Source organism: Flavobacterium shii (genome assembly GCF_025847235.1).
Classification (GTDB): domain Bacteria; phylum Bacteroidota; class Bacteroidia; order Flavobacteriales; family Flavobacteriaceae; genus Flavobacterium; species Flavobacterium shii.
In genome coordinates, this window is the sequence record NZ_JAOZEW010000001.1 from 115,344 (window position 1) to 173,014 (window position 57,671).

At 33.1% G+C, this 57,671-nt stretch carries 38 protein-coding genes and 5 tRNA genes (2 of these 43 cut by a window edge); 19 read left to right on the plus strand and 24 right to left on the minus strand.

Going from position 1 to position 57,671, the window contains the following annotated elements:
• The 3 genes from OIU83_RS00555 to OIU83_RS00565 form a co-directional block, all read left to right on the plus strand.
• Window positions 1–374, plus strand: the 3' portion of a protein-coding gene (locus tag OIU83_RS00555) for a Crp/Fnr family transcriptional regulator (protein WP_264204337.1). 199 nt of this gene lie to the left of the window's left edge; 374 of the gene's 573 nt are visible here — the last part of the coding sequence; the start codon falls outside the window, past its left edge; it ends in the stop codon at window positions 372–374.
• Between the two features lie 81 nt (window positions 375–455).
• Entirely contained in the window at window positions 456–902 is a 447-nt protein-coding gene (locus tag OIU83_RS00560; protein WP_264204338.1) for a carboxymuconolactone decarboxylase family protein, read from the plus strand.
• 325 nt (window positions 903–1,227) lie between these two features.
• Complete coding sequence (locus OIU83_RS00565) at window positions 1,228–2,655, plus strand: L-serine ammonia-lyase (protein ID WP_264204339.1); 1,428 nt, start codon at window positions 1,228–1,230, stop codon at window positions 2,653–2,655.
• A 155-nt stretch (window positions 2,656–2,810) separates the two neighbouring features.
• On the opposite strand, the gene OIU83_RS00570 is transcribed toward OIU83_RS00565, so the two are convergent.
• The 9 genes from OIU83_RS00570 to OIU83_RS00610 all read right to left on the minus strand — a co-directional run bounded on the left by OIU83_RS00570 (window position 2,811) and on the right by OIU83_RS00610 (window position 14,559).
• Window positions 2,811–4,529 carry an ATP-binding protein gene (locus OIU83_RS00570; protein ID WP_264204340.1) on the minus strand — a complete coding sequence of 573 codons (1,719 nt, stop codon included), beginning with the start codon at window positions 4,527–4,529 and terminating at the stop codon, window positions 2,811–2,813.
• Between the two features lie 243 nt (window positions 4,530–4,772).
• Window positions 4,773–5,900 carry a sensor protein KdpD gene (locus OIU83_RS00575; RefSeq protein WP_264204341.1) on the minus strand — a complete coding sequence of 376 codons (1,128 nt, stop codon included), beginning with the start codon at window positions 5,898–5,900 and terminating at the stop codon, window positions 4,773–4,775.
• Between the two features lie 96 nt (window positions 5,901–5,996).
• On the minus strand, window positions 5,997–7,073 hold the full coding sequence (locus OIU83_RS00580; protein WP_264204342.1) for a porin: 1,077 nt from the start codon (window positions 7,071–7,073) through the stop codon (window positions 5,997–5,999).
• A 484-nt stretch (window positions 7,074–7,557) separates the two neighbouring features.
• Window positions 7,558–8,124 carry a K(+)-transporting ATPase subunit C gene (locus OIU83_RS00585; RefSeq protein WP_264204343.1) on the minus strand — a complete coding sequence of 189 codons (567 nt, stop codon included), beginning with the start codon at window positions 8,122–8,124 and terminating at the stop codon, window positions 7,558–7,560.
• A gap of 172 nt (window positions 8,125–8,296) precedes the next feature.
• Entirely contained in the window at window positions 8,297–10,330 is a 2,034-nt protein-coding gene (gene kdpB / locus OIU83_RS00590; protein WP_264204344.1) for a potassium-transporting ATPase subunit KdpB, read from the minus strand.
• Between the two features lie 202 nt (window positions 10,331–10,532).
• A complete protein-coding gene (gene kdpA, locus OIU83_RS00595) occupies window positions 10,533–12,254 on the minus strand; it encodes a potassium-transporting ATPase subunit KdpA (RefSeq protein ID WP_264204345.1) in 1,722 nt (573 codons plus the stop codon).
• Between the two features lie 169 nt (window positions 12,255–12,423).
• On the minus strand, window positions 12,424–12,501 hold the full coding sequence (kdpF, locus tag OIU83_RS00600) for a K(+)-transporting ATPase subunit F (RefSeq protein ID WP_081912528.1): 78 nt from the start codon (window positions 12,499–12,501) through the stop codon (window positions 12,424–12,426).
• A gap of 268 nt (window positions 12,502–12,769) precedes the next feature.
• Window positions 12,770–13,051, minus strand: a complete 282-nt coding sequence (locus OIU83_RS00605; RefSeq protein WP_264204346.1) for a DUF7674 family protein — start codon at window positions 13,049–13,051, stop codon at window positions 12,770–12,772.
• 164 nt (window positions 13,052–13,215) lie between these two features.
• Window positions 13,216–14,559 (minus strand): sigma-54-dependent transcriptional regulator, encoded by a 1,344-nt coding sequence (locus OIU83_RS00610; RefSeq protein WP_264204619.1) that lies wholly within the window; start codon window positions 14,557–14,559, stop codon window positions 13,216–13,218.
• Between the two features lie 701 nt (window positions 14,560–15,260).
• Here OIU83_RS00610 and panB point away from each other — a divergent pair.
• The 7 genes from panB to ypfJ all read left to right on the plus strand — a co-directional run bounded on the left by panB (window position 15,261) and on the right by ypfJ (window position 24,772).
• The gene (gene panB, locus OIU83_RS00615) at window positions 15,261–16,079 is read left to right on the plus strand and encodes a 3-methyl-2-oxobutanoate hydroxymethyltransferase (RefSeq protein ID WP_264204347.1); all 819 of its coding nucleotides are present in this window, start codon (window positions 15,261–15,263) and stop codon (window positions 16,077–16,079) included.
• Window positions 16,080–16,228: 149 nt separating this feature from the next.
• Window positions 16,229–16,579 (plus strand): four helix bundle protein, encoded by a 351-nt coding sequence (locus OIU83_RS00620; RefSeq protein WP_264204348.1) that lies wholly within the window; start codon window positions 16,229–16,231, stop codon window positions 16,577–16,579.
• 67 nt (window positions 16,580–16,646) lie between these two features.
• Window positions 16,647–17,336 (plus strand): RluA family pseudouridine synthase, encoded by a 690-nt coding sequence (locus OIU83_RS00625; RefSeq protein ID WP_264204349.1) that lies wholly within the window; start codon window positions 16,647–16,649, stop codon window positions 17,334–17,336.
• Between the two features lie 72 nt (window positions 17,337–17,408).
• A complete protein-coding gene (locus tag OIU83_RS00630) occupies window positions 17,409–18,737 on the plus strand; it encodes an aldehyde dehydrogenase (RefSeq protein ID WP_264204350.1) in 1,329 nt (442 codons plus the stop codon).
• A gap of 183 nt (window positions 18,738–18,920) precedes the next feature.
• A complete protein-coding gene (locus OIU83_RS00635) occupies window positions 18,921–19,709 on the plus strand; it encodes a DUF2189 domain-containing protein (RefSeq protein WP_264204351.1) in 789 nt (262 codons plus the stop codon).
• 81 nt (window positions 19,710–19,790) lie between these two features.
• Window positions 19,791–23,822 (plus strand): PAS domain S-box protein, encoded by a 4,032-nt coding sequence (locus OIU83_RS00640; RefSeq protein WP_264204352.1) that lies wholly within the window; start codon window positions 19,791–19,793, stop codon window positions 23,820–23,822.
• 95 nt (window positions 23,823–23,917) lie between these two features.
• Entirely contained in the window at window positions 23,918–24,772 is an 855-nt protein-coding gene (ypfJ, locus tag OIU83_RS00645; RefSeq protein ID WP_264204353.1) for a KPN_02809 family neutral zinc metallopeptidase, read from the plus strand.
• 340 nt (window positions 24,773–25,112) lie between these two features.
• Here the strand turns inward: ypfJ and OIU83_RS00650 are convergent.
• From OIU83_RS00650 to OIU83_RS00665, 4 genes are all read right to left on the minus strand, one after another.
• Window positions 25,113–25,186: transfer RNA gene (locus OIU83_RS00650), tRNA-His, on the minus strand.
• A 77-nt stretch (window positions 25,187–25,263) separates the two neighbouring features.
• Window positions 25,264–25,980, minus strand: a complete 717-nt coding sequence (gene bshB1 / locus OIU83_RS00655; protein ID WP_264204354.1) for a bacillithiol biosynthesis deacetylase BshB1 — start codon at window positions 25,978–25,980, stop codon at window positions 25,264–25,266.
• Window positions 25,981–26,124: 144 nt separating this feature from the next.
• The gene (locus tag OIU83_RS00660) at window positions 26,125–27,195 is read right to left on the minus strand and encodes a chorismate-binding protein (RefSeq protein ID WP_264204355.1); all 1,071 of its coding nucleotides are present in this window, start codon (window positions 27,193–27,195) and stop codon (window positions 26,125–26,127) included.
• A gap of 10 nt (window positions 27,196–27,205) precedes the next feature.
• Window positions 27,206–27,634, minus strand: a complete 429-nt coding sequence (locus OIU83_RS00665; RefSeq protein ID WP_264204356.1) for a PaaI family thioesterase — start codon at window positions 27,632–27,634, stop codon at window positions 27,206–27,208.
• Window positions 27,635–27,859: 225 nt separating this feature from the next.
• Here OIU83_RS00665 and OIU83_RS00670 point away from each other — a divergent pair, with 225 nt between their 5' ends.
• From OIU83_RS00670 to OIU83_RS00705, 8 genes are all read left to right on the plus strand, one after another.
• Window positions 27,860–30,157 carry a leucine-rich repeat domain-containing protein gene (locus OIU83_RS00670; protein WP_264204357.1) on the plus strand — a complete coding sequence of 766 codons (2,298 nt, stop codon included), beginning with the start codon at window positions 27,860–27,862 and terminating at the stop codon, window positions 30,155–30,157.
• Window positions 30,158–30,310: 153 nt separating this feature from the next.
• Window positions 30,311–31,807, plus strand: a complete 1,497-nt coding sequence (locus OIU83_RS00675; RefSeq protein WP_264204358.1) for a hypothetical protein — start codon at window positions 30,311–30,313, stop codon at window positions 31,805–31,807.
• A 329-nt stretch (window positions 31,808–32,136) separates the two neighbouring features.
• A complete protein-coding gene (locus tag OIU83_RS00680) occupies window positions 32,137–33,987 on the plus strand; it encodes an endonuclease (RefSeq protein WP_264204359.1) in 1,851 nt (616 codons plus the stop codon).
• A gap of 263 nt (window positions 33,988–34,250) precedes the next feature.
• A complete protein-coding gene (purL, locus tag OIU83_RS00685; RefSeq protein WP_264204620.1) occupies window positions 34,251–38,030 on the plus strand; it encodes a phosphoribosylformylglycinamidine synthase in 3,780 nt (1,259 codons plus the stop codon).
• Window positions 38,031–38,297: 267 nt separating this feature from the next.
• Window positions 38,298–38,732 (plus strand): hypothetical protein, encoded by a 435-nt coding sequence (locus OIU83_RS00690; RefSeq protein WP_264204360.1) that lies wholly within the window; start codon window positions 38,298–38,300, stop codon window positions 38,730–38,732.
• 481 nt (window positions 38,733–39,213) lie between these two features.
• On the plus strand, window positions 39,214–40,989 hold the full coding sequence (locus tag OIU83_RS00695) for an AMP-dependent synthetase/ligase (protein WP_264204361.1): 1,776 nt from the start codon (window positions 39,214–39,216) through the stop codon (window positions 40,987–40,989).
• Window positions 40,990–41,211: 222 nt separating this feature from the next.
• Window positions 41,212–42,261 carry a proline iminopeptidase-family hydrolase gene (locus OIU83_RS00700; protein ID WP_264204362.1) on the plus strand — a complete coding sequence of 350 codons (1,050 nt, stop codon included), beginning with the start codon at window positions 41,212–41,214 and terminating at the stop codon, window positions 42,259–42,261.
• Between the two features lie 102 nt (window positions 42,262–42,363).
• On the plus strand, window positions 42,364–43,488 hold the full coding sequence (locus tag OIU83_RS00705; RefSeq protein WP_264204363.1) for an acyltransferase family protein: 1,125 nt from the start codon (window positions 42,364–42,366) through the stop codon (window positions 43,486–43,488).
• A gap of 64 nt (window positions 43,489–43,552) precedes the next feature.
• Here OIU83_RS00705 and OIU83_RS00710 read toward each other — a convergent pair whose 3' ends face one another.
• The 11 genes from OIU83_RS00710 to OIU83_RS00760 form a co-directional block, all read right to left on the minus strand.
• Complete coding sequence (locus tag OIU83_RS00710; RefSeq protein ID WP_264204364.1) at window positions 43,553–45,307, minus strand: soluble NSF attachment family protein; 1,755 nt, start codon at window positions 45,305–45,307, stop codon at window positions 43,553–43,555.
• Window positions 45,297–47,846, minus strand: coding sequence for a ribosomal protein L7/L12 (locus OIU83_RS00715; protein WP_264204365.1), 2,550 nt, complete (start codon window positions 47,844–47,846; stop codon window positions 45,297–45,299). The genes OIU83_RS00710 and OIU83_RS00715 overlap by 11 nt, the downstream gene beginning before the upstream one ends.
• A gap of 7 nt (window positions 47,847–47,853) precedes the next feature.
• Window positions 47,854–48,552: a hypothetical protein gene (locus OIU83_RS00720; RefSeq protein WP_264204366.1), complete on the minus strand. Its 699-nt coding sequence runs from the start codon at window positions 48,550–48,552 to the stop codon at window positions 47,854–47,856.
• Between the two features lies 1 nt (window position 48,553).
• On the minus strand, window positions 48,554–49,684 hold the full coding sequence (locus OIU83_RS00725) for an AAA family ATPase (protein ID WP_264204367.1): 1,131 nt from the start codon (window positions 49,682–49,684) through the stop codon (window positions 48,554–48,556).
• A 32-nt stretch (window positions 49,685–49,716) separates the two neighbouring features.
• Window positions 49,717–50,343 (minus strand): hypothetical protein, encoded by a 627-nt coding sequence (locus OIU83_RS00730; RefSeq protein WP_264204368.1) that lies wholly within the window; start codon window positions 50,341–50,343, stop codon window positions 49,717–49,719.
• 135 nt (window positions 50,344–50,478) lie between these two features.
• Window positions 50,479–52,719, minus strand: a complete 2,241-nt coding sequence (locus OIU83_RS00735) for a hypothetical protein (RefSeq protein ID WP_264204369.1) — start codon at window positions 52,717–52,719, stop codon at window positions 50,479–50,481.
• Window positions 52,720–52,965: 246 nt separating this feature from the next.
• Window positions 52,966–53,082 (minus strand) — tRNA-OTHER (locus OIU83_RS00740).
• 175 nt (window positions 53,083–53,257) lie between these two features.
• Window positions 53,258–54,043, minus strand: a complete 786-nt coding sequence (locus OIU83_RS00745; RefSeq protein ID WP_264204370.1) for an ATP-grasp domain-containing protein — start codon at window positions 54,041–54,043, stop codon at window positions 53,258–53,260.
• A gap of 80 nt (window positions 54,044–54,123) precedes the next feature.
• Window positions 54,124–54,196, minus strand: a tRNA-Leu gene (locus tag OIU83_RS00750).
• Window positions 54,197–54,408: 212 nt separating this feature from the next.
• Window positions 54,409–54,481 (minus strand) — tRNA-Asp (locus tag OIU83_RS00755).
• Between the two features lie 22 nt (window positions 54,482–54,503).
• A tRNA-OTHER gene (locus OIU83_RS00760) sits at window positions 54,504–54,574 on the minus strand.
• A 937-nt stretch (window positions 54,575–55,511) separates the two neighbouring features.
• Between OIU83_RS00760 and OIU83_RS00765 the strand changes: the two genes are divergently transcribed.
• Window positions 55,512–57,671, plus strand: the 5' portion of a protein-coding gene (locus OIU83_RS00765) for a DUF6493 family protein (protein ID WP_264204371.1). 933 nt of this gene lie beyond the right edge of the window; the window shows 2,160 of its 3,093 coding nt (coding positions 1–2,160); the start codon lies at window positions 55,512–55,514; its stop codon lies off the right edge, out of view.

Sequence of the window (57,671 nt, forward strand, 5' to 3'; positions counted from 1 at the left end):
AACAAATTACCCAGTTTGCTATCGAAAACTGGTGGATTTCCGATTATATGAGTTTTGATACACAATCGCCATCACAATTTTATATTCAGGCAATAGAAAACACGGTAGTTTATGTTTTTGATTATCACAATCAAGAAAAAGTTTTTAGCCAATTACCACAGCTAGAACGTTACTTCCGACTCATTTTACTCAAAGCCTATTCGGCTGCACAAATGCGAATAAAATACTTGTTCGACTTTTCCAAAGAAGAAAGTTATCAGCATTTTGCGTCAAGATTTCCAGAGTTCGTTCAACGAATTCCACAATATATGTTGGCATCTCATTTAAATTTAACTCCCGAATATTTAAGCGAAATAAGAAAAAAAACAGACTGAGAAATCATTTCTTAAACCAGCTTAAGATTTTTCATTATTCATGTAAATACCTTTGTTTAATAATTAAAAAACATAGAAATAATGAGCAACAGAATTAAAATTGGTGAAATTGTTCCAGCAGCAGTTAAAGCACTTCAAACTTTAAACCTACACCTTGAATCAACCCAACTGACCAACACGCATAACGAGTTAATAAAAATTAGAACTTCACAAATAAATGGTTGTGCCTATTGTATCGACTTGCATACAAAAGATGCCAGAAAATATGGCGAAACCGAGCAACGCATTTATTTACTAAATGCTTGGAGAGAAACTAATTTTTATACCGAAGAAGAAAAAGCAATTTTGGCTTTGACCGAAGAAATTACATTAATTAGCAATGGCGTAGTTTCTGATGAAACCTATCAAAAAGCAGCTAGTCTATTTGATGAAAAGTATCTTTCGCAAATTATATTAGCAATCATAAGCATGAATGCATTAAACAGAATTGGTATTACAGCAGAAATGAAACCAGTTTTAAATCGTTAAAAAATTAAAAAGTTTCAACCATTAAGAGATTAATACACATTAAAATCCAACTCTAAATTTTCTTACTCTCTTAATGGTTCCATAAAATCAGCATTCCAAACGCAACTAAAAACCAATGTTTTAAATGGCTTTATTACCTTAAAAATATTGGAAACGTTATTTTTTATATCTTTAAAATATTACATCTAATAATTTTTACATTATTATTTTATTGCCAAATTATTAATATTAAATACAAATTTTAATAAATATGCAACATTAACAATTCATCTTTTAAATTCTTTGCATTATTCAATTATCTTTGTGATAACAAAATTATAGTATAATGGAAGAATGTATATCGGTTTTTGATATGCTTAAGATTGGTGTTGGACCATCAAGTTCACACACTCTTGGACCTTGGCGTGCAGCAGAACGTTTTCTTGCTGAATTAAAAAGTGAAAATCTATTTTCTCAAACCACTCGTGTCAAAGTCGATTTGTATGGTTCTCTTTCCTTAACCGGAAAAGGTCACGCTACCGATTTGGCGGTTATGTTAGGTTTAAGCGGTCAAGACCCCGAATATATTCCGATAAATGATATTGCTGGAATCATCAAAACTATTGAAGATACTAATACAATTATACTTGGAAACGAACTTACGATTCCGTTTTTCTTTTTACAAGATATTATTTTCAATAAAGAATTCTTGCCGTTTCATGCCAATGGTTTGAAATTTACGGCCTACGCCAAAGATGATTCCGAATACGAATCTGTTTTCTACTCAATTGGTGGAGGTTTTGTGGTGAAAGAAGAACGTGAAAATGCCAAAATAAAATCGGAGATAAAATGTGCATTTCCGTTTCCTATTCAAAATGCTGCAGAACTTTTAAATTATACCATTTCTCAAAACAAAACAATTTCTGAAATCGTTTATGAGAATGAAAAATCCATGCGTTCCGAAGAGTTCATTAATAATGAATTAATGCGCATTTGGAATACAATGCTCGAATGTATGTATATCGGTTGTCACTCCGAAGGAATACTTCCAGGTGGATTAAATGTACGTCGTAGAGCATTTGATATGCACCAAAACCTCATCGGTTTATCCAATTATAATTCTCCACAAACGTGGCTGGAAGAAATAAGAAAAACCGAAGTTAAATTTCGTCAAATACTAAAATGGGTAAGTTGTTTTGCACTTGCAGTAAATGAAGTAAATGCAGCTTTAGGACGTGTCGTTACAGCTCCAACTAATGGAAGTGCCGGCGTAATCCCAGCCGTTTTAATGTACTATTTAGTAATTGAAAACCATGATGCAGGCGAAAAAGAAATCAAACAATTCCTGATGGTTGCAGGCGAAATAGGAAGCATCTTTAAGAAAGGTTCTACAATTTCTGCCGCAATGGGAGGTTGTCAAGCCGAAATAGGTGTTTCATCATCTATGGCAGCAGCAGCGCTTTGCGAATTAATGGGCGGAACCCCAGCGCAAGTATTAATGGCTGCCGAAATCGCCATGGAACATCACTTAGGTTTAACCTGTGACCCGATTGGTGGATTGGTCCAAATTCCTTGTATCGAAAGAAATACTATGGGAGCAATAAAAGCCATCAATGCAGCCGAACTAGCACTGGAAACCGACTCCAAAAATGCAAAAGTGCCTCTGGATAAAGTTATCGATACCATGTGGCAAACTGCAAAAGATATGAATTCCAAATACAAAGAAACCTCCGAAGGGGGATTGGCAATTGCTGTGAATATGGCGGATTGTTAATATGTGATAAGTGTTCCGTGTTCAGTTATAAAAAAAGTGTTCAGTCCTCAGTTTATACAAACTGAGGACTGAACACTTTTTTTACTGATTACTTTTTTATTAAATACTGCAAACTGTGACTGAACACTAAAAAACTGAACACTGAATACTAAAAACTACGCTTTCAACAGTTTAAACCAGAAAGAACTTCCAAGACCTAATTCGCTTTCTACTCCGATTTTCCCATTTTGAGCTTCTATAAACTCTTTACTGATAGATAACCCTAATCCGGTTCCCGATTTATGACTTCCGGGGATTTGGAAAAACTTATCGAATACTTTGGATTTATAATGACTATCGATTCCTTTTCCAGTATCGACTACCTCAAATACAATCTGATCTTTTTCTTTTTTCAGTTTAACTGTAATACTACTTTTTTCATAAGAGTATCTAATCGCATTTGTTAGGAAATTAATCATCACCCAAGTTGTTTTCTCCGAGTCGGCTTTTATTTCTGCTAAGTTAGGCTCACTTTCGACAATCAATTCAATTTGTTTTTGCTCAGCTTGTACTTTTACAGCTTCAAGAGCATATTCTATTATTTTATATGGGCTGCATTGCCCAATATTAAGCTTGATATTACCTGTTTCTAATTGTGCCAAATCCAGTAGTTCACCAGTAATTTTTAGTAATCTCTGGCTATCATCTTTAATACTGTCTATCAATTGTTTTTGCTCGTCATTGATAGTACCTGTATTAGGATTTTCTAATAGCTGCAGACTTAATTTTATAGACGAAATAGGAGTTTTTAATTCATGCGAGACTGTCGCAATAAAATTAGTTTTGGCAAAATCCAACTCTTTAAAAATGGTAATATTTCGTAAAATAATTACATCGCCTATATTAATTGTTTTGTCCTCACCCGTTGGAGTAATTGTAATATTAACATTCTCTTTATCAAAATAACTCTCTTTACCGTCGGCAAAAATCTTCATTGGATGTGCCTTTGCGCTTTCCAGATCATTGATGATTAAAGATTTCATCAAATCATTTTTTAGAGCCAGTGTAGAAGCCAATTCTCCAATTACCTCTTCCGACTTCATTCCGATAATTTTAAGAGCTTCATTATTTACAAACAAAACTTTCCCTTGATTATCAAGACCAATAATCGGGTCATGCATATTATTTATTAAAGTCTCCAGTCGTTTCTTCTCAAATGATAATTTATATAAATTACTATCATGATATTCCTCGAGTTTTTCGGCCATTGTATTAAATGATCTTGCCAAATCTCCATATTCATTATGATTCATAAAATGAACCCGTTCCGAATAATTTTTATTCGCAATTTGTTTAATACTTTCGGTTAATTCCTTGATTGGATTTGCAATATTATTAGGCAAATTAATTAGCAGATTAAAAGCAATCAAAAAACAAAGTGTGCCTACAATTGCAATCGAAAAGTTGGCAGTTTCAGCAGTTTGTTTGGCAATATCACTTTTCTGTTTTATGGCATTCATATTGAGTTTCATAATCGCAAAAATATCCTGACGTATCTGACTTTTTAATGTCTGATCATTCCAGTTATTTTCTAATTTTTTAAAACTCTCTTGTAAATTCGACGTTACCTTATCTTCTCCGGCTTCAGTTACATTGATCATTTGATTCTTCAAATTATCTTTAAAAATAACAATCGCCTTATCTTCATTGCTGCTTATTTCATCAAGCGAAGTGAGCATATTTCTAGAATACTCCAACGTATTATAATTGGCTTTCAAAATATTTTCGGTGTCTTCTTTTATCAAAAAAATATAAAAAGCACTCACTAATGCAAGGATAATTATCATTAGAAATAACAACCCAACGCCCAAATTTAATTTTGTTTTAATTCTCATTTTGCTCTAATTTACAAAACATTATTTTTTTTAAACATATAAATATAACTCACTTTGAACAGTTTATATAAATTCACATAACAAATCATTAATTATTTTTTAAACATATAAAACATTTAAATAAATATAAGCCATCCAAAAACTAAACTTATATGTACTTACATAACTTAAATAGCTAATCCCACTTACATTATATCATTACAAAATCTTTCTTCTGTTATCTTGCATCTTAAAGTCTCTCATCTAAGATAAAATAACAAGGTCAACATTCGATAAAGAAAGACGGCTCAATAAGCGTCTAAAAATCGATGTTGACAAGATCACTTTAAATAAATTAAAGTGTGGTTTCCCAATGCAAACAGTTGTAATTTGTTTTTGCTCTACAACTTTAAGCATTGTATCGGTAATATTAGTGCTTTCAATTTTTATTACTTCGGCACCAAGTTGTGTTGCCAATTTAAAATTATTAATTAAATGTCGCTGTTTATCAAGTGCAATTTTATCACTGCTTTCCTTTGGCAACTGAACATATAACACATACCAATCGCTGTTATAGTAACTGGCTAATCGGGCTGTTTTTCGAATAACTATTTTTGCTGTTCGATCGTTGCTACTTATACATGCTAATAATTTTTCTTGTCGTAAAGCCAGCGTTTTCGGAACTTCATTTTCTACTTTCCGAAGGACCTGGCTGGCAACTTCTTTTAATGCCAATTCCCGCAGTTGCAAAATCTGATCTGCTTTAAAAAAATTATTCAATGCAGTCTGAATTTTATCCGGAGTATAAATTTTACCATCTTTTAAACGATCAATCAAATCCTCCGAAGTCAAATCGATGTTTACAACCTCATCTGCCAATCGCAATACATTATCCGGTATTCGCTCCTTAACCTCTACATTGGTGATTCGTTTTACATCTTGATTTAAACTCTCGATGTGCTGAATATTAACCGCCGAAATCACATTTATTCCTGAATCCAAAATCTCCAAAACATCCTGCCAACGTTTCTCATTCTTGCTGCCTTCTATATTCGTATGTGCCAATTCATCTACAATTACCACTTCGGGACGTAGATTAATTATGGCTTGTACATCCATTTCTTCCAGTTGCTTCCCTTTGTAAAAAATAGAACGACGCGGAATCACAGGCAAACCATCCAGTAATTCATGTGTTTCCTTACGATTATGCGTTTCTATGTATCCAATTTTTACATCGATCCCATTTTTCAATAACGTATGTGCTTCCTGTAGCATACGAAAAGTTTTGCCTACACCAGCACTCATGCCAATGTAGACCTTAAACTTTCCTTTACGTGATTTCTGAATTAAATCGAGAAAGTGCTTAACATTATTTTCCTTTTCGTTATCCATATTTTTTATCAGTAAAAAAAGATTAAAGAAGTTAGAAACAAGATGGAAAATAATTCTAAAAAGAATCTTGTCTCTTGCTTCTAACTTCTAATAAGCTTAAAGTGAAATTGCCAAAGATGTTGTTATGAATACATTATTATCTGTTGGGTTATTATTTTTCAAAAAGATATCGTCTTTACTATTCAAAGTTCGTGCTTCTAATCTAAATATCACATTTTCTGCAGCTAAATAATCAAAATTTGCCGAAAATCCATAAGTTTTAAACCCGTCTGGAGTTCCCGTGGCGATAATAACGCCTTTTTTATCTTGATAATACTCCCCTCTTGCAGCAATCATAATTTTATTTGTTGGTTTATACTGAGCCACAACAATTGGAGAATACCAAACATCATAATCCGAGCTTCCGTTAGTAGCTTGTTGCACACCAATATCAAAACCAGCAACCAAATTCACTTTTTCAGACACTTTAAACTGTCCGTAAAAATCATTAAAATATCTCCATTTTCTCTCCACATCAGGATATTCATTCCCCACATACGTACTCCAGTTTAATGTAACTGCCGAATTTGGTTTGTAAGTAACCTGAGTTCCAAAAGCTGGAGTCTGATTTCCCTTAACCTTCTCGATACGTTGCCATCCATTTAAATACATTACTGCCAAGTACCATTTTTCGCTCTTAGATGTATATCCTAATTTTACACCCGTTTCATAATACGGAGAGTTTTCTGCCAAGATACTTCTGGTCAGAGTCATACAATCTTTACCAATAGCGCTTTCAAAACCAATGTGCGAAGGCATAATTCCTGCATCAACCCAAAGATTATGCTCTTTAGAGATTTTTACACCCACATTAGCCTCATATACATTTTTTAATAAACCTTCCTCAGCAGCCAAATTATATTGAGCGTAAGTTCCTGCCATAAGAGCAAAATTTGCCCGAACATTATCCTTAACATAATTCACTTTTGCCAAACCTAAATTCAGGTTCACCTCATTGTGTTTGTTATAATTATAAAGAAAACTTGGCCGAGTATGATTTGCAGGATTCCCAAAATCATAACTGTAATAGGTATCTATATATCCCGAAAACGTAAACGGGCTTTTAGATTCTTCTTGAGCATTCATTGTTGTGTATCCGAAAGCTATTAAAGCTGTAAGTATTATTTTTTTCATTTTATTTTTAAATTTTGGGCATTCAAAAACCAGCAGGATTTATATACCCGCTTAGGTTTAATTATTCATTTTTTGTTATTAGATTTTTTTTAGGAGTTCCCGAAGTTTCGGGACCAGCTATCCGCTATATCTTTTCCTGGCTAAAGAAGCCAGAAAAAGGATACCGCTTCTATCTGGGCTAAAACACTTGGGGCAACAAGGGCTTTAGTTATCCTAACAGGTTTCCAAGACCTGTTAGAGCATAAAGGGCAAACTCAGATAAGCAACTACAAGTTTATCTATATTTTGTCCATAAATTTTCATACATACAAAGCACTAGAAACCTTGCTAACAGATTTTTATCCCGAAGTTTCGGGGCTGTTAGGTTTAGTATTAATCATCATATTTACAAGTTTTGTATCCTAACAGGTTTCCAAAACCTGTTAGGTATCTAGGCATAGTTTATCATATCTACAAGGTTTTAAAAACCTTGTAAGAATAAAACCTAAGAACCTTTTTTAGAAAGTGCATCTAGAGCCACATTTAGCTCCAGAACGTTCACTGTAGGAGTCCCCATAATCTTTGGAGTATTGATTTTGGATTCAACCAAAGCTTTTACTTTATTTTCATCTAATTTTCTTTCTTTGGCAACCCGTTTCACCTGAACCAAAGCTCCTTGTGGAGAAATATTTGGATCCAAACCACTACCCGAAGCAGTAACCATATCGGCAGGAATTTCCGATTTTCTTAAATAAGGATGAACGATTAAAAAAGTATCAATTCTCTTTTGAACCACAGCTAAGTAATCGGCATTACTTGGTCCTTTATTGCTTCCACCACTTCCTGCAGCATTATAATCTACTGCCGAAGGACGACCCCAGAAATAATTAGACTTATCAAATTTCTGACCTATTTTCTGGTATCCTACTACTTTACCATCAACCGAAATAGTTTCTCCCTTACCATGATTTGGTGCAAACTGTGCAATTCCATAAATTGCCAAAGGATAAATAACAGCAAACAGAACTACCGTAAGAAGGGTAAATTTTAATATTGAAAATATATTTTTCATTGTTTTTGTTTTTTGAGTTTCTAAGGAACTAAGTCTCTAAGTTTCTAAGTTTTTTCCTTAGAGCCTTAGCAACTTAGTATCTCAGAACCTATTTTTTAAATTTTATAATATATTAAGGCTTTAGTCTCAAAGTTTTAATCTTAGTACCTTAGAAACTTAGCACCTTAGTAGCTTACATAAACAGCGCTACAACCAAATCAATTAATTTAATACCGATAAAAGGGATAATTAATCCACCTAAACCATAAATCAACAAGTTTCTTTTTAAGATTGCACTTGCTCCGATTGGTTTATAATCAACACCTCTTAACGCTAGCGGAATCAATATCGGGATAATAATCGCATTAAAGATTACAGCCGATAAAATTGCACTCTCAGGACTATGCAAATGCATGATATTTAAACCTTGCAAAGCAGGAATCGCAGTAATAAAAAGAGCAGGAACAATAGCAAAATACTTCGCTACGTCGTTTGCAATAGAAAACGTTGTAAGCGTACCTCTGGTCATCAACAACTGTTTTCCAATTTCGATAATCTCAATTAACTTAGTTGGATCATTGTCCAGATCGACCATGTTTCCAGCTTCCTTAGCAGCTTGAGTTCCGCTATTCATTGCAACACCTACATCTGCTTGTGCAAGAGCGGGTGCGTCATTCGTACCATCACCCATCATTGCGACAAGTTTACCCATTTGTTGCTCATTTTTAATGTAGTTCATTTTATCCTCAGGTTTAGCCTCGGCAATAAAATCATCTACACCAGCAGCTTCGGCAATAAACTTAGCCGTAAGGGGATTATCTCCTGTAACCATTACCGTTTTTACACCCATTTTTCTCAAACGGTCAAAACGTTCTTTCATTCCCGTTTTAATGATATCTTGTAATTCGATAACACCTTGCACTTGGTTGTTTTTAACAACTACCAATGGTGTTCCTCCTTTAGACGAAATATCAATTACTTTTTGAGCAGTATCATTTGGAAAAACATTCCCAGCCTGAAGCGAGATATTTTTAGCAGCATCCTGAGCACCTTTTCTAATATTGGTTCCGTCTTTTAAAACAACACCACTAGTTCTGGTTTCTGCAGTAAACTTGATTAAAGTAGCTCCCTCAATAGATAAATTTTGAGCCACAGCCGGACCAGCCAATTCTACAATACTTTTCCCTTCTGGAGTATCATCTGCAAGAGAACTTAATACCGCAGATTCAATGAATTCTTTTTCCGAAACACCTTGAGCAGGATAAAAATTAGTTGCTTTTCTATTTCCTATAGTAATAGTTCCAGTTTTATCCAGAAGCAATACATCAATATCTCCGGCAGTTTCTACCGCTTTTCCAGATTTTGTAATTACGTTCGCACGCAACGCTCTATCCATACCCGCAATTCCGATTGCCGAAAGCAAACCACCAATTGTTGTTGGAATTAAACATACAAAAAGAGATATAAAAGCAGCAATTGTTATCGGAGCATTGGCATAATCTGCAAATGGTTTTAAAGTAACACAAACAATCACAAAGATTAATGTAAATGCAGCCAACAAAATAGTCAATGCAATTTCATTTGGTGTTTTCTGACGGCTTGCACCTTCTACCAAAGCAATCATTTTATCAAGAAAACTTTCGCCTGGTTCAGAAGTTACGATAACTTTAATTTTATCCGACAATACTTTTGTTCCTCCAGTTACCGATGATTTATCTCCACCAGCTTCCCGAATCACAGGAGCACTTTCTCCAGTAATCGCACTTTCGTCAATAGTTGCCAACCCTTCGATGATTTCACCATCAGTTGCAATTAAATCTCCAGCTTCACAAACGAAAACATCACCTTTTTTTAATTCCGAAGAACTAATATTTTTGATTTCTCCGTTAGCAAGAATTTGTCTTGCTGGGGTTTCTTCCCGTGTTTTTCTTAAACTATCCGCTTGAGCTTTACCTCTGGCCTCGGCAATTGCTTCGGCAAAATTGGCAAACAAAAGTGTGGCTAATAAAATTAAAAACACAATTAAATTATAAGTAAAACTACCTTGGTCCTGTGCTCCCATTAATATGGAAATACAAACGGCAAACATAATGGCAGTTCCTATTTCTACGGTAAACATTACCGGATTTTTAATCATCAATTTTGGGTTAAGCTTCACAAAAGATTGCACCAAGGCATCTTTTACCTGCTTACTTTCAAACAATGAATTGGATTTATTGTTAGTCATTTTCTTTTATATTATTTTATTTAGTTGACTGTTTCCTAACACATAGAAACATAGATTTTTTTATTATAAGATTAAGGCGTTTCACTTTTATATAGTTTACATAGCTATGTAAAAAAATGAGTTTTCTTTAATTTCCTTAATTATTTATATTAACTATGTTTCTATGTGTTAAAAATTGCGTCTATCATTCAAAAATGAATTATTATTTAAGTGTAAAGAACTCCGCTAAAGGTCCAAGCGCCAACGCTGGGAAGAATGATAAGGCGGCGATAATTGCGATTACAGCAAAAACCATTACTCCAAAAATAGAAGTGTCTGTTTTTAAAGTTCCTGCACTTTCCGGAATATATTTTTTATTAGCAAGTAACCCCGCAATAGCCAATGGCCCGATTATAGGAAGGAAACGACTCAATAACAATACAATTCCTGTAGTAATATTCCAGAACGGATTGTTATCTCCTAAACCTTCAAAACCAGAACCGTTATTGGCTGCACTTGAAGTATATTCATATAACATTTCCGAAAATCCATGATTACCTGGATTGTTTAACCAACCTGTTGCATTCCCATTAAACCAATACCCCATTGCAGTATCATTTGCAGCAAAATAAGATGCCAAAGCCGTTCCTGATAATATTAATAAAGGATGAAGAATAGCAATAAAAGCAGCGATCTTAACTTCCCGAGCTTCGATTTTCTTTCCTAAAAATTCAGGAGTTCGACCAACCATTAAACCAGAAATAAATACCGCCAGAATAATGAAAACATAAAAATTAAGAATACCAACTCCACAACCACCATAAAATGCATTGACCATCATGGCAAGCAATTCCATAGCGCCAGATACTGGCATCGAGCTATCATGCATACTATTTACAGAACCCGTAGAGATTACAGTTGTTGCAATGCTCCAAAAACCTGAAATAGCAGGTCCTAAACGAACCTCCTTACCTTCCATTGCTCCTGTTGCTTGGGCAATACCCATTCGTTCGATAGCAGGGTTTCCATTAATTTCACTAATAACTGTTGGGATAACCAGTAATAAAAATCCAACCGTCATAACGCCAAAAATAACGTATGATAATTTTCTTTTCTTTAGATAAAAACCTAAGGCAAAAATCATCGAAAACGGAATAATTAATTGCGCCCATAATTCGACAGCATTAGTAAAATAAGTAGGGTTTTCTAATGGATGTGCCGAGTTGGCTCCAAAAAAACCACCACCATTTGTACCTATATGTTTTATGGCAATAAACGCTGCAGCTGGTCCACGAGAAACTTCTACATGATCACCTTGTAAAGTAGTAATCGCATCTTTACCTTCAAAAGTCATTGGTGAACCACTAAATACCAAAGCAATAGCGGCAATAGCCGAAAGTGGTAATAAAATACGAGTACAACTTTTGATAAAATAATTATAAAAATTACCCAATTTATCGGTAGTTCTTTCTTTCATTGCAGTAAAAACCATTGCTGCAGCAGCCATTCCGACACCAGCCGAAACAAATTGCAAGAACATCAAGAACATTTGTGATAAATAAGATACGCCGCTTTCACCCGAATAATGTTGTAAATTACAATTTACTACAAATGAAATGGCAGTATTAAATGCCAAATCTGGACTCATCGACGGATTGTTGTCGGGGTTTAAGAATAGCGACCCTTGAAACAATAAGATAAAAAAACAAAGAAAGAACCAAACCATGTTTATACTTAAAAGTGCTTTTAAGTGTTGCTTCCAGTTCATTTCTTCGGTGGAATTGATTCCACTGATTTTAAAAATAAATTTTTCAATTGGATTGAAAATCGGGTCTAGTAATGTTTTATCTCCCAAATAAACTTTAGCTATATATTTCCCCAAAGGAATGGCTAAAACTATCGAAATGATAAAAATACTGATGACGCCAAATAATTCTGTGTTCATAATTTAATTTTTTTAAGAGACAAATGTTTTCTCGTGAAATGTTTTCCTGCAAAATATTGATTACAAAATGTGAGAAATAAAAACAAACCGATGCATTACATCTAACCTTCTTACATTTCACATCTTACTTATAATAGTTCACATTATCTCATATCACTTTTATACATTATTAAAATTTTTCGGGTTTGATTAGTACATAAACCAAATAGCCGAAAACGGCAAGGGCAATAATAAATAGTGCAATCATAATTTAAATTTTTTCAAAAAATTCGACAGATTTAAAACAAATCGCAAAGAGTAAAACTGCCAGTGCGAGTAAAAGAATAGTGATTAACATAGGTTTTGGATTATTTAGATTATTATTTTTAGACTCAGAGATTAGGAGATGCAAGACTATCAGAGACAAGACTTAGAGATAATCGATTTAGTCCTTATTATCTTGTTTCTATTATCTTGTTTCTATTATCTTGTTTCTATTCTCCTGCTTCTATTCTCCTGCTTCTTACTTCTCTTCTTTACACACCCGATGCATGAATTTGCTTGCTATACTCAGCCTTCAGCGATTTTGGAAATAAATCCGAAATCGTACAGTGCCGTAATTCCATGAAAGAAGAAACAGAGAAAACGTACACATTCGAAATGGCACTTTTCGTTTCATAACTCCCTGTAATATATAACCGCTCGGCAAGCGCCAGACATTTTTTTGCTCTAACGATATTCCCGCTAATGATTGCTGTCTTAGTGATTTCGGCAAACCGTTCTGCTTGCTTGTAAATCGTGGTGACTTGATTTTTCATAAGAATGATTTTTTTTGTTCTCCATCCCTTATGCCAAAATATATTCCAAAAAAAAACATTTTTTACAAAACACTGTAAACTAAAACCTTATCAAATTTACTTAAAAATTAGACACAAAAAAAGCCTATCATAATGATAGGCTTTTCTCAAAATAGTATGTTTTATTAATGAATATTGTATTCGTCTAATTTCCGATAAAGAGTCGCAATTCCTATTTCGAGTAATCGTGCAGTCTCGGCTTTATTGCCTTTGGTATAATTAAATACCTTCTGGATATGTAGTTTTTCGACACTTTGCATAGAGAATGCCGATACACTTTTATTCGTTTTAACTACTTGGTGCTGCATTTCATACGGCAAAACATCCGAAGTTAAAACCTCACCATTTACCAAAATAACCGATCGTTCTATAACGTTTTTCAATTCACGGATATTTCCAGGCCATTGATACGATTCCATTTTTTGCATAAAACCTTCGTCAATAGACAATGCTTTCTTATTTGTTTTTTCAGAAAACTGTTTTACGTAATAATACGCCAATGGTTCGATATCTTTTATTCTTTCGCGCAAAGGCGGAATTTTAATCTCAAAAATATTCAATCTAAAATACAAATCCGAGCGAAAACGGTGTTCTTCACTTTCTGTTTTTAAATCCCTATTCGTTGCCGCAATTAATCTAAAATTAGATTTTCGCGGAGTCGTGTCCCCAATCTGAATGTATTCGCTAGATTCCAGAACACGCAATAACTTGGCTTGTAGTTCCAATGGCATTTCCCCTATTTCGTCCAGAAATAAAGTACCTCCATTGGCTTCCTCTATAAATCCTTTTTTATCTTTAATAGCGCCTGTAAAAGCACCTTGTTTGTGTCCGAATAATTCGCTTTCGAGGATTTCTTTACTAAAAGTACTGCAATTTAATGCCACAAATGATTTACCAACCCTATTACTGTTTTCATGAATAGACTGAGCAAAAACCTCTTTCCCTGTTCCGGTTTCACCCGTTAAAAGTACTGTTGAATCGGTTTTGGATACTCTACGTGCCAAATCGATAACCTGCTCCAATCCTTTGGATTTTCCTATAATATTATCAAATGAATATTTATCCGAAATCCGTTTTTCAAGTTGTTTAACCTTCTTTTGCAATTGCCCTTTTTCCAAAGCTTTATATAAAAGCGGAATAATCTTATCGTTATCATCCCCTTTCACAATATAATCGAAAGCGCCATTTTTCATGGCTTGAACACCATCCGAAATTTTACCAAAAGCCGTCAACAGGATAACTTCGGTAGTAGGAAAACCTGTTTTTATTTTTTGAACAAAGTCAACTCCATTTCCGTCAGGAAGTTTAACATCACACAGTACGACATCAATATCATTGTGTTCCAGTTTTTTGTAACCCGATTTCAAATCTGGTGCTTCAAAAACTTCAAAACCTTCCGAGCGTATGATTCTGGCGAGAAGATTACGTAATTTTTCTTCGTCGTCAATAATTAGAATATTTTTCAAAATGGGGATTTGTGAATTAGTTTTTCAAAATTAGTTATTTTACCCATTTGTTAATTAAATACTTTAAAATACTTTTTTAGTATAAAATAATCCATTCTTTTATTTAGGAGCTATCTCCAGCTGTACACTATATCTTTTATGGCAAACACTACCATAAAAGGGTATCTCCCGAAGTCTCGGGACCATCCGCGCTAAAAATAAAACAGATGACTTATATAACTTCAATGACAACAGGTTCCACACATCTGAAATCGTTAGTCTAAAATCTTAAATCAAAAGACAATGATAACCTATAAACTCTTTCCGTACTATCGATTTCTGCTTTGAATTGCCTCCTGCTTTAGTTGGAGGTACAAAAAGTAAAATTTGAACTGGCTTTAGCCAAATGCTAGATTCATTTGGCTAAAGCCTTAATTTATTATCAATTATTAAACCTCCAGCTAAAGCAGGAGGCAATTCATAATTTAGCATATAAACTCAGATTCAAATAAACCAAATATGTCACCACAATGATAACAGGTACAATTACATCTAAAATCAATTTGTAAGCACAGAAAGAATTTCCGCACTATCGAGGTTTAAAAAAATTGATTTTATTACTTTTACAGATTCAAAATATAAATCAATCCCCTCCCGCCCTATCTCTGATCCCGAAATTTCAGGACAGAATCAGGATCAGGATCGGAACTAAATCATAGATTACAATGTCTGTAGCAAAAAAAGATTATAAAAGAATTACGACCAAATCATTAATTGACATGAAAGCCAATGGGCAAAAAATCTCAATGCTTACGGCCTACGATTATACAATGGCCAAAATTGTAGATACTGCCGGAATCGATGTAATTCTTGTGGGAGACTCAGCTTCGAACGTAATGGCGGGTCACGAAACTACATTGCCAATTACTTTGGACCAAATGATTTATCATGCATCATCAGTAGTTAGAGCTGTAGAAAGAGCTTTGGTTGTGGTAGATTTACCTTTCGGAAGCTACCAATCGGATCCGAAGGAAGCTTTACGCTCTGCTATCAGAATCATGAAAGAAAGTGGTGGTCATGCAGTAAAACTAGAAGGCGGAAAAGAAATTAAAGATTCTATAAAAAAGATATTAAACGCTGGAATTCCTGTTATGGGACATTTGGGTTTAACACCACAATCGATATACAAATTCGGAACATACACCGTTCGTGCCAAAGAAGAAGATGAAGCCGAAAAACTAATCGAAGATGCAAAATTGTTAGAGAAAATTGGTTGTTTTGCATTAGTTCTAGAAAAAATCCCTGCACATTTAGCCGAAAAAGTTGCCAAAAGTATCTCAATTCCAGTTATTGGAATCGGTGCTGGTGGTCAGGTTGATGGTCAAGTTCTGGTAATTCACGATATGCTAGGAATGAACAATGAGTTTAGTCCTCGTTTCTTGAGACGTTACATGAATTTATACGAAGAAATGACAAAAGCAATTGGTCAATATGCCGCTGATGTAAAATCTAGCGATTTCCCTAATTCTGGAGAGCAATACTAGATTTAGACTTTCTTAGACTTTTAGACTTCTTAGATTATTGTTTTTTTGTTTTTTTTGTGGTATAAATCTTATTTTATACGCTAATTTTACAAACCTCAATAATCTAAGAAGTCTAAGTAAGTCTAACAATCTAATAATCTTAAAAGAAAATGCATCAATTTAAAGAACTAGGAATATGGAAAAAGAGCAGATTGCTTTGTTCTAAAATTTATAATGTCACTGCTACATTTCCTAGTGAAGAAAAATTCGGAATCACAAATCAACTCAGAAGAGCATCAGTTTCAATTCCATCCAATATTGCTGAAGGTTCATCAAGAAACTCTAATAAAGATTTTGCACGATTTTTAGAAATTGCCATTGGGTCTGCTTATGAAGTAGAAACACAACTTTTGATCTCGTCTGATTTAGGATTTATTACAGAAGAAAATACAATTGAATTAACCAATTTATTGGAAGAAATTATTAAAATGACATCACGGTTTAGAGCTACTTTATTATAATCTTTTAATCTAAAAGTCTAAAATCTAAGAAGTCTAAGCCAGTCTAAAAATCTAAGCCAGTCTAACTATGAAAATCATTTCAACCAAAGATAATCTCCAAGTTCTACACGAAGACAACCATATTATTGTTGTTAATAAGCGCGTAGGCGATATTGTACAAGGTGATAAAACGGGTGACAAACCACTATCGGAAGTTGTAAAGGAATATATAAAAGACAAATACAATAAACCTGGCGAAGTATTTCTGGGTGTGATTCATCGTTTGGATCGTCCTACTACAGGAATCGTTGTTTTTGCCAGAACAACTAAGGCGCTAACACGCATGAATGAATTGTTCAGTAATCGCGAAACTCAAAAAACCTATTGGGCAGTTGTTAAAAATAAACCAGTAGAAACAAGTGCTAAATTAGTTCATTACTTAAAAAGAAACGAGAAAAATAATACTTCGAAAGCACATTTAAAAGAAGTTCCCGATAGCAAACTAGCAAGTCTAGATTATACTATTATTAAAGAACTTCAGAATTATGTGGCTCTTGAAATTAATTTACATACCGGAAGACATCATCAAATTAGAGCACAACTTTCGGCAATTGGCTCTCCAATAAAAGGAGACTTAAAATATGGTTTTGACCGAAGTAATCCCGATGGAGGAATTCATCTCCATGCTCGAAAACTTACCTTTATACATCCCGTAACCAAAGAATCACTTACAATAATTGCTCCTACTCCAGATGAAGTGATATGGAATGCTATATGATTTTTGAATAAAAACTACTTTTATTTAAAATTTTAAAATTAACTTGCATAGTAAAACTAAGCTGATTTTAAAATGGACTATAAAAACGACATCAGATACCGTAAAGAGACGCTTAAAAAACTGTTATTCAACATACAAAAAAGCGAAGACTTAATCGTTAAAGCCTTGTATGATGATTTCAAAAAACCTGCTTTTGAAGCCGTTCTAACCGAGACTAACTATGTCATTTCGGAACTAAAAGATACCATTAAAAATATTCAGCTTTGGGCAAAACCACAACGGGTTTTCCCTTCAATACTTAACTTTCCTTCTACCGATTATATATATAAAGAGCCATACGGAAAAGTACTCATTTTGGCACCTTGGAATTATCCTTTCCAATTAGCATTATGCCCCTTAATTTCGGCAGTCGCAGCAGGAAACAAAGTAATTTTAAAACCCTCTGAGTTAACTCCAAAAACAGCCGAAATAATAACCGAAATAATTCAGAAAACATTTCACATTAATCATGTCGAAGTAGTACAAGGCGGAGTTGAAGTTTCACAATCACTATTAGCAAAACGATGGGATTACATATTCTTTACAGGAAGTGTATCGGTTGGGAAAATTGTAGCAAAAGCCGCAGCCGAACACCTTACCCCTGTTACCCTAGAACTTGGTGGTAAAAATCCATGTATCATAGACGAAACTGCTAATTTAAAACTAGCAGCCAAAAGAATCGTTTGGGGCAAATTTATAAATGCTGGACAAACCTGTATTGCACCCGATTATATCTTGATTCAAAAAGACATGAAAACTCATTTTATCACTTATTTAAAAGAAGAGATAAATAAAGCCTACGGTACAAATCCCGAAGAATCACCAGATTTTGCAAGGATAATTAACACCAAAAACTGGGTACGACTAGATAGCATGATTGAACCAAGTAAAGTAATTTATGGCGGAAAAACCGACTCTAATAAGCTTTATATTGCACCAACACTTATCAATGAACCAGGACTTGAAAGTCCCATCATGCAAGAAGAAATCTTCGGTCCTTTATTACCAATACTTAGCTATAAAACTGATGCTGATATAAAAAACATTATTGAACAGTACGAAAAACCTCTAGCATTATATGTATTTAGCGACAATCAGAATTTTGCTAAAAAAATAATCACACGATATTCTTTTGGTGGAGGATGTATCAATGATACTGTTGTACATTTTTCGAACAAAAGACTTCCTTTTGGAGGTGTGGGTTATAGCGGTATCGGAGCCTACCACGGAAAACTAAGCTTTGATATCTTTTCGCATCATAAAAGCATTGTAAAAAAAGCCAACTGGCTCGATTTACCAATGCGATATGCTCCTTACAAAGATAAATTGGCAATGATAAGAAAAATATTAAACTGGATGTAATAGTTCCGACTAAATAGCTTGAAACAGTAATTAACCATTAAATAATTACAAAAAAAAGCACCCAATCAAAAAACATTTTTAACTTGGTCAAGTTAAAAAAAATACTATATTTACTACTGATATTTTCACAAATAACAAGCTAAAAAAAACCAAAATATAACCAAATATTTACTCTTAAAAATTATGAACCGCACGCAACAACGAATTGAAGAAATTAGAAACAATGGTTATCAATTAGATTTTTCAAATGTATTTAATCATGCCTTCGAAAATTATAAAAAAATAGCGCTGTATGCCGGATTAATTATATTTGTTTTTTACTTCTTACTTGGTGTTTTGGGTTCTGGTATTGTAATTTCTATTTTTGGGATTCAGAATTTTACAAAAGAATCTTTAGAAAATTTACAAAATCTTAAATTATCTGGAGATTCATTTATAATTTATATGGCTAGCATGGTTTTATTAGCTGTATTTATTGCTCCCTTTACTGCTGGTTTTTTAAAAATGGCCGATTGCGCAGATAAAGATGAAGAGTTTAATGTAGCTACAATCTTCCATTATTACAAATTACCATACTTAACCAATATTATTGGAGCTACACTTCTTATATCAATCATAAGTATTTCCATATCAACTGCAATGGAAAGTATAAACTTATCTATTTTAGGTTCTGTAATTTCATTGGGAATTTCCCTTTTTACCTATCTAACAATTCCATTGATTATTTTCGGTAATTTTAATGTAATTGATGCTATTAAAACCAGCTTTATGGTTGTTTCAAAGCAACCTTTTATCCTTATCGCATTATTAATAGTTGCTGGATTGGCTGCAATGGTAGGTTTCATCGGATGTTGCATTGGAGTAATCTTTACGCTTCCATTTATTTATTCAATGACATATGCTATATATTGTGCAATTATAGGTATAGATGCAATTGAAGAATCTAATTCAAAGCCGAACATTTTTTTATAAACAAAAACATACAATAACATTACAAAACCATTTAATTAAACCAAAACCGACCTGGATTATATGGTGCCTTACTGTAGTTTTATGTCATTAATATTTACAAGGCTAAACCTACTGGGATTAGTCAATAAATCATTATTTTTCAGTTATGTAAATCCCAAATGGCTCCTATTTTATAACAATCCTAAGTTTCCGATTTTAGGATTAATACTTTTTGGTCTTATCATTTTTTTGGTTTACCATTTTTTTAAAATAAAAACCAGTTTAGGTGATTTTATAGAAAAAGGAAGAGACACAGACAACAATAAGGAGTATCAGCTATATCTTTTATTTTTAAGTATCTCAATTATACTAACTGAGATTATAAACGAAATATTTAAAATAAGACCAAAGAGCTTATTACTTGTTAACTCAGCAATAGGACTGTCTATTTTATTTTTTTACTTTATAACCAGCAGGATTTCTATCTTACGTAAAAACGCACAGCTAGTTTTTATTATTTTTTTCCTGCTCTTTCTAGGTTACATCATCCATAATATAATTTTTCTCCCTGGTGATTTAACTCCTATCATAAGTTTTGTTGTTGCATACTTTTTCGCTTATACCGTTTTAAAACCCACAAAATTATATTGGTTCCTTACATTTTTTATTTTTATATTTCTGGTTGCTGTTATTGTTTTTCAATTAATACCCCTAAAAACAGCAGTAGTTTTAATTAATTTCAGTCTTATTGTCTTCGTTATAAACTATGTGAGATATGCGATATTACTAAACACTAAAGATAAATTTCGGTTTACTAATGAGATTGTACATAAAGGAAATTCACTTACAATAGCCAGTAATCGCAAAGGAGAGATTTTATTTTGTAGTGAAACCATAACCGAAATTTTAGGATACACCTCAGATCAGGTTATGGGGCTAGGCTTTTGGAAATTAACCGAAGATCCTGAATTCATTGGCGAAGCCTACCATATAAACTATACAGACAATAAATTATATATTAGAAAATTAAAATGCAAAAACGGCGAATATAAATACATCCAATGGAAAGATAAAAAATTCTCCGAAAACTTAATAATAGGCATTGGACAAGATATTACAGAACAAATTACGGTTCGTGATTTGTACAAAAATTTAATCCAAACGGCAACAGATTTAATTTTTGAAACAGATGATGGTGGTAATTTCACTTTCATAAATGAATTCGCAATTTCAATCCTGGAATATTCAGAACCTGAAATCATTGGACACAATTACTCCCAATTTATTCGATTGGATTATATCATCAATACGATGAATTTTTATGAAAATCTGGAAGAAAATTTAAAGAAAAAAGAAAATGATTTCCCTGCAATAGAAATTCCATTATTAAGAAAAAATCATGAAGAATTATGGGTTTCACTTAAAGTTATTATCCGTAAGAATGAGTTAGGAGAAATAATAGGCTATGCTGGTATTGCAAGAGATATTACCAAACTAAAAACTATTGAAATTGAGAATAAAATCAGACAGGAAAAAATTGAAAATTATAATAATATTTCCAAAAAACTTTCTACTACCAATTTCAGTAATTATCAGGATATAAACTGTGTTATTGAACTAATAATCAAAGAAGCTGCGCTTGTATCCAATACAAACCGTGTTAGTTACTGGAAATACACCAAAGATTCGGTTACATGTACAAACTTATACAGTTCGGAGAATTACAAACTAGAAAAAAAAACCATCTTAAAAAGAGATGACTACCCAATATATTTTGACTCCATAAAAAACAAAGCCTTAATTAATGCTCCAGATGTATTTAATCAAGAGGAAATTTCCGAATTTAAAAAAGAAGCCTTTTTAAAAAACAACATCAAATCAATGCTGGATATCCCCATTTTTACAAATGGGCAATTAACCGGAATTATTTGCTTTGAATCAACACGGCACAAACGAATTTGGGATAATGAAGACATCAATTTTGCCAGAACAATATCGGATATTATTTCTTTGGCTATATCTTCCCAAATGAGATTGGTTGCAGAAAAGAAATTAAAATTTAAAAGTGAATTACTATCTGCATTAGCACTATGTACCGAAAAATTCTTATTGAGTAAAAGCACTTCTGAAATGTTCGAAGAAACCTTTGAAATAATAGGAAAAGCAACAAAGGTCGATCATATGTTTTATTATGAAAAAGATTCCGACACCAACTTAGTCAGTCAAAAATATAAATGGGCAAGAGAAGGAATTACAAACCAAATAACAAAACTACAAGGTTTTACCGTCGATAATTTACATGAGATATTTACTCAGGTTAGTAATAAAAGAATATTAAATACATTAACTCGCAAACTTAAAGATTCCTTTTTCAAAGAATTATTAATAGCCAATGAAATCAAATCTGTTTTGATTCTCCCATTGTATATCAATGATGATTTTACAGGATTCATAGGATTTGATGACTGTACAAATGAGAAAAAGTGGACAGAAGACGAGATCTATATCTTACAATCACTTGCAAATAATATTTCTTCGACACTCGAAAGAAACCGAAATGAAGCCCGAATTCACGAAAGTGAAGAAAAGTTTAAATTAATTGCCAATAACATCCCTGGTACTGTTTATCTATCCAAGTTTGATGAGCTAGGAACCAAAGTATTCCTAAACGACGAAATAGAAAATCTAACCGGACATCCAAAATCTGAGTTTCTAGAGAATAAATTATCATTTATTTCATTAATGCATCCCGATGATAAAGATAGTATCATTAAGAACCAGATAAGCGATTTAAAAAAAGGAATACCAATACATTGTGCGTACCGAATAAAAAGAAAATCGGGTGAATATATTTGGGTAGAAGAATTTGGAGACGTTATAAAAAGAGGAGATACTATTGATTTTGTAGGCGGAATATACTTTGATATCACAAGCAAAAAGGAAACCGAAGACGCTATAAAAGCAAAACAATTGGCTGAAGCGGCCAATAAATCAAAATCTGATTTTCTTGCAAATATGTCGCATGAAATACGAACTCCATTAAATGGTATTATTGGTTTTACCAATTTATTAATGAAAACCAATCTTGAAGAAATTCAGCAGAAATATATGATTACCGTCAATCAATCGGCACAATCATTACTAAATATTATAAATGATATTCTCGATTTCTCTAAAATAGAAGCTGGAAAATTAGAACTAAACATTGATCAATATGATATTCGAGAAATACTAAACCAAATAATCGATTTAATATTCTACGAATCAAACCAGAAGAATCTTCAATTAGAACTTAACATCAACGAAGATGTACCCAAATGTTTCTGGATAGACGTTGTCAGGATAAAGCAAATTTTAATTAATTTAATGGCTAATGCTGTAAAATTTACCGAAAAAGGAACCATAAAGCTTAATGTATCTGTACTTAATAAAACAAATCAAACGTATACAACTCGATTTTCTGTTGTAGACACTGGTATTGGAATACTCGAAGAAAACAAAAAACGAATTTTTCAGGCCTTTTCACAAGAAGATAGTTCAACAACCCGAAAATTTGGAGGTACTGGTTTAGGCCTAACCATTTCCAACAATCTACTAGGATTGATGGATAGTCATTTACAACTAGAAAGCAAGGTAAACATAGGCAGTACTTTTTATTTCGATTTAGATTTAAAAACGTGTGATATACATACTTCTGATTTTTTTGAAAATGATTTAGACACCATTAATAACACCTATATATTAAGCGAAGAACAACTTACCAGAGAAACAAAATTTCTTATTGTAGAAGACAATAATGTTAATAGGCTACTACTTAAAACAACTATAAAAAACTTGTTTATAAATGCCATTATTTATGATGCCGAGAATGGAAAACAAGCTGTTGAATTATATAAAGCAACAGCCCCCGATATTATATTCATGGACATACAAATGCCAATCATGAATGGTTATGAAGCCACAAAAGCAATACGAAATTTAAAATCCGGAAAAAAAATTCCCATAATTGCCGTAACCGCCGGTGCAGAAAAAGATGAAAAACAAAATTGCATCAATGCTGGAATGACTGGGTATATCTCAAAACCCATTATAAAAGGAAGTATTGAAAAAATCATAATCAAATCGATTACATAAAGTTAAAAAACAGAAGACTAAAGCTACTTTTTTAATATATATTATATAAATTCGTGAATCTATAATTTGACTAAAAATATTAAAACCATATAATTATGAAATGGCAAGGCAGAAGACAAAGCGATAACGTCGAAGATAGAAGAGGAATGTCTTCTGGTGGCAAAACTATTGTAGGTGGTGGAATTATTGGGATTATAATTTTGCTTGTAAATATTTTTGGAGGCGAAAACGCTCAATTCATTACTCCTGTTCTAGAGCAAATGCAAGGCTCACAATCAAGCCAAACCGAAGCTGCAGCTCCTTTAAGCAAAGAAGATGAAGAAATGGGTAGCTTCGTTAAAGTAATTCTTGCTGATAACGAAGATATCTGGGGTAATATATTTACCGAAAACGGGATGACCTATAAAAACCCTAAACTTGTACTTTTTAAAGGCGCTGTGCAAACTGCCTGCGGAGGAGCCTCATCGGCATCTGGACCTTTTTACTGTCCCGGAGACCAAAAAGTATATATGGATTTAGGCTTCTTTGAAGAACTAAAAACAAAATTCGGTGCCAAAGGTGGGGATTTTGCAATTGCTTACGTTATTGCACATGAAATTGGGCATCACGTACAAACATTACTAGGGACCTCGGCTAAAATGCGTCAAGCACAAGAAGGAAAAAGCGAAGCACAAGCCAATAAATTATCGGTAGCACTAGAACTGCAAGCAGACTTTTATGCTGGAGTTTGGGCACATTATAATGAGAAAAATTTGGATCCCGATGACATCGATGAAGCATTAAGCGCAGCAAATGCAGTTGGAGACGATGCCATACAAAGTAAAATGCAAGGACATGTAGTTCCGGATTCTTTTACACACGGTACATCCGAACAACGTAAATATTGGTTTATGAAAGGATTTAAAACAGGCGATATCAAACAAGGGGATACCTTTGCAGAAATAAGATAGGAAGTTTTTTTTTCCAGAAGAACAAACAACTTAAAGCAGTTATTGAAAAATAGCTGCTTTTTTTTACACTCAATATTCTCAGACTGGCGGAGTCGAAGCTGCGGTGCATCTCTACAGAAAATCTTTGTCCCTTTGAGATCCATTTTAAAAGCAAAGGTTCGCAAAGCTATTTATTAAACTTTGCGAACCTTTGCATAATCCTTTGCTGTTAAATCTTTTTACAAAACCAATTTTTGCTACTCCACAGATTTATGTCTTGATCCCATGATCCCTCAACCCTCTGAATCTAAAACAAACGCACAAAAAAAGCCTTGAATTTCTTCAAGGCTTTAAATTTCTGGGTGGATGACCGGGTTCGAACCGGCGACCCTCGGTACCACAAACCGATGCTCTAACCAGCTGAGCTACAACCACCATTTGTGCTTAGCGAGTGCAAATATATACCAAAACTTTACTTCTGCAAAGAAAAAAATGAAAAATTTTCATCTTTTTTACATCAAATTTCCTAAACTATTGACAGCCAAACATCTTTCAATAGTGAAACCTTCAGCAAAATCTACCCCAACTAACCTTCCTAAGTCTTGCGCACGGTAATTTAGACTTTCAAGAAAGTTTTTACTTGTAATCGGAGTAGCAGGTTCTTTGGAATTGGCATCATAAAATTGCGAACCATATGCCAAAATAGATTCGATTTTCTTTTCTGTGAATCCTGTAATGTCTACAACGAAGTCCGGCTCTATATTTTTCCATTGAATATAATGATAAACAACCTTAGGACGCCATGCTGTTTGTTGTTCTCCATCAAGTGTAGTTTCTATTTTCATCAAACCAGACAAGAAACACGCATCCGAAACTAATTTACTTCCTTTTCCATGATCAATATGACGATCATCGATTGCATTACACAATACAATCTCTGGTTTGTACTTACGGATCATTTTTATGACCTCTAATTGATGCGCTTCGTCATTTACAAAAAAACCATCACGCATTGCTAAATTCTCGCGTACAGAAACGCCTAATATGTTTGCCGCAGCTGCTGCCTCCTGATCTCTAAGTTCAGCAGAACCGCGCGTTCCTAATTCTCCTCGGGTCAAATCGACAATCCCTACTTTTTTCCCTAGAGAAACTTCTTTTAAAATCGTTCCTGCGCAACCTAATTCCACATCATCCGGATGTGCACCAAAAGCTAATATATCTAATTTCATATTTTTTTATATTTAAGTACCAGTTGCAATATTCCGTGAACATTAAAACTGTAAACTTCTCTATTCTCTTTATTCTATTCTCTTTATTCTATTCTCTTTATTCTATTCTCTTTATTCTATTCTCTTTATTCTATTCTCTTTATTCTATTCTCTTTTCTCCAAGACTCTTTTCATCGTCATTGATTTATTCACACTTTCCTCCCACTCGTTTTCGGGAATACTTTCTTTTGTGATTCCGCATCCCATGTATAAAACTGCTTCAGCATTACGTATTTGCATGCTTCGTAAATTTACAAATAAATCAGAGCTTATAGAGTCAGAAGCGAAACTACTATTTAATTCGCCAAGGAAACCAGTATAAAAAGTTCTATCGTAATTTTCGTTTTCCAAGATAAATGCTCTCGATTTCTTTTTAGGATAACCACAAACTGCTGGTGTTGGATGCAATAAATCGATTACCTCATCTAAACTAGAATCGGTATTTAAAGCACCCGAAATATCCGTTTTTATATGCCAGATACTTCCAGCATTGGTACTATATGGTTCCGTAACCTCAACAGAAGAAGCTACGTCCTGTAATCTTTTTACAATAAAGTCGGTAACATATTGTTGCTCGTCTTTTTCTTTTTGCTGCCAAATAACATCTGATGCCGATGCGGCTTTTTGAGTTCCTGCCAAAGCAGTTGTTTCAAAAATATTCCCATTTGCTTTAAGCAATTGTTCCGGCGTTGCTCCCATCCAAAAACCTACTTCGGGATGAAAAAAGCAATACACAAATGTTGACGGATACAAACTTGCCAGATTTTGAAAAGTTTCGATAAAATCAAAATCGTTTAAAGAAACAATTTCACTACGCGATAAAACAACTTTTTTGAACTCATCATTTTCAATCGCCTTAACTCCACTTGCAACTAATGTTTCGAATTGTTTTTTGGCTTCTACATCGATATGTAAATCCCCAGTATCTAATAAACTTACCGATTTCCGTTCTAATGTACTAGTACAAATTTCAGATTCATTTTCAGGAATAAGCACAATTTGTTTTTTATCAAAAGAAGCAAATACAAATCCCTTTTCTTTATAATCAACAACCTTATGCAACGTATTATTATGTTGTAACAAAGCGATAATTGCGTCCGAGTTTGGTTTATTATAAAGCACAAAAGGCAAATCTTGCTCTTTATGGCTTTTAATTTTAGAAAAAAATTGATTCATGCTTTCTGGATTACTTTTTTTGTCTGTCCAAAACCATGTTGGTCAATTTACACAATGAAACCAAATTCCCTTCTTCATCAGTAATCCTAATTTCCCAAAGATGCAAACTTCTACCTTTATGAATAATTCGTGCTGTCCCGTAAACAAAACCCTCACGAATACTCTTTAAATGATTTGCCGAAATTTCTATTCCGCGTACTTCTTGTAATTCAGGATTTATAAAAAAGAATGATGCTGCACTACCTACACTTTCTGCAAGTGCTACAGATGCACCTCCGTGTAATAATCCCATTGGTTGGTGAACCGCTGGATTTACTGGCATTCTGGCTACTAAAAAATCTTCTCCGGCATCTATATATTCAATTTTTAGCGTTTCCATCAAAGTATTTTTAGAAAACTGATTGCAAAATTGAAGGGTTTTATCTTTATCGAATGTCATGTACTTTGTTTTATGCGTAAAAATATAAAAAAGATGTCAGAAATAATTAGTTTAGACCCGAATTACTCGTTAGAATACTAGGATGTAAACTTTATACTAATTGTTATAAATGGACATTCGCAACATTCCTTAAAAATTACATTTTTAAATTTCTTAATACCATTTAATCCTCTATATTTATCTGATTTTAAAAAACACTAACAACCAAAACAATCAGATTAAACTATGAAAAAACTTTACTTTTTTATTATAGCTTGCCTACTGTCATTAAACAGTTTTGCACAATATGGGAGGACAGGAAACTTGGATTGGGAAATCATCAACGGAGTTCTCACCATTAGCGGTATAGGTGCTATGCCTGATTATACTTATAATAATGATACAGTTGCTCCACCTTGGTCTAATAATTATAACACTACACTGTATAAGCCTATAATTACTTCCGTTATTATAAAACCTGGGGTTAGCTCTATTGGCAATGAAGCTTTTTATAACTTAGCTAAGCTAACCTCAATAAGTATTCCTAATACGGTAACCCAAATTGGAAACAATGCTTTTTCTCACTGTACAAATTTACCTTCAATAAACATTCCTAATTCGGTAACCAGCATTGGACATGGTACTTTTGGTTATTGCACCAGCATAACTTCAATAGAAATCCCTAATTCGGTAACCAGCATTGGAGCAGGTGCATTTCAAAATTGTACTGGATTAACTTCAATTAACATCCCTAATTCAGTAACCAGCATTGGACAATATGCTTTTTGGGCATGTTCTAAATTGACCTCTGTAACTCTTCCTAATGCATTAACCCGTATTGAAGCAAATGTTTTTTTTCAATGCGATGCATTAACATCAGTAACGATTCCGTCTACAGTGACGAGTATTGGAAGTGCTGCTTTTGCACATTGCCCTAACCTAGCCTCAATAATAATTCCTGCTGCAGTAACCAGTATTGGAAATTATGCTTTTCTTTCTTGCTATAAATTAACTTCAATAACGATTCCTGGTCTGGTAACCGAAATTTTAGAATTTACTTTTTCGCATTGCACCAATCTAACATCGGTAACTCTTCCTAATTCGATAACGAGAATTGGAAATAATGCTTTTGAAGAATGTACAGCATTAGCCTCAATAGATATTCCTAATTCTGTAAAAAGTATTGAAAATAGTGCTTTTAAGGGATGTACAGCATTAACCTCAATGAACATTCCTAATTCCGTAACAAGTATAGAAAGTAATGCATTTGCAAATTGCTCTAATATATCCTCAATAATAACGATTCCTGCTTCCGTAACGAGTATGGGAGAGAAAGTTTTTGATTATTGTAGTAAAATAGCGCAGGTATATGTCCCTGGATTTACTCCAGCTACTTGTACTCCTGAAACATTTGTTGGAGGCGTAGCTAATAATAATTGCACGTTTCATTTCCCCAACAATCGTAAAGCTGTTTACAAAGCAGCAACCGGATGGAAATATCTTTGGAATGTTAAATTTGATATTTTTGCACAAAGCGGAACAGAAGGCCCCTTAACTTGGTCCATCATTGACAACATTCTTACTATTAAAGGCTCAGGGGCTATGCCAGATTACACAAGTGAATCTTCTCCTTGGAATGGGAATACCAACATCAAACAAGTTGTTTTAGAAGATGGAATAACCCATATCGGAAATTATGCTTTTGAAAATTGTACTGAATTAACCTCAATAATATACACCACTAAAGCAACCGATAAAAAAGCTTCTGATAATTCTTTGAAAAAAATCATAGCTACTACTGATGAGGTGGTTTTTCCTAATTCGATAGTAAATATTGGTGCCTCTGCTTTCGCAGGTTGTACAGCCATTACTCGCGTAACTATTCCTGCTGCTGTAACCAGCGTCAGTGAATCTACTTTCTCAGGTTGTAGAGCCCTTACTAACATAACTATTCCTGATGCTGTAACCAGTATTCGAGCATCTGCTTTCTCAGGTTGCATAGCCATCACCAAAGTAACTATTCCTGATGCTGTAACTAGCATTGGTGCATCTGCTTTCTTAAATTGTACTGGCATTACTAGCATAACTATTCCTTCTAATATATCCAGCATCGGAGATACTGCTTTCGGATACTGTAGTGGTTTGATGCAAATAAATGTCTTAGGTTTTATTCCTGCCACTTGCGCTACCTATACTTTTTGGACAGTAGATAAATCGAATTGCATACTAAATGTACCAAATGGAACAGTACCAGCATACAAATCAGCCACAGCCTGGAAAGATTTTACAAGAATTCAGGGAAGTACTTTAGGTTTAAATGATTATACTCAAAACACTGTTAACATCCAAGTATATCCTAACCCAACCACAGGATCGGTTCATATTGAAACCGCTAACGGTCATATTCCAGTTGTAAAAGTGTATAATTTACAAGGTAAACAACTCCTAAATATGCAAAGCAATACGATTGACTTATCGGCTTATGCTCAAGGCATATATCTATTACAGACCGAAAAGAAATTGGTTAAAATAATTAAACAGTAGTAGATTTAGAAACTTTGCTCTTACCCAAAAAAAAGAGCTATCGGTTCAAGTAAAGAACTGATAGCTCTTTTTTAAAATTAGAGAATTTGAAAATTGTTTAATCTCACGTGATACGTACTAGTTTTTTGTTATTTTTACATAAATTCTATTCAAATGCGTACTTTTTTTTTACTATTTACTATCGGAATACTTTTAGCTACAAGTTCATGCCGAAGTGATTTTGAAACCGTTGCCAGTACAGGAGATTTAGCTTTCTCAAAAGACACCGTGTATCTGGACACTGTTTTCGCAAATATTGGTTCTAGTACGTACCAACTTAAAGTCTACAATCAAAGTAAAAAAGACATTACAATTCCAACAATCAAATTAGGAAAAGGATTAAGTTCTAAATACCGAATGACTGTTGATGGAATGCATGGAACCGAAGGTAAAATCTTTAGTGATGTAACTCTTTTGGCCAAAGATAGCATGTATATTTTCATAGAAACTACCGCCGCCATTGCCGATGCTAATCCAATCGATTTTTTATACACCGACCAAATCCAATTTGATAGTGGCGCAAATCTTCAAAACGTAGAATTAGTAACACTTATTCAGGATGCTACATTTTTATATCCAAAAAAATTCTCAGACGGAACAATCGAAACATTACCTATTGATGGTAAAGAAGTAGCAGGTTTTTACTTAGAAGAAAATGAATTACAATTTACAAATCAAAAACCATATGTAATATATGGTTACGCAGCAGTTCCCGAAGGAAAAACGGCAACGTTTGATGCTGGATCAAGAGTTCATTTTCATACAAATTCAGGACTTTTGGTGAGTAAAAATGCGAGTATCAATATTAATGGCGCTGTTTCATCAACAAAAAATTTAGAGAAAGAAGTTATTTTCGAAGGAGACCGTTTAGAACCCTTATACTCAGATGTTCCAGGACAATGGGGAACTATCTGGCTTGCCAACGGAAGCACAAATAATTCTATTAACCATTTAACAATTAAAAATGCAACCACTGGTTTATTTATAGAAAACCATGACCAAACGATTGTTAACATTAAAAACACCCAAATTTACAACTCGGTAAATCATGGAATTCTTGCTCAAAATGCAAAAATAAAAGGAGAAAACATTGTAATAAATCGTGCCGGATTATCAAGTTTGGCCTGCTTATACGGTGGAAATTATGAATTTACACATTGTACTTTTTATAACAATTGGCAAACTTCTCAACAAACTACTGTTACCATAAGTAATTCTTTGGCTGGTGCAACTCCTGAAACCAAAGACTTAACTCAAGCAACATTTAACAATTGTATCGTTTATGGATCAAACACAAACGAACTGTCTCTGGAAAAAAGCACCAATGCCACGTTTGTATATCAATTTAATAATTGCTTAATAAAATATAGCAGTTCCAGCACTAACCCAAATTATCAGTTTACTACCGATACGCAACATTATAACGGAATCATACTAAATCAAGATCCTAAATTCTATAATGCTTCTCAGAACAAGTTTAATATCGATACTAATTCTAGCGCTTTCGCAAAAGGAAATCAGGCGTATATCATTCCATTGGATATTATAGGAAATACAAGAACTTCTCCACCCGATTTGGGAGCATATCAAAGTATGCCATTTCCAAAATAGAAATAAAGTCGATAGCGAGAAAAATTCTCTAATTTATAGACAATACAACCACAAACTTGTCTTTCTGACGAAGGAAGACAATATCGAGAGAAATAGCACTTTAAAAAACACTTTAAATCTTACGTTTTTTTTTAAAACTTACACTCCTAACCCCCTTTCATAATTACAACAATCACGAGTAAGAAAATGCTGCAATAAATTAAACATCTCTTAACGCAACATATTCCAAAAATATGTAGATTTGTTTGGATATAAAACTAACCAACTAAAGATCAATTTCTTGAACCAGTTTTATAAGCCCCATTTTTAACCTTAAACTATTATTAATTATGAAGAAAATCTACTCTTCCTGCTTACTGTTTCTTTTTACTATTGCAAGTTTTGCACAAATTCCTTCGGGATATTACAGCACCGCAACTGGCACAGGCTATACCCTGAAAACACAATTATACAACATCATTAAAGGTCATACTGATAATGGATATGCGGGTTTATATACCACTTATCAAACATCTGACATTGACAATTTTTATGAAAATGATGGAACTGTCCTGGATATGTATTCTGAGAATCCTACCGGAGCAGACCCTTACAATTATAGTCCGGGAGCAACACAAAGATGTGGTAATTATTCCGTTGAAGGAGATTGTTACAATAGAGAACATATAATTCCGCAATCTGTATTTAGTGAAAAATCGCCTATGGTTGCCGACGCCCATTTTATTACTCCAACCGATGGAAAAGTAAATGGCATGAGATCTAATTATCCTCATGGAGTTGTAAATACACCAACCTACATCTCCAAAAACGGAGGAAAACTTGGTGCTAATTCTACTTCTGGATATTCAGGGACAGTTTTCGAACCAATCAACGAGTTTAAAGGAGATATTGCCCGAATGTATTTTTACTTTGCAACACGTTATGAGAATACCGTTGCTGGCTATTCTTATCCTATGTTTGATGGTTCAAGCAATAAAGTATTTACAGCTGCATTCTTGAATATTCTTTTGACCTGGAATACACAAGATCCGGTAAGTGCCCGAGAAGTTGCTAGAAATAATGCAATTTACGCACGTCAGAATAATAGAAATCCTTATATCGATCATCCGGAATATGTAAATAAAATCTGGAACACATCTGCCGATACACAAGCTCCAACCGCGCCAGCAAGTCTAGCAAGTACAGCAAAAAATGCAACTTCTGTTTCTCTAAGCTGGTTAGCATCTACAGATAATGTAGGAGTTACAGGTTATAACGTGTATACAAATGGCGTTTTAAAAACTACAGCTACAGGATTAACTAGTACTATAACAGGCTTAACAGCTTCAACTAGCTACAATATCACTGTAAGCGCAAGTGATGCTGCAGGAAACACTTCTGCTTTAAGCAATACAATCACCATTACTACCGATGCTAGTGGAGGAACTGGCGGAGGAACTGCAACCGACTTATTATTCTCGGAATATATCGAGGGTTCTGGAAATAATAAAGCATTAGAAATCTTGAATACTACAGGAAGTGCGGTTAACTTGTCTGGATACACTATAAAAAGACAAACAAACGGAGCTGGTGCATGGAGTACTGGTCTTGCATTAACCGGAACTCTAAATAACGGAAGTAAATTTACAATCGTTAATAACTTGATTGCGTCAAGTTGTTACGCTACAGGTTCTGCCAACGTTTCTACAAATGCTGCTGAACTTACTTTTAACGGAAATGACCCAGTAGGTTTATTTAAAAATGGAGTACTTATCGACATTATAGGAACTTTTAACGGAGGAGCCGCAAACTTTGCTATCGATGTAACTTTAAGAAGAAAATCGACTGTAACTTCCCCAAGTACTACGTTTAACTTAAGTGCACAATGGGATTCATTTGGTGTAGATACCTGCAACAATTTAGGAAATCGCAATCTAAATCGACCAAACTCTGATTTGATATCGGATTCAAATATGATTCTGCTATATCCAAATCCATCTCATGGTAACTTTACAATTAATTTCAATAATTCAGATGCTTCTTACTCAATTGAAATAGTTTCGATATCAGGTCAAAAAGTATTTGAAAAAGAAGATACAAAGCAATCTTCAATACTGGTAAGCAATCTTGCAAAAGGAATATATGTAGTTAAAATAACAAAAGAGGAAAAAACCTTCATCAAAAAGATAATAATCAACTAAATGAAGATTAATACTCAATAATTTAAAAGCGGCAAGTTGTCGCTTTTTTTTTGTTTTAACAATAAATTAAATAGCCATATCTTTCACACAGATTTAATAATTCTCAATCAATTAAATCCGCTCAATCAGTCAAATCTGCGTGAGAAAAAAAACTTTGCGCCTTTGTAAGATTAAAAAAAACGTTTTTGCGAAAGAACCTTCCATACAAAAAAATGCAGAGCTCTGTACCTCTAGACATTACCGTTGTTCGTCCCAATATTATGATGAAAAAAAATCACTGCAAGTTTTTTTTAAAGAGTTCGTTTTCAAATTTGCGCTTACTATTTATTTACACTAAATTTGCAGCTAAATACAACAAACTACACAACACAATGATTCATTTCTTTGAAAACCAAAGCAAAACTGTTTTTGCAGTACAAACGCAAAACGAAATTTCGGCTCAAGACATTTCAAAATTAAACTGGCTTTTTGCCAACTCCAATAAAATAGAAAAATCCGTACTGACGGATTTTTTTGTTGGTCCTCGTGCCACTATGATTACCCCTTGGAGTACAAATGCTGTAGAGATTACTCAGAATATGGGTATTCCTGGCATCATCAGAATTGAAGAATTTTATCCGGCAATAGCTGATTTTTCAGATTTTGACCCGATGCTTTCGCAAAAGTATACTGAACTGAATCAAGAAATCTTCACTATCAACGTACAACCAGAAGCAATTTTGGATATCGATGATATTGCAGCTTACAACAAAACCGAAGGTTTGGCTTTAAGCCAAGAAGAAGTAGATTATCTAGACAATCTAGCTGTTAAACTAGGACGTAAATTAACCGACTCAGAAATTTTTGCTTTCTCACAAGCAAATTCAGAACACTGTCGTCACAAAATTTTCAACGGAACTTTTGTAATCGACGGAGAAGAAAAAGAAACGTCTTTATTTAAATTAATCAAGAAAACATCTCAGGAAAATCCTAACGATATCGTTTCGGCTTACAAAGATAATGTGGCTTTTGTAAAAGGACCACGCGTACAACAGTTTGCTCCAAAAACAGCAGACAAACCAGACTTTTACGAAATAAAAGAATTTGATTCGGTTATTTCATTAAAAGCCGAAACACATAATTTCCCAACAACTGTAGAACCTTTTAATGGAGCTGCAACAGGATCAGGAGGAGAAATTCGTGACCGTCTTGCAGGAGGACAAGGTTCATTACCACTTGCAGGAACAGCAGTTTACATGACTTCATATTCTCGTTTGAAATCCTTCGACTCCGCTCAGGATGACAGGCCGTGGGAGAATGCTATGGACGAAAGAAAATGGTTATACCAAACTCCAATGGATATCTTGATAAAAGCTTCAAACGGAGCATCAGATTTCGGGAATAAATTTGGTCAGCCATTAATTACTGGTTCCGTTTTAACTTTTGAACATGAAGAAAACGACCGCAAAATTGGTTACGATAAAGTAATCATGCAAGCTGGAGGAATCGGTTACGGAAAATTAGATCAAGCCATAAAAAAGAAACCCCAAGAAGGAGATAAAATTGTTATTCTTGGTGGAGAAAATTATAGAATCGGAATGGGTGGAGCTGCAGTTTCATCTGCAGATACAGGTGCTTTTGGTTCAGGAATTGAATTAAATGCTATCCAACGTTCTAATCCAGAAATGCAAAAACGTGCTGCCAATGCAATACGTGGTTTGGTAGAAAGCGATAACAACCCAATTGTATCTATCCATGATCACGGAGCTGGAGGACACTTAAACTGCCTTTCTGAACTAGTAGAAGAAACTGGTGGATTAATTGATTTAGATAAATTACCTGTTGGAGATCCAACTCTTTCTGCTAAAGAAATTATCGGAAACGAATCTCAAGAAAGAATGGGATTAGTAATTGGTCAAAAAGATATTGATATCTTGCAAAGAATCGCCGACAGAGAGCGTTCGCCAATGTATCAGGTTGGAGATGTAACGGGAGATCACCGTTTTACTTTTCAATCAAAATCTACTGGATTAAAACCTATGGATTACGCTTTAGAAGATTTCTTCGGAAGTTCTCCTAAAACTATAATGACCGATAAAACTATCGATAGAAAATATGCTGATGTTGTTTACAACGCTGCAGATTTCGAAAGCTATTTACAAAATGTTTTACGTCTGGAAGCTGTTGCATCCAAAGACTGGTTGACTAATAAAGTAGACCGTTGTGTAGGCGGAAAAGTAGCTAAACAACAAAATGCAGGTCCATTACAATTGCCATTAAATAATGTTGGCGTAATGGCATTAGATTATTTAGGTAAAGAAGGAATTGCAACATCTATCGGGCATGCTCCTATCGCTGCTTTAATTGATCCAGTTGCAGGAAGTAGAAATGCAATTGGAGAATCGTTATCAAACATTGTTTGGGCTCCTATTAAAGATGGTTTAAAAGGAATCTCATTATCTGCAAACTGGATGTGGGCTTGTAAAAACGAAGGCGAAGATGCTCGTTTATACGCCGCTGTAAAAGGTTGTTCTGATTTTGCAATCGAATTAGGAATCAATATTCCAACAGGAAAAGACTCCCTTTCGATGAAACAAAAATATCCAAATGATGAAGTAATCGCGCCGGGAACGGTTATTATTTCGGCAGGTGGAAATTGTACAGACATTAAAAAAGTAGTTGAGCCAGTTTTACAGAAAAACGGAGATTCTATTTATTATATCAATTTATCTCAAGATGCGTACAAATTAGGAGGTTCTTCTTTTGCACAAATCAGAAACACTATCGGAAATGAAACTTCTACAATTAGAGATGCTTCATTCTTCAAAAATGCATTTAATACCATTCAGGAATTAATTGGCGAAGACCAAATTCTTGCTGGACACGATATAGGAAGCGGTGGTTTAATCACAACTTTATTAGAATTATGTTTTGCTGATGTAAACCTTGGAGCTAAAATTGATTTCTCTGCATTTGCAGAAAAAGACTTATTGAAAATCCTTTTCGCAGAAAATATCGGAATTGTTTTTCAAGCTAAAACTGATGCAGCTGTTGAAGCTAAATTAAATGCAAACAATATCGAATTCTTCAAGATTGGTTCGGTTCAAGAAACTGCAACTTTAGAATTTGCAAATTATAAATTAGATATTCCAACTTACAGAGATATCTGGTTTGAAACTTCATATTTATTAGATCAAAAACAATCTAAAAACGGAAGAGCTCAGGCACGTTTCGAGAATTACAAAAATCAAGTTTTAAACTATACTTTCCCTGCTCATTTCACTGGTAAAGCTCCTGTCATCTCGAGCGGAGTCGAGAGACCTAAAGCAGCTATTATTCGTGAAAAAGGAAGTAATTCTGAGCGTGAAATGGCAAATGCTATGTACTTAGCTGGTTTTGATGTAAAAGATGTTCACATGACAGATTTAATTTCTGGTCGTGAAACGCTTGAAGATATTCAATTTATTGGTGCTGTTGGAGGATTCTCTAACTCGGATGTGTTAGGTTCTGCCAAAGGTTGGGCTGGAGCATTCTTATACAACGAAAAAGCAAAAACAGCTTTGGATAAATTCTTTAAAAGAGAAGACACTCTATCTGTTGGAATTTGTAATGGATGTCAGTTATTCATGGAATTAGAGGTTATTAATCCAGAACATGAAGTTCACGGTAAATTATTACATAACGAAAGTAACAAACACGAAAGTATCTTTACTTCTGTAAAAGTACAAGAAAACAACTCGGTGATGTTATCATCTCTTGCAGGAAGTACTCTTGGAGTTTGGGTTTCTCATGGAGAAGGAAAATTCAATTTACCATTGGCCGAAGAAAATTACAATATCGTATCTAAATATGCTTACGAAGGATATCCTGCAAACCCAAATGGATCTGATTATAACACTGCTATGATGTGTGATAAAACAGGAAGACATTTGGTTATGATGCCACACATTGAGCGTTCGACTTTCCAATGGAACTGGGCGCACTATCCAAAAGACAGAAATGACGAAGTTTCTCCTTGGCATGAAGCTTTTGTAAATGCAAGAAAATGGATTGAGAAAATCTAATTTTTTAAACATACTAAAAAACTCATTCGTAACTGAATGAGTTTTTTTTTATTACGTAAGACAAGTCTCATGCATAAAAATCGGCATAAAAAACACAACAAGTTAATTCTCAAGACCTCCCATTTTTGACATAAAAAAGATAAAATTAGTACGCTGATTTTATCTTTTTTTTTGAGCTGATTTTATTAGTTTTGCCCTCCCGTATAAAAAATATCCTGATTTATTATACTCCGAAAACAAATTATATTGATCCCTAAATACATCTCGATGAAAATCAAAAACCTACTATTCATTACCCTTTTTCTTTGTTTAACAAACATTTATTCTCAAATTAAAACAGAGAAAATCACTGCAAAAAAACAAGATCGTTTCATTACTACAACCATTTCCTATCCTGTAACAGGAATCTATTTATATGAAGGAAAAAAGGAACCAATTGTTCAATTAAATGCAAATGGCTCGGGAGTTTTTCAATATGAAGATCTTACAAAGAAAAATATAACCTGGGGATTTGAATGTTCCGAGATTGGAGTTCCAATATTCAAAGAAGGATTTGATAGTGCTTCTTATTCTCTTTGGTATAAAACCAATGATAAAGATAGTGAATGGATTTATGCTCAATTCTCTATTCACTTCATGAAAAAGAAAATGTACATATCGGGAGAAAGAGTAAAAGAATATGTTGAAGAAGTAAAGAAATAAAAACTTCTGAATCATTAAAAAATTGAAAACATTAAGATTAAGAGATTGTAGATTGACGATTGTAGATTTATGATTTGATGTTGTTAAATAATTAAGATTGTCATTTTTTGGAGGTTTCATACATCTAAAATCAAAAATCATTACCAAAGCCTGAAAGTGCTAACAGGTAAAGCAATCTAAAATCTGTAATCTTTTTTTCTTCCCTTAATTACATTATTCAAAAAAAGCGATTTAGAAAAACATTAATCATAACTAACAGAAAGACGGTATTTTAAATTATACTGCAAAATTTAGTTACCCAAACAAAAAATAACATTATAGTATTACAAATTAGTAATATAGATACAATAAAATATAACGCATAAAGAAATCGATTTCGTAATTTACATTAAATAGAATTAAAGTTTTCATATTTAATTTATTAAAAATAAAAATTAACGATAAATTTTATTAATTTGCGGTAAAATTCAATCTAAACGCCATGGTTACAATTACGAGACTTTTTGATTTTCCATATTATCAGAAAGAAAAATACAATATAAAAGATGCTTTAGTAACCAAACGAAATGGTGTTTGGGAGAAAACTTCAACTGAAGAATATATTGCAAAGGCCAATGCCGTTTCTCGAGCGCTATTGCGTATGGGAGTTCAAAAAAATGATAAAATTGCCTTAATTACGTCTACTAACAGAACGGAATGGCATATCATGGATATTGGTATTTTACAAACTGGTGCACAAACTATTCCTGTTTATCCTACTATATCAGAGGAAGAATATGAGTATGTTTTAAATCATAGTGGTGCAATGTATTGCTTTGTTTCTGATAAAGAAGTTTTGGACAAAGTATTGGCTATAAAACAGAATGTACCAACTTTAAAAGATGTTTTCTCTTTTGATGAAATTGTCGGATGTAAAAACTGGACTAATTTATTGACTGAAGGTTCTGATGAAAGCAATCAAAATGAAGTTGAAGCTAGAAAAGACAGTATTACTACCGATGATTTAGCTACAATTATATATACATCCGGAACAACTGGACGCCCAAAAGGAGTTATGCTTTCGCACAAAAATATCGTTTCGAATGTTATAGATAGTGCTCCAAGAATTCCGTTTGAACCGGGTCAGAGTGTCGCATTGAGCTTCCTTCCTATTTGTCATATTTTTGAAAGAATGATATTGTATATCTATCAATATTATGGTATTTCGGTATACTTTGGAGAATCAATTGATAAATTAAGTGATAACTTAAAAGAGGTTAGACCAAATGTAATTACTGCTGTTCCAAGACTTCTTGAAAAAGTATATGATAAAATTTATGCTAAAGGTGCTGAATTAACCGGAATCAAAAAGAAATTATTTTTCTGGGCTATCGATTTAGGTCTAAGATATGAGCCTTACGGAGCAAATGGAGCTTGGTATGAATTTCAATTAAAAATAGCTCGCAAATTGATTTTCAGTAAATGGAAAGAAGGTTTGGGTGGTAACATCGATTTAATGGTTTCTGGAAGTGCCGCATTACAAACAAGATTAACTCGCGTTTTTGCAGCAGCAGGAATACCAGTTATGGAAGGTTACGGATTATCTGAAACTTCTCCTGTAATATCTGTAAACGATACTAGAAACAGAGGTTTTAAAATAGGAACTGTTGGAAAAGTAATTCGCAATGTAGAAGTGAAAATTGCCGAAGACGGAGAAATCCTTTGTAAAGGACCAAACGTTATGATGGGATACTACAAAGATCCTGAAAAAACTGCTGAAGCTTTGCAAGACGGGTATTTCCACACAGGAGATATTGGAGAAATTGACAGCGAAGGTTTCCTTAAAATTACTGATCGTAAAAAAGAAATGTTCAAAACTTCGGGAGGTAAATATATTGCTCCTCAAATGATTGAGAACATGATGAAACAATCTCGTTTTATCGAACAAATAATGGTTATTGGCGAAGGCGAAAAAATGCCAGCTGCTTTTATCCAACCAAACTTTGAATTTGTAAAAGAATGGGCTAAAATTCACAAAATAGTTTTAGGAGATTCTAATAACGATATCATTACAAATGTTCAAGTAATTAAGCGTATTGATGAAGAAGTTGAAGCTGTAAATGAAAAATTTGGTCACTGGGAAAAAATCAAACGTTTTGAGCTTACTCCAGATGTTTGGTCTATAGATGGCGGACAATTAACTCCAACTTTAAAACTGAAACGTAAAATAATCAAAGAAATTTACGCACCACTTTATAAGAAAATCTACGGCGAATAAAATATATGACCTAAAGAAGTAACGCGGATAGCGCTGATTTACTAAAGTAAAGACGCTGATAAATACTGATTTTTAAAACTTGTAGAAAGAAAAAAATCCGTATTTATCAGCGTTTTAGCGTTAGCGAATCTGTATCATCCACGTTTTATTTTTTAGACAATGCTCGCAATTTCAATAAATTTATCTATTTTTAAGATTCCGAATAATCCTAAAGATAAAATCATGAGAGTAAAATTTATTATTTGTTTTTTAAGCATTATATTATTTTCTAATTGTAAAGAAGAAACTAAAGTAGATCCCGTTAAAGCAAATTATTTGGATTTTTCTAAACGTGATGATCAACTTACTGGTGGGATAAAGATGATTCCGATTACTACGCCTAAAGGCAAATTTAAAGTATGGACAAAAACTATTGGAAACAATCCTACAATAAAAGTTTTATTACTGCATGGTGGCCCTGGGCTTACGCATGAGTTATACGAATGTTTTGATGGTTATTTCCCTAACGAAAGTATCGAATACATCTATTATGACCAATTGGGTTCTTACTATAGCGATCAGCCAAAGGATAATAGTTTATGGACTAATGAGCGCTTTGTTGAGGAGGTAGAACAAGTACGTATTGCATTGGGACTGGACAATTCTAACTTTTATATCTTGGGTCAATCCTGGGGCGGAATCCTTGCTATGGAATATGCTCTGAAATATCAGAAAAACTTAAAAGGTCTTATCATCTCTAACATGATGGCAAGTGCTCCAGATTATAATAAATATGCCAAAGCTGTTCTGGCTCCGCAAATGGATCCAAAAATTTTAAAAGAATTGCAGGATATTGAAGCCAAGAATGATTTTGAAAATCCTAAATACAGCGAACTCCTTTTTAAACATTATTACACACAACATATTTTAAGAATGCCCCTTGAAGAATGGCCAGAATCTATAAACAGATGTTTCAAACACATTAACCCAAGTGTATATGTTTATATGCAAGGTCCAAGCGAATTTGGAATAACAGGAAACGCTACTTTAAAAAACTGGGATATAAAATCAAGATTAAAAACGATTACAGTTCCTACTTTATCAATTGGTTCTAAATACGATACCATGGATCCGGAACACATGAAATGGATTGCCAACGAAGTACAAAACGGACGATTTTTATTCTGTCCCAACGGGAGTCATCTTTCTCAATATGATGATCCTAAACATTATTTCCCTGGTATAATCAAGTTCTTAAAAGATGTGGATAACGGAACTTTTAAAAAAGGATAATTTTTCAACTCCAAAAAAATAGAAGCCACGAACTCAACATTCGTGGTTTTTTATTATATTTTTACGAACTAATATAATTGACTCTAATACATATACTACTACATGGGAGAAGTGACAGATTTAAAAAATTCTAAGCCACATTATGAAATACTTGACGGTTTAAGAGGTGTTGCAGCTATTTTGGTTGTGTTTTTTCACATTTTTGAAATCCATTCACATGGAGACCAAACTAAACAAATTATCAATCATGGTTATTTAGTCGTTGATTTTTTCTTTTTACTTTCTGGTTTTGTACTTGGATATGCTTATGACGATCGTTGGGGTACAATGACATTAAAAGATTTTTTTAAACGCCGTGTGGTTCGTCTGCAACCTATGATTATAGCCGGAATGCTAGTTGGGGGATTATTATTTTATTTTCAGGATTCGCCTGGATTGGGTTGGGCAGGTATACATGATGTCCCTTTATGGAAAATGCTATTGGTTATGGTAATTGGTTTTACCTTAGTACCCGTAGGCAAAGGATTGGATATAAGAGGATGGAATGAAATGCATCCATTAAACGGTCCTGCATGGTCTTTATTCTTCGAGTATATTGCTAATATCGCTTATGCGCTAGTTTTAAGAAAAACATCTAAAATCGTTTTATCTATTCTAACAATAATAGCCGCAGCAATAACAATTCAGTACGCTTTAACCAATCCTGGTGGTAATATCATAGGAGGTTGGACAATTGATGATCCTACTCAATTAAGAATAGGTTTTACCCGTTTGGCATTTCCATTTTTGGCAGGATTGCTATTAGTAAGAATCGGGAAACTACGTTATACTAAAAATGCTTTCCTAAGTGCAAGTATATTATTAGTTGCATTTTTATCTGTACCGCATTTAGGAGGAGATAATAATATCTGGAATCGTCTGTTCGAATGTTTTTGCTTAATTATATTGTTCCCATTTATAGTTTGGTTGGGAGCTGGAGGAAAAGTACACGGAAAGAAAGCAGCTAGCGTTTGTAAATTTCTAGGAGATATATCCTATCCAATCTATATAACCCACTTCCCTATTGTTTATGTATATATGGCTTGGGTAACAAATAATGGGCTATCATTAGCACAATCATGGCATTATGCCGTTCTTGCTGTTATCACTTCTATTACCGTTGCCTATCTTACTATGAAGTTTTATGATTTACCAATTCGGGAATGGCTACGAAAAAAAGTTTTATAATTAAACTGAAAAACCACGAACATTACATTCGTGGTTTTTTGTTTTAGATACAATAGATATAAATCTATCTAGTCTTTTTCTTTGCTTTAAGTTTATACTTCATTACATCTTTTAGCATCAATTTATTATTTTTATTAAAATGTACTAATTCTGAAGCAACGTCAGGATTTTTATCAATCCTATCTGCAACAATCTCATAGGCTATGTTTTTTATCATTCCTTGATTTTCCTCGTGTTTTGTAAATTCATGTTTTAATAAATGAAGAAATACTGGTGCATTTTCTGGAATAACTGTGTTTTTATAAACATCATTTATTGCAATTGATAAGTCTTCAGCCGAATCAATGTTTGTAAAATAATTATTTAAACATTTTCCAGCATCTTTATTCGTCTTCCAGCCCTGTAAAAGGATTTCCTGAGCTTCTGTTACATCACCAATCTTATTTTTATAAACCAGCGAAGCTTTTACATATTGGAAATTCATTTTGTAATTTTCTATTACTCTATTAAAATATTTATCGGCTTCTTTTTTGTCTTTTAAGATCAGATACAAATCACCGACTTTTTCATCATTATTAAGCTCTTTATAGATTTCAATTGCTTCTTTGTACGCATGACCTTTTTCATAACATGCCGCTGCTTTTTGTTTATTCTTGCAATACTTTAAATAGATTGCCGCAGCTTCACTATACAACTCCCCTTTTTCGAGAATTTCAGCTGCTTTTGGATAATTCTTTAATAATTTCAAATAAATGTGAGCTGCTTTCTGATACTCTCGTTTCTCAATAAATTCCTCAGCCAGTTTTTCATATTTACTTTGCAAAGTGCTGAATCTTTGAGAATCAACCAGAAAAGATCCTCCAGAAGCTGAGCCACTTCCACTCGATTCTCCTCCTGATAAAAATGATATAATTAAAACTGCTAAAATTAAAATAACTACAAATACAAAAAAATCATGAGCTATAAAATTTGATTTTCCAGAGCTACAACTACGAATACTAGACACAAAGAACAAAACAAAAATCAATCTAAAAATTAAAGTTAAACCTCCACTTTGTCCACCAAACAAGTCACCAATTTTACTAAAAAAAGATCTAAATACATTTTCTGAGCCAAAAGAAAACTTCCCGTAATTATCTCCTCTTGAGGTTCCTAATGTATCAAGCGGAATTGCATATTGTAAAGCCATTTTTGGATTCTTATCCAGAAAAGCCATAAACTTATCCATTTCTTTTTGGTTTCCTTTCATTACTTTTTGCATATCAAAAGGCATTTTCCCAATTATTTCTTCTTCTGAAGGTGGATTTTCAATGGTCTCTAAAATCTTTTCCTGATCTATCTCAATTCGCATCGAGGTTATGAATTGCGGAATCGAAACCGTTTTTAACGCTTCTGTTATTTCGATTTCTTTTTGCATTGGCAACTGAAGTAAATCTGTCCAATTTACTTCTTCTTTCAATTCGACCAAACCAATTTCAGGATGCAAAAAATGATATGATTCTGAAAACAAATTAGACCATTCATCTTCCGTTAATTCAGGTGTAATTAAAGTGTTTTCTGGAATAAATAACTTGTTTGCTATTAACTGCAAAAAATTATTTCCTCGAATATCAACTTTATCCGTTCTTTGATTCAAAACCAATAAACAACCATATAATTCATTTGCCCGTATATCTGGAACAGGAAAAACGGCAATAGAATCAAGCGATAACCCGATGTTTTGTATTTCATGAAGCCATACTTCCGCTGAGGCACTTTTAATGAAAATGCCTCCTTTTGGAAATGTATTTTTTGTGTTTATTTTTAACTTAAGCTCCATGATCTATTATATTCTGAATAAATGGTTTCAAGTATTTTTCTTCAAATCTTTCTAATGTCGTATTTATCTGTTTATATTCTTCTGAAATAAAGAATTGATTCCCTGCAGATTCATCTATCGACACCATAGCAGATTGCGTATTTATAACAAAAGGAATATAAAACTTTTCAATGTGTGTATCACTGCTTTCAAAAATTAAAATTCCGTCTTTATTTGAAACTCTGCTTCCATCTTCAGCTTCAAAAAATACAGTTTCTATATAACAGATTGCACCAGCCGCTTCAATTTTTTTCTTTAATTTTTCCGCAATTTCTTTTGTCACATTACTCAAAACAACACTTAATTCCATATCAACAATTTCTTTTGCCTCTTTCAAATCGTTATCAGTATTGTTTTTTATGATTTTTATGATTTCGATTGCAGACTTTCCTCTGTTTTTTAAAATAAGATTTACTTTTTCATTTAAAAATATCATATCATCTGGTCCATAAATTATTGTTTCTTTTTCAAATTTTAGACTTCTTAAATAATATCCATTTATCAGTAATACATTTTTATCTATTGCAAAAGTATTTAGTCTTTTAATCGTCTTATATTTATTTCTACTTGCCTTATAATCTCTAATAAAATTGGCTCTCTTTTCAAAATAATCATCATATGCAAGTTTCATATTTTCTCCTTTAATAGCCACGATTGTAAAATCATCATTAAGAAGCCAATAATTAATATTATCCGTTAAATAAAACATTCCACGAGCTTCAAACGCCAATAGATTCTTTTCTGGAAGATTCTCTTTTCTTAGTTTCTGACTTCTTAACTCATTAATCTCAAGATTTAAAAAACTAATATTGTGCATACCTTCAAAGAAATAATAATTTAATAAAATTCTTTCTCTATCAGGATTCGTTTTTAATGCAAATTCACCTTTGCCCGACAAAGCTGCATTTGATATTATTTTTTTTAATGCCTTATTAAACTCATAATTATTCTGAAACATAAATAAAGTACGTCCCAAACATTGATAAAAAACATTTCCGTCTTGAAAAATATTATAGTAAAATCTTTCCACAGGATACAATAGTGGCAAACTATATATATCCAGACTTTCTACAACATCAACAATTTTTATTTCTTTATTGTTTCTAACCCATAACTCCTCCAGCGGCATAATAATATGCTGCAACAGTTTCTTGCCTTTATTCTGATTTCTAAAAACATTAATATCCTGCATACCTATTGCAAAAACATATTTTATATCATAAAAATACGTACTCATAGCATTTTGCATCGGAGCAAGCTTTAAGCTTTCTTCTGATGAAAAAAGGAATACTTCCTGGTTCTTACTATTAATTTTATTTTCTGCAAAAAAAGAATCTAATCCTGCTGAACAGCTTAATTTACTACTAAGTTCGGTTAGGGAATTGATAACTTCGCTAACATTTTCAACTGAAACTTCTTTGTAATCTTCGCCAACAACATAAACCTGACATTCGATATCGGTTTTAGGATGTCTGGCAATTGCGATGGCCGAAGCAAAAGCTAAAACTTTAGGATTTCCCCAGTTTTTTAAGGTATTATCTATTAATAAAATACGCCTGAATTTATCTGCTTCTGGCGGCACTTCACGCTGAATATACAAGGCTTCGTTATTAGCAATTCTAGACATAAAAACGTCATCATCATAAGCAAATTCAGAAATTACGAGTTTATCAAAATCTCCTTTATTGGTTAAATCAGAAATTCCTCCAAGTGGTTGCTCACTCGGATGATTATGATGAAGCGGAATATTTAATCCTGACCAAAGTCGTTTGATAAGACTTCCTACATGAAATGTTTTGTCTTCCTCAATAAGTTGGTCCACAAAATCAGTTACGTTATCAGATAGATTTTTTTCTTCTAAAATTTCCTCATCCAACGTATCGTTTAAATCGTCATGAGGAATGCTTTCCATAGCATTTAATATAGATTGAACTGTAGGAAACTTAACTTTTAGCAAAGCCAATGTTCTGAAATCTTTTCTAAAATTAGCCTCATTGAATGGGCTTTTTTCAGCTGTTTTTAATAAATGATGTCTGTAATCTTTATATTCATCAAGAAGATTTTTTGCTTTTTCTGATGAAACTCTATTATGACATTCATGAAAAATAGTCTGAAATAACTTCATTCTTTTTTCGCCAACTTTATATTCATTTGGCAAACTAGACAGTAATTTCAAAAAATCTATACTGGCTCCAACTCTAAAGGACTGAGATTGCGGAAAAGCAGTTACTATATTCTTGCTTCTTACCAAACTATGAATCATTTCGATTGCTTGCTCATTTTCTGGATTTGTAGCTACAATAGCCAACAGTAAAGTTCCAAATGGTGGAATACAATCATCTGAAAGATATTCTAAAATTTCAAAAACAAATTTCTCGTAACCAATAGTTTGCCCATTTGGGATTGTTATGGTCTCAAAGACACTTTCCTCAGAAAATATTTGATTATCCCATTCCCAGAAATAGTCCTCGTATGATTGAAAATATTTTTGAAATTCCATTTTTATTTTATGAAAAAGTTAAGCGAAATGAACTTATTGAAAGTTGTTTTATATGTGTTTTTGAAATAATTGAATAACTATTATCGGTATTCCAGAGTATTATATTTTCTTCTGATGGATTTAATTTTCCCTGAAGTATTTTGACCAAAGCAAACCATTCAAAATTATATCCAGTTGGAATTAAAAAATTATTATCAATCCAATACGTAGTGCCTTTTATAGGCAATAAAGGACTCCCTATAATTAAGGCGCTTTTATCTATAACTACCCATTGCAAAGGTTCTAATCTATATTTTGGTGCCGACTCAATATACAGCTTCAACTCCTCGTAATCTACAAGTAAAGCAATAGCCTCTTTTATATCTTCAGAATGTTTTAAAAGTATTTTGAGCTTTTGGTCTACGCCAAAAAAATTATGATTGAACTTAGGCAAAGAAACTGGTAATGCACACAAAATAGGAGTCCACAATAATCCTGAAGGCAATTTTCTTGAAGGCAAAAGCTTTCCTTTTTCAAACAACAAATTGTCCTTTAATTCATATATCGTTTTATATGGAATTTGCTGAATTTCGGCTGCATCTATTTGCTCCAAAGAAAAATCTTTAATCCAGATCGTATCAGTTTCAAAAGCCACTTTTAGATTATCCCAATGCCTGATTGATCCAAAAAAATCTTTGTGTTCTTTTTTAATTTCTAAAAAATACATATTAAATAGTTTGAAGTATTTTTTGCCACAACGATTCTATATGATCCTGAATATATTTTTTCTTTTCTGCATCTTTAATCCAATCGCAACGCGTTTGAATATATCGTAGTTTATCTTTAATTACATTTTGCTCTTCAAAAGAAAGATTCTCATCTTGCCATTTTTCGGTTAAGTAATTAACTTCTTTCATCACGCTTTCGGCATCTGGAGTTTTGTTATACAAAGCTTGTGGATGAGACGAATCTGAATTATCTTTTTCGATAATCTGATTAATTATTCCTTCCAGAATTTCAATCTGTTCTTCGTTATCCCAAATGTATTTTAAAACCCATAAATCAGACAAAACAGCCTCACTTCTACCACACATTAAAGCACTTGCGGCAATAAGATTCTGAAGTTTTACTGCACGTCTGTCTGATACTTTTATACCCGTATTTCTTAAACTGTGAATAATATCTACGTATTCATTGCGAATTGGGGTTAGATCTACCTTGCGGCAAAGTTGTTGCAATTTTCTAATTTCATCGGCTGAAATTGTTGGTACTTCTTTAGCGGCATCACTTTCTAATTTCCATCCTGCCAACAATACTTCGTGTAATAAATCTGGAGCAACGTAATCGCATTTTATACGAATTAAAAAACGGTCTAATAGCGCATTTAATGATTCATCTTCTGGCAAAACATTACTTGCGCCCACAAACATAAGTGCCGGAAGCTTTTTAGTTTCTTTTCCACGACGAAATATCTTTTCATTCAAAGCCATTAATAAACTATTCAGAATTGCTGAGTTTGCATTAAAAATCTCATCAAGAAATACCATCGAAGCCTCTGGCATCATTCCCTCTGTATTTGTTATTAATTCCCCTTCTTTAAGTTTACGAATATCAAAAGGTCCAAAAATTTCATTAGGTTCAGTAAAACGAGTCAAAAGATATTCGAAGTTTTTCCCGCCTTCAATTCCGTTAGATAATGCTCTGATAATTGCACTTTTTGCCGTTCCCGGAGGCCCTAACAAAAAAGCGTTTTCTCTCGCCAATAATCCAATTCCTAACAAATCTATAATTTCATTCTTTCCAACAAAAGTGTCTTTAATATGCTTTAAAACAATATTTAATTTATCGGTAGTTTTCATTTACTTACTTCTATTTTATTCGTTTAATACTTTTATAATTGTGCCCAAAAGATTTTTCTATAATCTCCAAATCCTATTTCTAATTGTTTTTTTATAAAATCAGATTCGGTAAATTTTATTGCTTTTCTCTGTACAATTCGGTCTATATAAAGTTGCTGCAAACAATCATTTGCAGCAAGAATCTCAAAATCTATTTTTTCTATATCAATCTCAAATCCTACAGCTGAATAATGAAACTGAAATAAATGTTTTTCAAGAATAGGAATAACCAAGTTGTCTGGGTCTATCCTTTTCATTTCCATGATAATTTGAGGTAAAAAACGCAGGCAAATATCCGCAGAAAGTATTGCTGATGCATTTATTTCGCCTTTATAATCAGGCAAAAGCACCACTAAATCTTTAATATTATGCTCTCTATATAATAATAGTTGTGCGGCTAGATATACTGTTTTAGATGCCCACAAAGCTGCTTCAGAATTAAACTCGGGAGCCATACCAGGATAATCTAAAATTTCCCTCTCATATTCGGTTTCCAGAAATGAAATAGCATCTGTTTCTTCTTCTCTAGAAACGGTAATTACTTTATCATACAAAATAACCTGTTCAATTGTTCTGAGATGATAAATAGTATCTAAAAAAGGTGTTTTTGTAGTATTCATGCGCTAAGTTAGTTTCTTACTTTTAAAACTAATTATGAAGTAAAATCTTAAGTCTGTAAATATATAATTAAAATCCTCTCACTTATAAAAACAAAAGTAAAAACCACGAACATTACATTCGTAGTCTTACTTTTTTTAATCTATTAATAATTGGGTAACTGCGGCCGAATTAATTGCCCAATTTGCATCGTAAACCTCATCGGCAGTTGTTGTTTCTACAATTTCCAAACCTTGCGCTTCAGCTTTAAGAACTAACAAACTTCCTATGTTCAATTTACTGTTCAGCTTAGACAATAATGCTTTTACACCTTTATAATCTAATCTTTGTACAACCTGACCTACAAAAGTCATCTCTAACCAAATGATTTCTCTTTTGGCTACATCCAAAACTCCAAAAACAAGACCTTTCGTAACATTTTGTGTCACTCTTACCTGATGATCTACACAAGATGGATCATAAGCAACTCCTGTTTTCTCGGATATTTTCATCGGATGTTTACTATTCATCCAACCTACAATTAAATTCGGAGTTATACTTCCGTTACTATATGCATTACAAGTAAAAGTTACGTATTTAGCTTTTGCTTTAGCTAATTCGTCGATATTAATATTGATATATTCAGCCGTACCTATTTTATTCGGAATCCTTTGTATATCTCCACTATGCTTACAACCTGTAGTTTCTAATCGGCTAAAAGAACAAATATCTGCACTATCTTCATAAGCAATATGGCAACTTAAATCCATATCCAGATGTTGTGCTGGTAAATCATTACCCCATTGCATAAACAATCGTACTTCGTTACCTTCAATCGGGAAACGTGTTCCCATTAAAGCAACTGGTAAATCCTGAACGTTCTCGCTTCTATCTCCTATCGAAACAGGAATATTAAACAATTGCGGATCTATATAAATTGTTTTATTTACATTTGCAATAGTAGCAAATCTCTTCTTTATTGCCAAGATACATACGTCCTCGATTTGATTTTTCATCGCATCCAATTGTTCATCGGTATACAATGACAACAAACGATTTGGCTCAATTCTTTTAGTAGTTCCACCCAATGGTTTCACACTTCTTTGAATCGTTTTATCAAAATAATTTTGAGCATACATATTCAAAGTAAAAACCAAACGTGCTGGCACTTTATCTATAATTTCATTAAAATGTGCTATCGTTTCATCGGCTCCAAACCAAAGCATATTCGAAAATAACGAACGAGCAAATAATCCTGGTCGTTGTTTTAGCAAAGCAAAAGTTTTATCTGCATCTAATTTCAAACGAAAGTGATTCAGATTTCCTTGCCAAACTTCGTAAGTCTGGTTATAGAACGTATCTAATAAAACGGCTAATTTTTCAAAGCCTTTTCTTTTGCTATATTCTGGCAAACGCAATGCTCGTATAAAACGAACCCACATTCCTCTTTTTGGATGCATGATTTCGCAAGCAGCGTCAGCACCCATTTCTAGATTATTCAACCAGTTGGCAACCATCAAACATTCCTTTCTTGAATATTTAAGTTTCAGATTCTCCTTGGCAGTTAGCTTAGCTTGTGCACTATTATCCAACACATGAACCAAATTCTGATTGTTTTTCTCAACTCTCTGAATGATTGTTTTTGGATCTATAATTTGCAATAAATTGGTTTTCTTATACCATAAATATCTCAAAATATCTGTTGGTGTTTTAAAATATTGTGTTGCTTTTTCGGCTTGATCTTGCTCGATTAATACATCGATAACAAGCATCAAGGTTTCTTTCATTGCAACAGCAACATCTGGCAATAGCAAATACACGATTAAAGTTTTTAAACTTTCTACCTGAGTAACATCAAGGGCTATTTTTGATGTCAATAACGAAGCAAAGAAATCATTCAGCTCTTTTTCCGACCATAATTCTAAAACCTTTAATTTACTTCCTTGTCCATAGTTTTCTATCTTTCCAAATTCAAATGGAGTACCACAAAAAGGGCAACCATTATATCTTTCTAAAGGAAAAGTATCATTAGGAATAATATGTCCGCATTTTAAAGTTATTCCGTTACTAGATTTAAAAAGATTAGCAAACAAAGTCGCCAAATGATCTAAATCAGATTCACCTGTAGGAACATTCCATTCTTTAACCAATGGAGTCCAGTTTTTATTTGTTCCTAAAACGTCTTTTAAAACGTCTAAAACTTCAATTTTATAATTCGGATTTACATTATTTAAAGCATCTAGTAATGATTCAGAAAAAGTGAATCCGAGTTTTGAAACATTAGCTACGAAAGCCAATGTTGTTCCTGATAATTTTTTAACATCATTTGCAATTAATTCTGTTGGAATAAAGATTGCGCTCTGACGTAAACTGATTTTTAATAATTCTTGTGTTTTCATTTTTTTAATTTTAAAAATTTAGATAATTGTGTTTCTAGTTCTACCTAAAAGATTTTTGAAGTAAGAAACACTTGACCTTAAATTCGAGGATAATGGATTAACTAGTTCAAAGTGACAGTTTGGTGGGTTTCCCCAGAAGTAAGTTAATCTTGACCCTCATTTTTTTTAATGATAATTTTAAAACTCGTTCGGATTCGAACCAAAATTAGCCGTGTTCTGAAGTAAGTTTTTAATGACCATTAATTGTGGAGCAGGTGGGAATCGAACCCACGACACGGGCGTTAACAATGCGAGAAGTAAGTTAAGATTGACCTTTTAAGGATAATTTCAAAACTACCTGCTCTACCGCTGAGCTACTGCCCCATATTTTTATAAAATGAATTAATCGATAATTGTCAAAGTATATCTTAAATGGTTATCGAAGTAACTTTAGACTTGACCTGATTAAATCATTTTGTTTTATTTAAAAGAACGTGTTTTATTTCTTGAGCAAATATTCAAATCATACTACGCATTTATTCTGCGTAGCATAAAATCCTTATTTTATCCATTCCATAATAGTTTCCAAATAGACTTGCCTTACTTCCTCAAATCGTGTTATATTAGGAATATGATTAACTTCTAATAAATATTTAGAACCATCTTTTGCAACGATATAATCATTCCCAATCATATCCATTTGCAAAGTATTTTTAATATGCAAAGTATCTGCAAGCAAATCAGGATTTACAGCCATAAAACCAGCACTATCAGGATGGATAGATTTTAACCAAGTATCACCTTCTAGTTTAATTTGCCAATACCTATCTCCTATCATCATTATACGAACAGCTTCGCCCTCATAATAAGGTTCTGTAGTTGCTGTAAACTCACTTTCCCATTCTCCTGTAAAACGATGTTTGTTTTCGCCACAATGCCAATTTCCCCATTTAGCAACAGTATCTTCTGTTACATTTATTGAAGCTCCTGCACTTATAAATCCTCGAGGTGCACTAAATCTTGAAAGAGATAAAGCTTTAACCAAACAAGGAATTTTAAATCGACAATCAAGCATAGCTGCAGCATTAGGGTAACAAGCACCTTTCCAGATGGCTAAACCAGAAATAAAATCAAAATCATTGTCATAAATACCATAATAGACTACTTTATCTACTGGCAACATGCCTATACCATTTGCCTTTTCCATATAAAGGACTTCCTCTTTTACTATAATTTTCGGTATAGACTGGTGCCAAATAATATGTCCTGAGTAACTTGCTTTTATAGTATCATATTCTTCTTGTTCAATACCTACTAAAGCAATTCTATTGTAATCTTGTTTCATAATTTCTACTTTTTAACGTTGTTTAATCATCTTAAAAATTTAAACTACTTCAAATACTAATCGTTTAATTCCAAAATTTGTACAGAAAGAGAGACTCGAACTCTCAAAAAACTGATTCTAAATCAGCCGCATTTACCATTTCGCCATTCCTGCTTAATTTGCCACAAAGACATAAGCCACTTCGTTTTTTACTTTGCGCCTCGGCGACTTTGCGTGAAAATCATTTATCATTGTTACTTTTACATTCATTGTCAATCTCTCGCAAAGACGCTAAGTCGCTAAGTTTTAAAATTTTTGTCCCTCTGCACCTTTGTCCCTTTGAACCTCTGCAATTCAGTCCCTTTTACCCTTCAAAAAAAAATTAGCGGCTCATACGGGAGTCGAACCCGTTTCTCCCGAGAGACAGTCGGGAAGGTTAGCCAGTAACCCCAATGAGCCAGTTCCTTCTAGAGAACACTTGTGATTTTGGAAGGGCTCGAACCTTCATTCAAGGTTAATTAACCTCCCTTCTACCAATTGAAATACAAAATCATTTAATTTTTAGACATAAAAAAAGCACCCGATTAAAGGTGCTTATAAGATTTAATAAGATATACGTATCCTATTGCCAGTATCTATGCACCTGTATTGTAATAAATCCAAGATCGAATCTCGGGTTTAGTAATTGTTCCTTATGTAAGTTATAATTGAAATTCATTTTGTGTATTTTATTATATATTGAAATCATTGTCATTATTAGAAATTCGTTTTCCAAATTTTCTTCGGCAAAGATAAAGTCTAAAAAATCAATTATCCAAATCATTTTTTAATTTATTTTACTGATAATCAATTAGTTAAATCTAAAAATAAATCATAAAAATCCCTGTCCGCTTGCTTAAGCAGATCCTTAATTGTATCAAATGACTGTCTCTCATTAGATTACTTCTCAAGATTATATTTCGCTATTAGGTTTAATCATTAAACATTTGATGCTTTATTTTTTTAATTTTTTTTTAGTTAACGTTTATTTTTTATCCTTTTATGTCACTCTAGGTTACTCAAATTCTCATATTAAGTGTCCTGATTCCGAATTTTCGATACAGGAGAAATGCCTGTAAAACAAAAAAAGCGCCCCGATTAGGACGCTTTTATATTTTTATGTTGAATTTGAAACTACAATTTACACTTCAATTCTATAAAATATATACCACATCCACAACCTTTAGCCGGGTAAACCCCCTCTAAACGATCACTATTTTGTCTTAAAGACAGGTTGATATGTAGATTTTTTATTTTCATTTCGAGGGCAAATGTAGCTCTTTTATTAATATAATTAAATAAATCCATATAATTAGTCCTGAAATATTTATCATTTACCTAACAATTTTAACAAAAATTTTCACTTAAAAAATAACTTCTACTTTATTAATTTTATATTTTTGAGAGAATACAAATACAAAATTCTATAAATATAAGCCCCTAAAATAGCATGAAAAAACACCTAAAATTCATAGATGGAAATTCCGATAAGTTTTGGCAAATTGAAGTTGCAGGATTAAAATATACTGTAACGTATGGAAAAAATGGAACTTCTGGAACTTCTCAAACAAAGAGTTTTGATACAGATGAAGAATCCTTAAAAGTTGCAAAGAAATTATTGGATGAAAAAATAAAAAAAGGATATTCAGAAAATGGCGATGTTACTGTAGCTCCAAAACCAAAAACGGCTAAAAGTTCCAATTCTGACACCATATTAGAAGAATATGACGCTATTATAAAATCTAAAAACATTGATTCATTATTGCCTTTTCTGCAAGAAAAAGCAAAAGGGAATATTGAAGCACTAAAAAAGCACATCAAGAAAAGTAAACGGTATTGGATGACTTATACCGACTTGACAAAAGATCCAGGTTACGTAAAAAAAGGCAAAAATGATTACAGCTGGGGAACTCGTGGAGATGAAAAACAAAAAGAAATTATTACGCTAAGTGCCATTGCTTTATTAGACAAAGCTGATATTACTTCCTGGGATGAAGCTTTTACTTTACTTAGAGAAATAAAAGGAAAAAAACAGGTTTTGGAGGTTTTATTATGGGCAAAACCCAACTGGCTAGAAGCCTTTATCCTTGACAAAATAAAAAAACAAGACTGGGTTTATTTCACGTATCAAAATCTTCGAAAACTCGAAAAACATGATTTAATAGCATTTAATCCCGAATTATATGCACTAAGTTTAGCTACAAATAATGAATGGCAATCTGATATTCAAACAAGAGTTTTCATTAAACAAATATTAGATGACAAAATAACTTATCAACGAGATATTCCAGAATTGTTTAACTACGAAACAACTCTTCATAACAATTTTTTTAGAGATAATGATTCTCAAAAATATGATGAGTTCAATACTTGGGCTATTATCTACAAGTCTTTATTAGACGAAAAAAAAATGGATCGCAGCTTCTTTATAGAAAATGCAATCCTGATTCAAACTAAAGAATGGAATAATAACCTGAAATCGTTTTTCAAAAAAAGAATAGAAGAATTTAATGTAACCGGAGAGGAACTTATTATTCATCAGGAAAATATTTTCTCTTATTTACATAATGCCTATCCCCCAATAACAAGTTACGGAATCGAACTTGTTAAGAAAATATATGAGCATCCAAAATTCAAAACGAAGTCTTTCCTCGAATGGATCGAACCCTTAATGATGCGAAGCGATTGCAAAGCTGCCATTAAAAGTGTGTTACCTATTTTGGAGAAAATAAATAAATCGAATCCTAAATTAAATAAAACTATTACTTCGATTATTGCCGATGTTTTTGTAATCTCCGATTTGGCTTTACAAGAACGAGCAAGCAAAATTATCGTAAAATTGGCTACCGAAAAAGATACTGTTCTTAAAGAGAAATTATCTTCTTACGTAACTTTAATGCAAGGTAATATCAAATCGGGATTAAGTAATTTTCTTGATGATGATGCATTAGTTGTTGATAACACATCATTTGAAGAATATACATTTAACCCTAAAAAAGAAACCTTGCTTATCGAGGAAGTTCAGCTTCCTAATGATTGGAATGATATTTTATTTCAGTTTGGAAACTTCATAGGTTCTGAAGAAATTATCGACACCGAAATTTTATTGAACGTATATATCATGCAAAGGGATTTGTTCCCATCTGATTATTCGACGCAATTGCAACCGTATTTTAAACAGCTACAAAAAAGCTATTTTGAAAGTGTGCACAAAGATTTTGCAAAGTCATTTTTGATGGAAAAAATTTTAAACATCGACAGTAAATTCAATGGTAAGCATAAACATTATTCCAAAATAAATACCCTTTTATTGATGCAGTCGTTGCTGAATAAAGTGCAGCAGAAAATAAATGAAAATTCGGTTTTACCACTACTCTCTTTCCCAACTCATAAACCATATTGGGTTGCTCCAAATGTTTTATTAGAAAGAATTATTGCATATCAAAATACCAATGAAGAAATTGATTTTCTGGATCTAAGTATTGCCATATCCCGAATGCCTAGAGAAAATGTAGAAAGTGCCATTCCGTTATTGGATAAAATAGAAGGAGAACTGAAACAATTGTTATCCTTTTGTTTGGGAGTAAACGAAAAATTAAATTTAGGTTCC

Bases quoted from the DNA above. Each gene is read 5' to 3' on its own strand.
- OIU83_RS00560 (WP_264204338.1), top strand. From the start codon at position 456: ATGAGCAACAGAATTAAAATTGGTGAAATTGTTCCAGCAGCAGTTAAA.
- OIU83_RS00565 (WP_264204339.1), top strand. From the start codon at position 1,228: ATGGAAGAATGTATATCGGTTTTTGATATGCTTAAGATTGGTGTTGGA.
- OIU83_RS00570 (WP_264204340.1), bottom strand. From the start codon at position 4,529: ATGAGAATTAAAACAAAATTAAATTTGGGCGTTGGGTTGTTATTTCTA.
- OIU83_RS00575 (WP_264204341.1), bottom strand. From the start codon at position 5,900: ATGGATAACGAAAAGGAAAATAATGTTAAGCACTTTCTCGATTTAATT.
- OIU83_RS00580 (WP_264204342.1), bottom strand. From the start codon at position 7,073: ATGAAAAAAATAATACTTACAGCTTTAATAGCTTTCGGATACACAACA.
- OIU83_RS00585 (WP_264204343.1), bottom strand. From the start codon at position 8,124: ATGAAAAATATATTTTCAATATTAAAATTTACCCTTCTTACGGTAGTT.
- kdpB (WP_264204344.1), bottom strand. From the start codon at position 10,330: ATGACTAACAATAAATCCAATTCATTGTTTGAAAGTAAGCAGGTAAAA.
- kdpA (WP_264204345.1), bottom strand. From the start codon at position 12,254: ATGAACACAGAATTATTTGGCGTCATCAGTATTTTTATCATTTCGATA.
- kdpF (WP_081912528.1), bottom strand. From the start codon at position 12,501: ATGATTGCACTATTTATTATTGCCCTTGCCGTTTTCGGCTATTTGGTT.
- OIU83_RS00605 (WP_264204346.1), bottom strand. From the start codon at position 13,051: ATGAAAAATCAAGTCACCACGATTTACAAGCAAGCAGAACGGTTTGCC.
- panB (WP_264204347.1), top strand. From the start codon at position 15,261: ATGTCTGTAGCAAAAAAAGATTATAAAAGAATTACGACCAAATCATTA.
- OIU83_RS00620 (WP_264204348.1), top strand. From the start codon at position 16,229: ATGCATCAATTTAAAGAACTAGGAATATGGAAAAAGAGCAGATTGCTT.
- OIU83_RS00625 (WP_264204349.1), top strand. From the start codon at position 16,647: ATGAAAATCATTTCAACCAAAGATAATCTCCAAGTTCTACACGAAGAC.
- OIU83_RS00630 (WP_264204350.1), top strand. From the start codon at position 17,409: ATGGACTATAAAAACGACATCAGATACCGTAAAGAGACGCTTAAAAAA.
- OIU83_RS00635 (WP_264204351.1), top strand. From the start codon at position 18,921: ATGAACCGCACGCAACAACGAATTGAAGAAATTAGAAACAATGGTTAT.
- OIU83_RS00640 (WP_264204352.1), top strand. From the start codon at position 19,791: ATGTCATTAATATTTACAAGGCTAAACCTACTGGGATTAGTCAATAAA.
- ypfJ (WP_264204353.1), top strand. From the start codon at position 23,918: ATGAAATGGCAAGGCAGAAGACAAAGCGATAACGTCGAAGATAGAAGA.
- bshB1 (WP_264204354.1), bottom strand. From the start codon at position 25,980: ATGAAATTAGATATATTAGCTTTTGGTGCACATCCGGATGATGTGGAA.
- OIU83_RS00660 (WP_264204355.1), bottom strand. From the start codon at position 27,195: ATGAATCAATTTTTTTCTAAAATTAAAAGCCATAAAGAGCAAGATTTG.
- OIU83_RS00665 (WP_264204356.1), bottom strand. From the start codon at position 27,634: ATGACATTCGATAAAGATAAAACCCTTCAATTTTGCAATCAGTTTTCT.
- OIU83_RS00670 (WP_264204357.1), top strand. From the start codon at position 27,860: ATGAAAAAACTTTACTTTTTTATTATAGCTTGCCTACTGTCATTAAAC.
- OIU83_RS00675 (WP_264204358.1), top strand. From the start codon at position 30,311: ATGCGTACTTTTTTTTTACTATTTACTATCGGAATACTTTTAGCTACA.
- OIU83_RS00680 (WP_264204359.1), top strand. From the start codon at position 32,137: ATGAAGAAAATCTACTCTTCCTGCTTACTGTTTCTTTTTACTATTGCA.
- purL (WP_264204620.1), top strand. From the start codon at position 34,251: ATGAAAAAAAATCACTGCAAGTTTTTTTTAAAGAGTTCGTTTTCAAAT.
- OIU83_RS00690 (WP_264204360.1), top strand. From the start codon at position 38,298: ATGAAAATCAAAAACCTACTATTCATTACCCTTTTTCTTTGTTTAACA.
- OIU83_RS00695 (WP_264204361.1), top strand. From the start codon at position 39,214: ATGGTTACAATTACGAGACTTTTTGATTTTCCATATTATCAGAAAGAA.
- OIU83_RS00700 (WP_264204362.1), top strand. From the start codon at position 41,212: ATGAGAGTAAAATTTATTATTTGTTTTTTAAGCATTATATTATTTTCT.
- OIU83_RS00705 (WP_264204363.1), top strand. From the start codon at position 42,364: ATGGGAGAAGTGACAGATTTAAAAAATTCTAAGCCACATTATGAAATA.
- OIU83_RS00710 (WP_264204364.1), bottom strand. From the start codon at position 45,307: ATGGAGCTTAAGTTAAAAATAAACACAAAAAATACATTTCCAAAAGGA.
- OIU83_RS00715 (WP_264204365.1), bottom strand. From the start codon at position 47,846: ATGGAATTTCAAAAATATTTTCAATCATACGAGGACTATTTCTGGGAA.
- OIU83_RS00720 (WP_264204366.1), bottom strand. From the start codon at position 48,552: ATGTATTTTTTAGAAATTAAAAAAGAACACAAAGATTTTTTTGGATCA.
- OIU83_RS00725 (WP_264204367.1), bottom strand. From the start codon at position 49,684: ATGAAAACTACCGATAAATTAAATATTGTTTTAAAGCATATTAAAGAC.
- OIU83_RS00730 (WP_264204368.1), bottom strand. From the start codon at position 50,343: ATGAATACTACAAAAACACCTTTTTTAGATACTATTTATCATCTCAGA.
- OIU83_RS00735 (WP_264204369.1), bottom strand. From the start codon at position 52,719: ATGAAAACACAAGAATTATTAAAAATCAGTTTACGTCAGAGCGCAATC.
- OIU83_RS00745 (WP_264204370.1), bottom strand. From the start codon at position 54,043: ATGAAACAAGATTACAATAGAATTGCTTTAGTAGGTATTGAACAAGAA.